The 57,282-nt window shown below is 62.4% G+C and carries 56 protein-coding genes (2 of these 56 cut by a window edge); 30 read left to right on the top strand and 26 right to left on the bottom strand.

All coding sequences use genetic code 11. The features are described from left to right. From M0639_RS04635 to M0639_RS04600, 8 genes are all read right to left on the bottom strand, one after another. Positions 1-1,228, bottom strand: partial view of an MCE family protein gene (locus M0639_RS04635; RefSeq protein ID WP_007734341.1) — the 5' portion only. Its footprint begins 77 nt before the window's first position; the window shows 1,228 of its 1,305 coding nt (coding positions 1-1,228); the start codon lies at positions 1,226-1,228; the stop codon falls past the left edge of the window. Further along, on the bottom strand, positions 1,225-2,283 hold the full coding sequence (locus M0639_RS04630) for an MCE family protein (RefSeq protein WP_003945728.1): 1,059 nt from the start codon (positions 2,281-2,283) through the stop codon (positions 1,225-1,227). Before M0639_RS04630 ends, M0639_RS04635 begins: the two co-directional genes overlap by 4 nt. Continuing rightward, on the bottom strand, positions 2,280-3,299 hold the full coding sequence (locus tag M0639_RS04625) for an MCE family protein (RefSeq protein WP_064073831.1): 1,020 nt from the start codon (positions 3,297-3,299) through the stop codon (positions 2,280-2,282). The genes M0639_RS04630 and M0639_RS04625 overlap by 4 nt, the downstream gene beginning before the upstream one ends. Beyond that, complete coding sequence (locus tag M0639_RS04620; RefSeq protein ID WP_054825144.1) at positions 3,299-4,483, bottom strand: MCE family protein; 1,185 nt, start codon at positions 4,481-4,483, stop codon at positions 3,299-3,301. Before M0639_RS04620 ends, M0639_RS04625 begins: the two co-directional genes overlap by 1 nt. Positions 4,484-4,494: 11 nt before the next feature. After that, positions 4,495-5,346, bottom strand: a complete 852-nt coding sequence (locus M0639_RS04615) for an MlaE family ABC transporter permease (RefSeq protein WP_003945759.1) — start codon at positions 5,344-5,346, stop codon at positions 4,495-4,497. Positions 5,347-5,410: 64 nt separating this feature from the next. After that, a complete protein-coding gene (locus tag M0639_RS04610) occupies positions 5,411-6,175 on the bottom strand; it encodes an MlaE family ABC transporter permease (RefSeq protein ID WP_003945687.1) in 765 nt (254 codons plus the stop codon). 487 nt (positions 6,176-6,662) lie between these two features. Then, positions 6,663-7,580 carry a 3-oxoacyl-ACP reductase gene (locus M0639_RS04605; RefSeq protein ID WP_003945439.1) on the bottom strand — a complete coding sequence of 306 codons (918 nt, stop codon included), beginning with the start codon at positions 7,578-7,580 and terminating at the stop codon, positions 6,663-6,665. Between the two features lie 109 nt (positions 7,581-7,689). Further along, positions 7,690-7,881 (bottom strand): ferredoxin, encoded by a 192-nt coding sequence (locus M0639_RS04600; protein ID WP_007734330.1) that lies wholly within the window; start codon positions 7,879-7,881, stop codon positions 7,690-7,692. Positions 7,882-8,146: 265 nt separating this feature from the next. Here M0639_RS04600 and M0639_RS04595 point away from each other — a divergent pair, with 265 nt between their 5' ends. The 3 genes from M0639_RS04595 to M0639_RS04585 all read left to right on the top strand — a co-directional run bounded on the left by M0639_RS04595 (position 8,147) and on the right by M0639_RS04585 (position 12,155). After that, positions 8,147-9,328, top strand: a complete 1,182-nt coding sequence (locus tag M0639_RS04595) for an acyl-CoA dehydrogenase family protein (protein WP_003945878.1) — start codon at positions 8,147-8,149, stop codon at positions 9,326-9,328. Positions 9,329-9,340: 12 nt separating this feature from the next. Next, positions 9,341-10,462 (top strand): acyl-CoA dehydrogenase family protein, encoded by a 1,122-nt coding sequence (locus M0639_RS04590; RefSeq protein ID WP_064073832.1) that lies wholly within the window; start codon positions 9,341-9,343, stop codon positions 10,460-10,462. Positions 10,463-10,523: 61 nt separating this feature from the next. After that, positions 10,524-12,155, top strand: a complete 1,632-nt coding sequence (locus M0639_RS04585; RefSeq protein ID WP_064073833.1) for a long-chain-fatty-acid--CoA ligase — start codon at positions 10,524-10,526, stop codon at positions 12,153-12,155. Between the two features lie 9 nt (positions 12,156-12,164). Here the strand turns inward: M0639_RS04585 and nagB are convergent, their stop codons facing one another. The 9 genes from nagB to M0639_RS04540 are packed head-to-tail and all read right to left on the bottom strand — an operon-like array spanning position 12,165 to position 20,542. Beyond that, positions 12,165-12,944 (bottom strand): glucosamine-6-phosphate deaminase, encoded by a 780-nt coding sequence (nagB, locus tag M0639_RS04580; RefSeq protein WP_064073834.1) that lies wholly within the window; start codon positions 12,942-12,944, stop codon positions 12,165-12,167. An 11-nt stretch (positions 12,945-12,955) separates the two neighbouring features. After that, positions 12,956-14,140, bottom strand: a complete 1,185-nt coding sequence (locus M0639_RS04575; protein WP_064073835.1) for an N-acetylglucosamine-6-phosphate deacetylase — start codon at positions 14,138-14,140, stop codon at positions 12,956-12,958. Continuing rightward, positions 14,137-14,829 (bottom strand): SGNH/GDSL hydrolase family protein, encoded by a 693-nt coding sequence (locus M0639_RS04570; protein ID WP_042920430.1) that lies wholly within the window; start codon positions 14,827-14,829, stop codon positions 14,137-14,139. Before M0639_RS04570 ends, M0639_RS04575 begins: the two co-directional genes overlap by 4 nt. Beyond that, on the bottom strand, positions 14,826-15,533 hold the full coding sequence (locus M0639_RS04565) for an N-acetylmannosamine-6-phosphate 2-epimerase (RefSeq protein WP_063315004.1): 708 nt from the start codon (positions 15,531-15,533) through the stop codon (positions 14,826-14,828). The genes M0639_RS04570 and M0639_RS04565 overlap by 4 nt, the downstream gene beginning before the upstream one ends. Continuing rightward, positions 15,530-16,459, bottom strand: a complete 930-nt coding sequence (locus M0639_RS04560; protein WP_007734314.1) for an ROK family protein — start codon at positions 16,457-16,459, stop codon at positions 15,530-15,532. Before M0639_RS04560 ends, M0639_RS04565 begins: the two co-directional genes overlap by 4 nt. A 1-nt stretch (position 16,460) precedes the next feature. Beyond that, a complete protein-coding gene (locus M0639_RS04555; protein WP_054801285.1) occupies positions 16,461-17,390 on the bottom strand; it encodes a dihydrodipicolinate synthase family protein in 930 nt (309 codons plus the stop codon). 46 nt (positions 17,391-17,436) lie between these two features. Next, entirely contained in the window at positions 17,437-18,495 is a 1,059-nt protein-coding gene (locus M0639_RS04550) for a Gfo/Idh/MocA family protein (protein ID WP_064073836.1), read from the bottom strand. Then, positions 18,492-19,487, bottom strand: coding sequence for a Gfo/Idh/MocA family protein (locus M0639_RS04545; protein ID WP_064073837.1), 996 nt, complete (start codon positions 19,485-19,487; stop codon positions 18,492-18,494). The genes M0639_RS04550 and M0639_RS04545 overlap by 4 nt, the downstream gene beginning before the upstream one ends. Then, positions 19,484-20,542 carry a Gfo/Idh/MocA family protein gene (locus M0639_RS04540; RefSeq protein ID WP_064073838.1) on the bottom strand — a complete coding sequence of 353 codons (1,059 nt, stop codon included), beginning with the start codon at positions 20,540-20,542 and terminating at the stop codon, positions 19,484-19,486. Before M0639_RS04540 ends, M0639_RS04545 begins: the two co-directional genes overlap by 4 nt. Positions 20,543-20,816: 274 nt before the next feature. Here M0639_RS04540 and M0639_RS04535 point away from each other — a divergent pair, with 274 nt between their 5' ends. From M0639_RS04535 to M0639_RS04510, 6 genes are all read left to right on the top strand, one after another. After that, positions 20,817-22,442 carry an ABC transporter substrate-binding protein gene (locus tag M0639_RS04535; RefSeq protein WP_064073842.1) on the top strand — a complete coding sequence of 542 codons (1,626 nt, stop codon included), beginning with the start codon at positions 20,817-20,819 and terminating at the stop codon, positions 22,440-22,442. 43 nt (positions 22,443-22,485) lie between these two features. Continuing rightward, on the top strand, positions 22,486-23,445 hold the full coding sequence (locus tag M0639_RS04530; RefSeq protein ID WP_003945671.1) for an ABC transporter permease: 960 nt from the start codon (positions 22,486-22,488) through the stop codon (positions 23,443-23,445). Continuing rightward, positions 23,445-25,523 (top strand): dipeptide/oligopeptide/nickel ABC transporter permease/ATP-binding protein, encoded by a 2,079-nt coding sequence (locus M0639_RS04525; protein ID WP_064073839.1) that lies wholly within the window; start codon positions 23,445-23,447, stop codon positions 25,521-25,523. The genes M0639_RS04530 and M0639_RS04525 overlap by 1 nt, the downstream gene beginning before the upstream one ends. After that, positions 25,520-26,338: an ABC transporter ATP-binding protein gene (locus M0639_RS04520; RefSeq protein ID WP_003945888.1), complete on the top strand. Its 819-nt coding sequence runs from the start codon at positions 25,520-25,522 to the stop codon at positions 26,336-26,338. The genes M0639_RS04525 and M0639_RS04520 overlap by 4 nt, the downstream gene beginning before the upstream one ends. Positions 26,339-26,398: 60 nt before the next feature. Then, a complete protein-coding gene (locus M0639_RS04515) occupies positions 26,399-27,136 on the top strand; it encodes a FadR/GntR family transcriptional regulator (RefSeq protein WP_050655749.1) in 738 nt (245 codons plus the stop codon). Between the two features lie 67 nt (positions 27,137-27,203). Beyond that, complete coding sequence (locus M0639_RS04510; RefSeq protein ID WP_003945810.1) at positions 27,204-27,359, top strand: hypothetical protein; 156 nt, start codon at positions 27,204-27,206, stop codon at positions 27,357-27,359. Between the two features lie 54 nt (positions 27,360-27,413). Here M0639_RS04510 and M0639_RS04505 read toward each other — a convergent pair whose 3' ends face one another. Both M0639_RS04505 and M0639_RS04500 read right to left on the bottom strand, forming a co-directional pair. Then, positions 27,414-28,529: an NAD(P)H-dependent flavin oxidoreductase gene (locus tag M0639_RS04505; protein ID WP_003945863.1), complete on the bottom strand. Its 1,116-nt coding sequence runs from the start codon at positions 28,527-28,529 to the stop codon at positions 27,414-27,416. Beyond that, positions 28,529-30,202 (bottom strand): acyl-CoA synthetase, encoded by a 1,674-nt coding sequence (locus tag M0639_RS04500; protein ID WP_064073843.1) that lies wholly within the window; start codon positions 30,200-30,202, stop codon positions 28,529-28,531. The genes M0639_RS04505 and M0639_RS04500 overlap by 1 nt, the downstream gene beginning before the upstream one ends. 79 nt (positions 30,203-30,281) lie before the next feature. Between M0639_RS04500 and M0639_RS04495 the strand changes: the two genes are divergently transcribed. Beyond that, positions 30,282-31,106, top strand: a complete 825-nt coding sequence (locus M0639_RS04495) for a crotonase/enoyl-CoA hydratase family protein (protein WP_064073840.1) — start codon at positions 30,282-30,284, stop codon at positions 31,104-31,106. Between the two features lie 137 nt (positions 31,107-31,243). On the opposite strand, the gene M0639_RS04490 is transcribed toward M0639_RS04495, so the two are convergent. Both M0639_RS04490 and M0639_RS04485 read right to left on the bottom strand, forming a co-directional pair. Further along, a complete protein-coding gene (locus M0639_RS04490; RefSeq protein ID WP_042920440.1) occupies positions 31,244-32,218 on the bottom strand; it encodes a hypothetical protein in 975 nt (324 codons plus the stop codon). 176 nt (positions 32,219-32,394) lie between these two features. After that, positions 32,395-33,432 carry an LLM class F420-dependent oxidoreductase gene (locus tag M0639_RS04485; protein ID WP_064075638.1) on the bottom strand — a complete coding sequence of 346 codons (1,038 nt, stop codon included), beginning with the start codon at positions 33,430-33,432 and terminating at the stop codon, positions 32,395-32,397. Between the two features lie 73 nt (positions 33,433-33,505). Between M0639_RS04485 and M0639_RS04480 the strand changes: the two genes are divergently transcribed. From M0639_RS04480 to M0639_RS04455, 6 genes are all read left to right on the top strand, one after another. Continuing rightward, the gene (locus M0639_RS04480) at positions 33,506-34,483 is read left to right on the top strand and encodes a Zn-ribbon domain-containing OB-fold protein (protein WP_021342921.1); all 978 of its coding nucleotides are present in this window, start codon (positions 33,506-33,508) and stop codon (positions 34,481-34,483) included. Between the two features lie 10 nt (positions 34,484-34,493). After that, positions 34,494-35,564, top strand: coding sequence for a thiolase domain-containing protein (locus M0639_RS04475; RefSeq protein ID WP_007734273.1), 1,071 nt, complete (start codon positions 34,494-34,496; stop codon positions 35,562-35,564). Further along, on the top strand, positions 35,564-36,745 hold the full coding sequence (locus tag M0639_RS04470) for a thiolase domain-containing protein (RefSeq protein ID WP_007734272.1): 1,182 nt from the start codon (positions 35,564-35,566) through the stop codon (positions 36,743-36,745). The genes M0639_RS04475 and M0639_RS04470 overlap by 1 nt, the downstream gene beginning before the upstream one ends. A gap of 36 nt (positions 36,746-36,781) precedes the next feature. Next, entirely contained in the window at positions 36,782-37,645 is an 864-nt protein-coding gene (locus M0639_RS04465) for a TIGR03619 family F420-dependent LLM class oxidoreductase (RefSeq protein WP_019746978.1), read from the top strand. Positions 37,646-37,654: 9 nt separating this feature from the next. Continuing rightward, positions 37,655-38,065, top strand: a complete 411-nt coding sequence (locus M0639_RS04460) for a nuclear transport factor 2 family protein (protein WP_007734269.1) — start codon at positions 37,655-37,657, stop codon at positions 38,063-38,065. A 173-nt stretch (positions 38,066-38,238) separates the two neighbouring features. After that, on the top strand, positions 38,239-38,619 hold the full coding sequence (locus M0639_RS04455) for a VOC family protein (RefSeq protein ID WP_054802344.1): 381 nt from the start codon (positions 38,239-38,241) through the stop codon (positions 38,617-38,619). 194 nt (positions 38,620-38,813) lie between these two features. On the opposite strand, the gene M0639_RS04450 is transcribed toward M0639_RS04455, so the two are convergent. After that, positions 38,814-40,064, bottom strand: a complete 1,251-nt coding sequence (locus M0639_RS04450; RefSeq protein WP_007734267.1) for a cytochrome P450 — start codon at positions 40,062-40,064, stop codon at positions 38,814-38,816. A 174-nt stretch (positions 40,065-40,238) separates the two neighbouring features. Between M0639_RS04450 and M0639_RS04445 the strand changes: the two genes are divergently transcribed. The 4 genes from M0639_RS04445 (at position 40,239) to M0639_RS04430 (ending at position 43,129) form a co-directional block, all read left to right on the top strand. Next, positions 40,239-41,402 carry a steroid 3-ketoacyl-CoA thiolase gene (locus M0639_RS04445; protein ID WP_003945509.1) on the top strand — a complete coding sequence of 388 codons (1,164 nt, stop codon included), beginning with the start codon at positions 40,239-40,241 and terminating at the stop codon, positions 41,400-41,402. A 1-nt stretch (position 41,403) separates the two neighbouring features. Beyond that, the gene (locus M0639_RS04440; protein WP_054800633.1) at positions 41,404-41,892 is read left to right on the top strand and encodes a nitroreductase family deazaflavin-dependent oxidoreductase; all 489 of its coding nucleotides are present in this window, start codon (positions 41,404-41,406) and stop codon (positions 41,890-41,892) included. 57 nt (positions 41,893-41,949) lie between these two features. Next, positions 41,950-42,363 (top strand): hypothetical protein, encoded by a 414-nt coding sequence (locus tag M0639_RS04435; protein ID WP_042449485.1) that lies wholly within the window; start codon positions 41,950-41,952, stop codon positions 42,361-42,363. A 94-nt stretch (positions 42,364-42,457) separates the two neighbouring features. Further along, positions 42,458-43,129, top strand: a complete 672-nt coding sequence (locus M0639_RS04430) for a GNAT family N-acetyltransferase (RefSeq protein ID WP_003945460.1) — start codon at positions 42,458-42,460, stop codon at positions 43,127-43,129. 67 nt (positions 43,130-43,196) lie between these two features. On the opposite strand, the gene M0639_RS04425 is transcribed toward M0639_RS04430, so the two are convergent. Then, a complete protein-coding gene (locus M0639_RS04425) occupies positions 43,197-44,111 on the bottom strand; it encodes an SDR family oxidoreductase (RefSeq protein ID WP_003945561.1) in 915 nt (304 codons plus the stop codon). 102 nt (positions 44,112-44,213) lie between these two features. Here M0639_RS04425 and echA20 point away from each other — a divergent pair, with 102 nt between their 5' ends. Genes echA20 through M0639_RS04405 form a run of 4 tightly spaced genes read left to right on the top strand, consistent with a single transcriptional unit; the run spans position 44,214 to position 47,716 of the window. Then, the gene (gene echA20 / locus M0639_RS04420; protein WP_003945611.1) at positions 44,214-44,990 is read left to right on the top strand and encodes a (7aS)-7a-methyl-1,5-dioxo-2,3,5,6,7,7a-hexahydro-1H-indene-carboxyl-CoA hydrolase; all 777 of its coding nucleotides are present in this window, start codon (positions 44,214-44,216) and stop codon (positions 44,988-44,990) included. 7 nt (positions 44,991-44,997) lie between these two features. Further along, positions 44,998-45,906: a cholesterol ring-cleaving hydrolase subunit IpdA gene (gene ipdA, locus M0639_RS04415; protein WP_003945662.1), complete on the top strand. Its 909-nt coding sequence runs from the start codon at positions 44,998-45,000 to the stop codon at positions 45,904-45,906. Further along, a complete protein-coding gene (locus tag M0639_RS04410) occupies positions 45,903-46,658 on the top strand; it encodes a CoA-transferase subunit beta (RefSeq protein ID WP_064075637.1) in 756 nt (251 codons plus the stop codon). Before ipdA ends, M0639_RS04410 begins: the two co-directional genes overlap by 4 nt. Further along, positions 46,655-47,716 (top strand): NAD(P)H-dependent flavin oxidoreductase, encoded by a 1,062-nt coding sequence (locus M0639_RS04405; RefSeq protein WP_007734249.1) that lies wholly within the window; start codon positions 46,655-46,657, stop codon positions 47,714-47,716. Before M0639_RS04410 ends, M0639_RS04405 begins: the two co-directional genes overlap by 4 nt. A 78-nt stretch (positions 47,717-47,794) precedes the next feature. On the opposite strand, the gene M0639_RS04400 is transcribed toward M0639_RS04405, so the two are convergent. Further along, complete coding sequence (locus M0639_RS04400; RefSeq protein ID WP_064075636.1) at positions 47,795-48,514, bottom strand: IclR family transcriptional regulator; 720 nt, start codon at positions 48,512-48,514, stop codon at positions 47,795-47,797. A 250-nt stretch (positions 48,515-48,764) separates the two neighbouring features. Between M0639_RS04400 and M0639_RS04395 the strand changes: the two genes are divergently transcribed. Both M0639_RS04395 and M0639_RS04390 read left to right on the top strand, forming a co-directional pair. After that, positions 48,765-49,529 carry an SDR family NAD(P)-dependent oxidoreductase gene (locus M0639_RS04395; protein ID WP_007734247.1) on the top strand — a complete coding sequence of 255 codons (765 nt, stop codon included), beginning with the start codon at positions 48,765-48,767 and terminating at the stop codon, positions 49,527-49,529. An 83-nt stretch (positions 49,530-49,612) separates the two neighbouring features. Further along, complete coding sequence (locus M0639_RS04390; RefSeq protein ID WP_064075635.1) at positions 49,613-50,767, top strand: 3-ketosteroid-9-alpha-monooxygenase, oxygenase component; 1,155 nt, start codon at positions 49,613-49,615, stop codon at positions 50,765-50,767. Positions 50,768-51,013: 246 nt separating this feature from the next. Here the strand turns inward: M0639_RS04390 and M0639_RS04385 are convergent, their stop codons facing one another. Next, positions 51,014-52,219, bottom strand: a complete 1,206-nt coding sequence (locus M0639_RS04385; protein ID WP_064075634.1) for a winged helix-turn-helix domain-containing protein — start codon at positions 52,217-52,219, stop codon at positions 51,014-51,016. 34 nt (positions 52,220-52,253) lie between these two features. Then, positions 52,254-53,513, bottom strand: coding sequence for a TetR/AcrR family transcriptional regulator (locus tag M0639_RS04380; RefSeq protein WP_007734242.1), 1,260 nt, complete (start codon positions 53,511-53,513; stop codon positions 52,254-52,256). A 541-nt stretch (positions 53,514-54,054) separates the two neighbouring features. On the opposite strand from M0639_RS04380, the gene M0639_RS04375 reads away from it, so the two are divergent. The 4 genes in view from M0639_RS04375 to M0639_RS04360 are tightly spaced (at most 3 nt apart) and all read left to right on the top strand, a layout consistent with a single transcriptional unit that may run on beyond the window. After that, entirely contained in the window at positions 54,055-54,864 is an 810-nt protein-coding gene (locus M0639_RS04375; protein ID WP_003945485.1) for an MlaE family ABC transporter permease, read from the top strand. Then, positions 54,864-55,721: an MlaE family ABC transporter permease gene (locus M0639_RS04370; RefSeq protein WP_003945491.1), complete on the top strand. Its 858-nt coding sequence runs from the start codon at positions 54,864-54,866 to the stop codon at positions 55,719-55,721. The genes M0639_RS04375 and M0639_RS04370 overlap by 1 nt, the downstream gene beginning before the upstream one ends. A gap of 3 nt (positions 55,722-55,724) precedes the next feature. Next, positions 55,725-56,948, top strand: a complete 1,224-nt coding sequence (locus tag M0639_RS04365; RefSeq protein ID WP_058039202.1) for an MCE family protein — start codon at positions 55,725-55,727, stop codon at positions 56,946-56,948. After that, positions 56,945-57,282, top strand: partial view of an MCE family protein gene (locus M0639_RS04360; protein ID WP_058039203.1) — the 5' end (the start) only. Its footprint extends 694 nt past the window's final position; 338 of the gene's 1,032 nt are visible here — the first part of the coding sequence; its start codon is at positions 56,945-56,947; its stop codon lies beyond the right edge, outside the window. Before M0639_RS04365 ends, M0639_RS04360 begins: the two co-directional genes overlap by 4 nt.

Below are 57,282 nucleotides of genomic sequence, written 5' to 3'. Positions count from 1 at the left end.
CTGCGACGGTTTCCGGCTGATTCTGACTTGCCGCTTCCAATCCCGGCTCGGTGTAGACGATCTGATCCGGGAAAGCCTGCACACCCGCGACCGGGTTGAACAGGAATCCGGGGTAGTTGCCGATCATCGTGCTGAGCACCGGCCCGAGGTACTGCTTACACAGGTCGGCACTGTTCTGGGAGTTACCACTCTCGATACCTTCGATGGAACCACAGATCCACTGGATCGGATTCTTGAAGTTACTCAGTGCAATTGCGCCGGTCATACTGCCCTGAGCCGGCTTGTAGATCTGATAGAAGTTGGCAAGCGACGTCGGTCCGGAGTGCAGAACCTGCTCGATCTCCGGGCGCTTGTCAGTCAGTACCTGAGTGGCATCGGCGAGACGCGCAACCGATTCGCTCAGTCCCTCGCTGTTGTCCTTGACGAACCGCTGGACGTCGCCGACGGCCAGGTCGAGATCACTGAGGGCGGTACCCAACTCGTCGGAGCTGCTTGCGAGAACGCTTGTCACCGAAGCGAGGTGACCGCTGAACTGCACGATCTGCTCGTTGCTCGAGGACAACGCAGTGACAAACGCCTGCAGGTTCCGAATGGTGGAGAACAAATCGGTCCGGCCTTCGGACAGCGTGTGCATCGTGGCCGAGAGTTCGCGCAGCGTCGACCGAATCGACTCACCGTTACCGTCGAGGTTCGTTCCCACGGTGTCGATGAATCGACCGAGGGAACCCTGATCGTCCAGACCCTCCGGTCCGAGTGCGTCCGACAGTTTGGTCAGTTCGGTCTTGATCTCGTCCCACTCCACCGGAACGGCGGTGCGCTCGATCGGGATCTCGCCGCCGTTGGGCATCTGTTCCCCGCCGGAGTACACGGGGGTCAATTGCACGAAGCGTGCGGACACGAGGCTTTGAGCAACGATGAGCGCCTTGGCATCTGCCGGAACGTCGACGCTCGAATCGATCTTCATCTCGACGTAGGTGTCCCGATCACGCGGTTCGATCTTGGTCACCTTGCCGACGTTGACACCGAGCACTCGCACGACATCGCCCTCGTAGAGACCGGTGGTCGAGACGAAGTGCGCGGAGATCTTGGTCTTGCCCAGGCCAGGGATGAAGAGGTAGGCCGCACCGGCGACGAGCAGCGCGACCAGCACACCCGCTCCGATCAGCACCCACTTCTTGCGTGGGTTGGTGGAGCCCTGTGGATCCTGTGAAGTCATGGTCTCGGTCATTCTCCCGGCCCCCTGATCGTCGGTGGAATACCGGGGAAGAAGTCTTCCAGGTCGCCCGGAACCTGCTCGGGCGCGACGCTGGTGTCCACCAGGGTCTTCCACCAGTTGCTCGGCAGAATGTTGATGATGAAGGCGTCGAAGAACGGGCCGCTGGCCACGGTCTCACCGAGCGCGGTGATGTACGGTCCGAGTCCGTCGAGCGCTCCCGCGATGTTGTCCTTGTTCTGCTGGAGAACCTCGGCGACCGAATTCAGCTTCTCGAGGGTCGGCCCCATCTGAGCCTCGTTCTCCTGCACCAGCGCTGACAGTTGACGTGAGACTGCGCCGGTGTTGACGATCAGTTCGCTGATCGCGTCACGCCGCAAGCTCAGTTCGGCAAACAGCTTGTTGCCGTCGACCAGCAACGAATCGATCTGACCGCTTCTGTCGGAGAGGATCTTGGTGACATCTTCGGCCCGCGAGAGCAATTGGAGCAGGCTCTCGTCGCGTGAGTTGATGCTCTGCGAAAGCCGCGTCATTCCGTCCAACGCGGTGCGCAGTTCGGGCGGAGTATCGGCCAGCGTGTCCGAGATCGCGTTGAGCGAATCGTTGATCTGTTCCGTGTCGAGTTCGGACACCGTCGTCCCGAGGTCACCCAGAGCGTCGTTGAGCGAGTACGGGGAGTTGGTGCGTTCGACCGGAATCGGCGTGTCCGTCCGCAACAGTCCGGATCCTTCCGGCCGTACCGCCAACGACTTTCGCCCGAGAACCGTGTTGGTCTTGATATCAGCCGCTGTCTGCTCGCCCAGGGCGACACCGTCCTGAACGGTGAAGGTGACCAACACCTTCTGGTCGTCGAGTTCGACGTCGCTGACCTTGCCGACCTTCACGCCGGCCATGGTCACGTCGTCGCCGGTGACCAGGCCGCCGGCATCTTGGAAGTACGCCGAGTAGCGAATGCCACCGTTGATGAACTGGAGTTGATCGTATTGAAGCGCGGCACCGACGGTTGCCACCGCCAGGACGAGACCGATGACACCGATCTGTACCGGATTACGTTCACGGGTTGGGGTCATGAGACTTTTGCGCACCTTCCCGTGTCCTGAACTGCCGTGGGCAAGATGATCGTCGTCCCGTCGGGTCCGGAGAACTTGAAAGTGTTGGCGCACAGATAGAACTGGAAGAACGCTCCGTACGTGCCCACTCGGATCAGCTTCCGGTAGTCGGACGGCAGACGATCGAGAGCGGTGTTGATGTCGTCCTTGCCCAGGTCCAGCTGCGTCATCGTTCGGTTGGTCTCCCCGATCAGCGTCTGGATGTCCGGACGTGTCGCCTGCAGCAACGACGCGAGATCTCCCGTGGCACCGGCGATCTCGGTGATCGAATTACCGATCGGGCCACTGTCCTTCGCCAATCCACTGACCAACTGCTGGAGCTGATCGATCGTGGTGGAGAACTGATCGCCCTTGTCGTTGATGGTGCCGAGTACGTCGTTGAGATTGGTGATGACGTCCCCGATCAGCTGGTCTCGGTCCGCCAACGTTCTGGTGAACGAACTGGTGTTTCCCAGCAACGAAACCAGCGTTCCGCCCTGGCCCTGGAGTACCTGCAGCAGGGCCCCGGAGAGGTCGTTGACCTGCTGCGGGTCGAGCGAACGAAGCAGCGGCTTGAATCCGCCGAGCAGCAGATCCAGATCGAGAGCGGGCGACGTCTGATCGACCGGAATGGATCCTCCCGACGGAAGCATCTCGGTGGAACCGGCGCCCTCGAGCAGTTCCATGTAGCGATCGCCCACCAGGTTCTCGTAGCGCACAGTCGCTTTGGTGCTCTTCATCAGCGAGTACTTGGTGTCGACGTCGAACTCGACCTCGGCCTGGTTGGAGTCACCGATGGACACTCCGGTGACCGACCCGACCGGAACACCGGCGATGCGGACCTTGTCGCCGGACTTGAGTCCCGAGACGTCCGAGAAGGTGGCGTGAAATCCGTTGCTGCTGCTGAAGCGCACCTGACTGAAGACGATCGCCAGTCCGGCGAAGATGACCGCCATGACGACGGTGAAAATCAGCAGCTTGACCGTGGTCGGTCTCATCACTTCCCGTCTTCCTGCTCGTAGGAGTCACCGAAGAGATACTGGAAAATGGTCGGCACGGTAACGCGCAGTTCGGTGTTGGGAACGAAGGGCACGTTGCCGGTGTTGGTGACTGCGAACGGTGCATGCCCGTCGACCTTCGGATCGAATTCGGGCAGACCATAACAATTGGGTCCGCCGGAGGCCGCGACCTTGGGGAGAGATTGCGGATTCTGGTACGCCTCGGCGCCGTACATGAAGCTCGCACTCAGCATCAGTGCCGCTTTGTCACCGGTGCCTGCCAGTGGCTCGAACTTGATCCGGCCGTCGTTCAACCCGACGATGAAGCACGTCAGACCTGACGAGTACTTGTCGAGCAGGGTCGTCGTCGCGGTCAGAGTGTCGAGGGCGGTGGTCAGGTTCTGCTCGTTGTCGGTCAACAACGCGTTGCCGGTGTCCGCGAGGCCGGTGACGTTGAGCAACAGCAAGTCGAGGTTTGCCTGCTCCGCCACGATCGATCCGCTTGTCGCGGTGGCATTGTCGAGAATGCGCATCAGATCCGGTGCCACGTCGGCGTACAGATTGGTGACATCGGCGGCGCCGACCAAGTCTTCCTGGAGCTGCGGCAGAACCGGATTCATCTTCTTCAGATAGGTGTCACCGAGCTCGAGAACCTCACCCAGCGACTCGCCGCGCCCGTTGAGTGCGGTGGAGATCGCGCCGAGTGTGGCGTTGAGCTTTTCCGGTTCGATCTTCGCGAGTACGTCCGAAAGATGTTCGAAGACACTGTTGAACTCGACGGTGACGCTGTCCGAAGCGATGACAGCACCCTCCTGGATCGACTGGGTCGACGGATCGTCGGGAATCACGATGTTGACGTACTTCGCACCGAACACCGTGGTGGTCTTGATCTCCACCCGGGCGTTCGACGGAATCTTCGACATCTGGCCCGGATCCATCGCCAACTTCAGGTTTGCCTGGTCCCCGACGAGGGAGATCGATTCGACGCGGCCGACCTGCACTCCGCGCAGCTTCACCTTCGCATTCGGTTCCATGACCAGGCCGGCACGCGTGGACGTCACGGTGATGGGCGTGCTCTTGGTGAACCCACCCGAGAACATGGTGAGAGCAACGGCGACGATCGCCACGAGTCCGAGGACCAGGCCGGCTGCGGCCAACTTCTTGTGCCATCTGGGTACGGTCATCGCTTGCCCGCCTATCCCGACAGGTTGAAGTTGCCGGACCCGCCGTAGATGGCGAGTGAGATGAGCAGGGTGACCGTGACGACCGCGATCAACGAGGCGCGCACTGCGTTACCCACCGCGACACCGACGCCGACCGGGCCACCGGTTGCGTTGAAGCCGTAGTAGGTGTGGATGAGCATGACGGCCAGCGCCATGACTATCGCCTGGGCGAACGACCACAGTATGTCCGTGGGTATCAGGAAGGTCGTGAAGTAGTGGTCGTACACGCCGCCGGACTGGTTGTAGAGGAACACCGTCGCAAAGCGGCTGGCGACGAACGACGCGATGACCGCCAGTGAGTACAGCGGGATGATCGCGATCATGCCGGCCATGACGCGGGTGCTGACCAGATACGGAATCGACGGGATCGCCATCGTCTCCAGCGCGTCGATCTCTTCGGAGACGCGCATCGCACCGAGCTGCGCGGTGGAGCCGGCGCCGATGGTCGCGGCGAGGCCGATTCCGGCGATGACCGGCGCTGCGATGCGAACGTTGATGAAGGCGGCGAAGAAGCCCGTCAGTGCTTCGACGCCGATGTTGCCCAGCGAGCTGTAACCCTGAACGGCGATGGTGCCACCGGTGAACAGCGTCAGGAATCCGACGATCACGACGGTGCCACCGATGACGGCGAGCGCACCGGTGCCCATGCTGATCTCGGCGATCAGTCGCAGAGTTTCACGTGGATAGCGCATCAGCGCCTTGGGAGCGTGACCGAGAGCCTTCGCGAAGAACAGCGCTTGATCACCGATGCTGTCGATACTGCGAGAGATCGAGCCGATCTGTCGACGTGTGCGCGGGAAGCGTCCCGCTGCGGCCAACGCCATCAGATCTCCTCCCGTCTGTCGTTTGTCGTTCTGTCCACTTCGATCTCTCCGACTGCCGTGGGCCTCATCCGGCCGTCAACTTGATACCGATGGTCGTGATGAGCACGTTGACGACGAAGAGCGCCATGAACGCGAACACGACGGTCTGGTTGACCGCGTCACCGACGCTCTTGGCGCCGCCTTTGACGTTGAGTCCGAGGTAGGCCGCAACCAGGCCGGCGATCATGCCGAACAGCCCTGCTTTGACCATGGAGAGCATGAGCTCACCGAATCCGGTGAGCAGTGTGATGCCGTTGACGAACGCGCCGGGGTTCACGTCCTGGATGAACACGGAGAAGACGAAACCGCCGAGGATGCCGATGGTGCAGACCAGTCCGTTGAGAAGCAGCGCCACACCTGTCGACGCGAGCACTCGGGGAACGACCAACCGGTGGATGGGATTGATCCCGAGCACCTTCATGGCGTCGATCTCTTCGCGGATGGTTCGGGCCGAAAGATCCGCGCAGATGGCGGTTGCGCCGGCGCCGGCGACGATCAGCACTGTGACGATGGGGCCGACCTGTGTGACGGTGCCGAGGGCAGCTCCGGCACCACTGAGGTCGGCTGCACCGATCTCGCGCAAGAGAATGTTGATGGTGAAGCTGACCAGCACCGTGAACGGGATTGCGACCAGCACCGTCGGCACCATCGAGACTCGGGCCACGAACCAGGCCTGATCGATGAACTCTTGCCGCTGGAAAGGGCGGGAGAAGACTGCCCTCAAGGTTTGGGCGGACATCTGAAAGAAGCCACCGACCGCTCGTAATGGCACCTCGACGAGGTCTACCATTCGCCCTCCTCGTCCTTGGTTGCCGCAGTACTGTCTGTTCTCATAGTCCAGCCCCCGACAGCTTGTGACTCAGGTCATATTAACTAGAACGTGTTCACCTGTCAAAAACAAGTGTCCAACTCTAAGGAGTAGCCTCACGGCGCCGATCCGAAACCGGAAGATCGGAGACATGGGAAGCATCCCTTTTCGATGTGATTTTCGCCGAAATATCCTGGAAATTAATACTTTTGAATGATCGGCGCCTTTCGGCGCCAGGTTCGAAAATCAGCCATGCGAGAGCCTTGACTGGGCACGCCGATCGAATATCGCATCGTTCGCAGGAATGCAAAATTGGAACACAGTCCAGTTTTTTCGAGACCGTTGGTCTCGTTACAGAACGCAGGCAAGCTGCCGCGCCCACCGACTCGTGAACACGCTATTTCTACCAGGAAGTGGACACGCAGACCGTCTGAGTGCGAACAACGGTTCTACGTGTCGCGAGCACCGTTCAGCCCAGCGCCCTCAAGGCCGCCGATGCCGAGAACATCTTTGCCGGGTCACGGCCTGCGAAGTAGTCACCCATCACTGCGGACAGCGTTTCCGGCGACCAGGAATCTCCCTCTGCGTCGAACCTCTGCTCGACGACGGGCGCCGCCATCAGCGCAACCATCGGTCCGTACACCACGAATACCTGACCGTTGACGGCGTCAGCCGCTGGTGATGCCAGGTACGAGACGAGCGAAGCCACGTGCTCGGGCGAGAGCGGATCCATGCCGTCGGCCGGCGCGTCGCCGAACACGCCTTCGGTCATCGACGTCCGTGCCCGCGGGCAGATCGCGTTGGCCCGTACGCCGTAGCGCGAGAGCCCACGTGCGGCCGACAACGTCAGCGCCGTGATTCCGGCTTTTGCAGCGCCGTAGTTGGGCTGCCCTTCCGGTCCGAGGAGACCCGCCTCCGAAGAAGTGTTGACGATGCGCCCGTACACCGGCGCCCCGGCTTCCTTGGATTTCGCCCGCCAGTAGGCAGCGGCGTTGCGGCACAAGAGGAAATGGCCGCGAAGGTGCACTTCGAGTACGAGATCCCAGTCTTCGTCGGACATGTTGAACAGCATCCGGTCGCGTACGACCCCTGCATTGTTGACGACGATGTCGACACTGCCGAACTGACCCTGCGCTGCTTCCATCAGTGCGTCGGCAGTAGAACGCTCACCGACGTTGCCTGCCACGAATTCGACCTTGGCACCGAGACCACGGATTTCCTCGAGCGTCGCTTCGACGGCCTCGTTCGGGGCCAGATCGTTGACGACCAACGAAGCACCGGCCTTCGCCAGACCGATGGCCTCGAACTTTCCAAGCCCCGATCCGGCACCGGTCACGATGGCGACCTTGCCTTCGAGACTGGTTTCTGGGCTGTTCACAGCATTCATCGAAGCGCTCTCCCGGTTCTCTGCGGTCGTGTGTCGAGTTACCCGGCTCGATTGCCGTGACCCACGAGTTCGCAACTTTAGAACGTGTTCTTGTTTTGGGCAACCATCGTCACGGATGTTCGGTCAGTGCCGCGCGCGGGCACTGAGCGATCGCGGAACGGACATCCTCCCAGCGATCCTCCGGTGGGCGCACAGAACTGATCACGAGCTCCTCGTTGTCGTCGAGGTCGAAAATATCGGGCGCGATCCCGACGCACACACCGTTTGCCTCGCAACGGTCCAGATCAACCCTGACCTCCATGGCGATTCCTCTTCTCTACTCACAACTGCTCACACGAACACGGATACGAAACGAGTGCCGCAGGGCTGTGCCGCACACCGTTCCTGGCGATAACACTAGAACCTGTTTCAGTCGTGTGCAATGATTCGAAAAAGTACCGAGAACGGACGTCGAACGATCCGCCGGCGACGGCGAGAGCGTCCCTTGTCGCCGATGTACGCATCGATAGAACCTGTGTCAATCGAATGGTTGACGCTTTGATTCGTATCTCTACGGAGAGGTAACCATGCACATCACCTACACCCCTGAGCAGCAACAGCTCCAGGAGGAGTTGCGTGCCTACTTCGCACAACTGATGACTCCCGAGCGGCGTGAAGCGCTCGCCGCCACGACGGGTGAGTACGGCGAAGGCAATGTGTACCGCGAAGTCGTCGCGCAGATGGGCCAGGACGGCTGGCTCACCCTGGGTTGGCCGAAAGAGTACGGCGGACAGGAACGCTCCGCGATGGACCAGCTGATCTTCACCGACGAAGCCGCCATCGCCGGTGCACCGGTGCCGTTCCTGACGATCAATTCGGTAGCGCCGACAATCATGCATTTCGGTACGGACGAGCAGAAGGCCTTCTTCCTGCCCAAGATCTCTCGCGGTGAGCTCCACTTCGCGATCGGCTACTCCGAGCCCGAGGCCGGCACCGACCTGGCCTCTCTGCGCACGTCGGCGGTCCGTGACGGTGACGATTACGTCATCAACGGGCAGAAGATGTGGACCAGCCTGATCCAGTACGCCGATTACGTGTGGTTGGCGTGCCGCACCGATCCGGAAGCCAAGAAGCACAAGGGAATCAGCATGCTGATCGTCCCCACCACGGCAGAAGGCTTCTCCTACACACCGGTTCACACCATGGCCGGCCCCGACACCAGCGCCACCTACTACCAGGACGTGCGGGTCCCGGCGTCGTCGATCGTGGGTCAGGAACACGGCGGCTGGGCACTGATCACCAATCAGCTCAACCACGAGCGCGTTGCCCTCACCTCGGCCGGACCGATTCTGACCGCGCAGCGTGAGGTCCGTGAGTGGGCACAGAACACCAAGCTGCCCGACGGCCGACGCATGATCGACCAGGAATGGGTGCAGATCAATCTGGCTCGCGTGCATGCCAAAGCCGAGTACCTGAAGTTGATGAACTGGGAAATCGCCTCCGCAACCGATCACGCTCCCGGCCCCGAAGCTGCGTCCGCCAACAAGGTGTTCGGTACCGAATTCGCCACCGAGGCTTACCGCTTGCTGATGGAAATCCTCGGATCCTCCGCCACGATCAGGCAGAACTCCCCCGGAGCCCTTCTGCGCGGCCGCATCGAACGTATGCATCGTTCTTCGCTGATCCTGACGTTCGGCGGCGGTACCAACGAAGTGCAACGCGACATCATCGGAATGACAGCTCTGCGGCTTCCCGCATCGAAGCGATAAGGACCCACGATCATGGAATTCACCCTTACCGAGGCCCAGCAGGACCTGTCCGGCCTGACACGATCCGTAGTCACCGAACTGGTCACCAACGATCGCCTTCGTGAACTCGACGCCGCGGAAGACCGCTTCGACGCCATCTTGTGGAACGCTCTGGCCTCGGCCGGCGTCCTCGGTGCGGCCCTTCCGGAGTCGGTCGGCGGAGACGGATTCGGGGTCCTCGAGCAGTGCAGCATCCTGGCCGAACTCGGACGCGGTGTTTCAGCCGTTCCGTTCCTGACGTCCATCGTCGGGTCCGCCGCAGCGATAGCGGAATTCGGCTCGGACAAGCAGCGAGACGAATGGGCGAGCGCCGCCGCCGCCGGCGAGAAGATACTCACCGCGGCCCTCGCCGAGGAATACAACGACGACCCGGCCCACCCCGTCACGCGTGCCGAGAAGACCGCCGAAGGTTGGCGCATCGACGGAGCCAAGATCACCGTCGACAGTGCACCGCTCGCAGATCTGTTCCTCGTCCCCGCCATCACCGAGGACGGCGTCGCGGTCTTCCTCGTCGAACCGTCGGACGCGGGCGTGAGCATTACCAGGCAATCGACCACAGATTTCTCGAGCGCGGGTCTCGTCGAATTCGATTCGGTGCAGATCCCGGCCGATCGTGTTCTCGGCTCGGTTGCCCAGGGATCGGACATCGCGGCGTGGATCGTCGAGCGAATTCAGCTCGGTTCGACCGCCTACCAGTACGGAGTGCTCGATCAAGCGTTGAAGCTGACCGCCGAATATGCCACCGAGCGTGTGCAGTTCGGTCGACCGATCGGTAGTTTCCAGGCCGTGGCCCAGCGCCTCGCAGACGGATACATCGACGTCAAGGGTGTCCGTCTGACTCTGTGGGCTGCCGCGTGGCGTCTGAGCGAAGGACTTCCTTCCGACGGCGCTGTACAGACGGCCAAGTTCTGGGCTGCAGATGCGGGACACCGCGTCGGGCACACCGCTGTTCACGTTCACGGCGGTGTCGGTCTGGACGAGGACCATCCTGTTCACCGCTACTTCCTCGCGGCCAAGCATCACGAGTTCCTGCTCGGCAACGCAACAGATCAGCTTCGCGCACTGGGCAAGGAACTTGCCGCAGTCCCTGCCTGAGTGCGTCCCACCGAGTGGAAATCCATGACCTGGTCCGAGACGAATCGATGATGATGCAGCTATGAGTCAGAGCCCCACTGTTTCCGATCTACTCCTCGGAGTCAGCGAGATCGACGACCGCGGTATCCGTTTCGAGGACCAGGTCATCACCTGGCGCGAGCACGTTCAAGGCTCGTTCGATCGAGCAGCGCTGCTGGACACGCTGCTCGATCGAACGCGCCCCAGGCATTTCGGACTTCTGATGGAGAACGTCCCCGAGTTCTCGCTGCTGCTCGGAGCGGCATCGTTCTCGGGTTCGGTCGCCGCCGGGCTGAACACGACCAGGCGCGGCCCGGCATTGGCGCGAGACATTGCGCTCTCCGACTGCCAGGTCATCTTCACCGAGAACAACCAGGCACATCTACTCGACGACGTCGATCTCGGCGACGTCCGGGTGATCAACGTGGATTCTCCGGCCTGGGCGGAATTGTTGGCGCCCTTCGCCGATACGCCGGCCTACGCATCGACGGCGCAGCCCGACGATCTGTTGATGCTCATCTTCACTTCCGGAACCAGCGGTGATCCCAAAGCGGTTCGGTGCACGCACCACAAGTTGGCCTCTCCCGGGGTCATGCTTGCCGATCGTTTCGGGCTCGGCGCCGACGACGTCGTCTACATGGCGATGCCCATGTTCCATTCCAACGCGATGATGGCGGCGTGGACGGTCGCGCTGCACGCTCGTGCGGGAATTGCCATGCGACGCAAGTTCTCCGCTTCGGGTTTTCTACCCGACGTTCACAAGTACGGAATCACGTACTCCAACTACGTCGGAAAGCCGTTGTCCTTCATCGCTTCCACCCCCGAGGTGCCGAACGAGCGGGACAACACCTTGAAGATCATGTACGGCAACGAGGGTTCGGCGCCCGCCGTCGCCACCTTCGTCCGGCGCTTCGACGCTCGCGTCATCGACGGGTTCGGTTCCACCGAGGGCGGCATTTCGATCTCCGCGGCACCGGTTCCCCGGCCAGGCGCCCTCGGACTGCTCCCGGACGGCGTCAAGATCCTCGATCCCGACACCGGAGCGCCATGCCCGCCAGCAGTCTTCGATGCCGACGGCCGGATCACCAACGCCGACGAGGCAACTGGTGAACTGGTCAATGTCACCGGCCCAGGCACATTCGCCGGGTACTACAAGAACCCGGAAGCCGACGCCGAGCGAATGCGCAACGGCCAGTACTGGAGTGGCGATCTGGCGTACACCGACGTCGACGGTTACGTCTACTTCGCGGGACGCAGTTCCGGTTGGCTGCGAGTGGACGGCGAGAACATCGGTGCCGCACCCATCGAACGCTCCCTGGTCGGTTACCCGGGCTTCGCGCAGGTGTCCGTGTACGCAGTCCCCGACAGCGACGTCGGCGACCGCGTCATGGCGTCGGTGATTCCGGTCGGCGACGTTGACAACTTCGACCCGGCAGCCGTAGCCGAATACATCGATTCCCGGCCGGAACTCGGGCCGAAGCAGAAGCCGACCTTGATCCGAGTGTGCAGTGAGTTCCCGAGAACGGCGACGTTCAAGGTGGTCACTCGAACGCAGAGCGCCGAACGCTGGAACACCTCCGATCCGGTGTGGATCCGACGGCGTGGAGAATCCGACTTCCAATTACTCACTCCCGAAATGGCACTCGGCCTCGAGAAGACGCGAGAGCCCGTCTAGCCCGATATCTCAGTAGTGCTGAGCAAGCGGTTTGTGCGCAGACACCGTTTTGTAGAACTCGGTGAGCCGAAGCTGTGATGCCGCTGCATCGTCGATCACCACCGTCGCGTGTGGATGCAGTTGGAGGACCGATGCCGGGCACACCGCGGCCAGCGGCCCCTCGACGGCAGCGGCAATCGCAGCGGCCTTGTGCTCGCCGGTCGCGATCATCACCAGATGCTTTGCTTCGCAGATAGTTCCGAGTCCCTGGGTGATCACGTGCCGTGGTACGTCGCCCGGACTCTCGAAGAACCGGGCGTTGTCGGTTCGAGTCTGTTCCGTCAGCGTCTTGACCCTGGTCCTCGAATTCAGTGAGGACGTCGGTTCGTTGAAACCGATATGACCGTTGCCGCCGATGCCCAGAAGTTGAACGTCCACCGGACCATTCGACGCAATCGCCCGGTCGTAGGCCGCCGCGGCGGCAAATGGATCCGGCGCGGTTCCGTCGGGGCTGAATACCCTTGCCGCGTCCAGGTCCAGGTGATTCACCAGCTCGGTGCGGATCACCTGGGCATACGACTCCGGATGGCCTTCCGGCAGGCCGACGTATTCGTCCAACAGGAACGCCTGCACGCCGGCAAAACTCAACCCTTCCTCGCGGTGACGGCGCGCGAGTTCGCGGTACACCGAGAGCGGTGAAGATCCTGTCGCCAGGCCCAAAGTCCGTGCACCTGAATGCACCGCGTGTTCGAAGATGTCGGCAACAACGGTGCCGGCCGCCTCCGCACTGTCGACAATGACAATTTCCATCGGTTGATTCCTCAGCTTTCGGTGTAGTTCATGAGCCAGTTCCCAGCGGCCATGACGGCGCGCGTTTCGAGTTCTGGACCGGTGACGATCAGATCGGCCCGGCAACCCGGCACGAGATCGCCGACTATTCCGGCCAGCCCCAACAGCGCAGCAGGCGTTGCCGTCGCTGCGATGACAGCCGAAAGCAGATCGACGCCCGCGTGATTGACGGCTCTGCGGACAATGTCCATCAACCGACTCGTCCCGCCGGCAATGGCCGTGTCCCCCTGGCCGGCCAGCCGCGCCACGCCACCGACCACGTCGACGTCGAGAGGTCCGAGTGGGTAGCGCCCGTCGGGCATTCCCGCCGCAGCCATCGCGTCGGAGACCAACGCGATCTGATGCGGACCGACCAGATCGAACACCGTCGCCACCGTCTCGTCGGCGAGATGTACTCCGTCCCCGATCAACTCGACCACCATCTGTCCTTTCGCGGCCGCGGCAAGACACGCCGCCACTGCGCCGGGAGCGCGATGATGCATCGGAGCCATACCGTTGAACAGGTGAGTGGCACTGAGCGGTGCATGCGCCGAGTGTGCGATCGAACGTGTCGCAATCGGGTTGGACGCATCGGTGTGTCCGATACTCACGACGGCCCCGTGACGCTCCAGCAATGAGGCAAGTTCGCCGAAGTGTGCTGTCTCCGGAGCGATCGTCATCGAGCGGATGTGCCCGCGGCCGGCTTCGAGCAGCGACTCGAGCAGAGCCGGGTCGCCGTCGAGAATGCTGTCGGGATCCTGGGCGCCACAACGGAGTACCGACAGGAATGGACCTTCCAGGTGAATTCCGGCCAGCGTACCCTCGTCCACCAGTCCTGCCAGGAGCTCGATGCGACTGCGCAGGATCTGCGGCGGCGCGGAGACGAGCGAGCCGATCACCGAGGTCGTGCCGTTCGTCCGGTGGTGATCGGCAGCCACGGTGGATCCGAACTCGTCTGCCTCGGGGAAACCGAATCCGCCGGCGCCGTGGCAGTGAACGTCCACCAACCCCGGGATGATCGTTGTACCCGCAGCTGCCCGTTCGGGTAACGGGTCGGTTCGCTGCGACGCGGGCCCGGCCCACACCACACGATCACCGGAAATCTCGACGACCCCGTCCGAGAGCAATCGACCACCGGTCACCAATTGTCCACGCAGAATTTGTCCACGAAGTATCACGACATCACCTGCGGTACAACGGGAACTTCGGTATCCGCGATCGACAACTCGCGGAGCACGGCGTCCGCGAGCACGTAGTGCCCTTGTTCGTTCGGATGGAATGCGTCAGCCAGGAGAGCCGGCGGTGGACCATCGGGAGAATGGGCCGTCCACTGCGCGTAGTGGTCGACGAACACAACGCGCGTCGAGGCGGCAACCTGCCGCACGACCTCGACGTACTGAACCAATCCCGCTCTGGTGGGCGCATTCTCGACGTCGATCGGTGGCGGCGTCTGCAGGATCGGCACCGCACCGATCGCTCGCGTCCGGAAAATCATGTCCGAGAGGTCGTCTCGAAACCGCTCCAGTCCTTCTTCGCCATCCAATGCGTCATTCGTACCGAGCATGATCAACACCACCGAGGGTTCGAACACTTCGATGCGGTGTGCGAAACCCGCACGCACATCGGAGGATCGATTGCCGCTCACCCCGGTATTGACAAGGACGTGGTTGAACAAGGAAAGTTCACCACGGACGCGCTCGGCGCAGTGTTCGACGTAACTTCGATGACCGTCGGTGTGCGTCAATCCCTGAGTGATGCTGTCGCCGGTGAAGACCCACCGTATCGGCGTCGAGGAGTCTACGAGCAAAGTCTCCAGTCGAATCCGTTCAGCAGTCCTGGACTTCAAAGCCTTCGACGTCGGGGTCACACCCTCGACCTTTCGGCGCCCGATACTGCGGCTGCGAATTTCGACGTGATGAACGCCGGATCCGTGATTGCGGTTCCGACAACCACCGAGTCTGCACCCAGGGCGATGGCGCGTGCCGCATCCTCCGGGCTGTGGTATCGCCCCTCGGCAATGAGGACTGCATCTGGAAGTGCCTGCCGCAGTTCCGAGATCAGTTCCAGGTCCGGGCCGGCCAGCCGTCGGCTGTTCTCGGTGTATCCCGCCAGTGTGCTGGAGATGACGTCGGCGCCCGCCGCGGCGGCAGCGACGCCGTCCTCGAGTGTTCCACAGTCGGCCATGACGAGGCCGCCGCGATCATGGACCGCGTCGACGGTGTCGGCAAAGGTCAGCCCATCCGGACGAGGTCGCAGCGTGGCGTCGGCAGCCACGATCTGCGCACCCGAATCCACGACTTCGAGGGCTGATTCCCTTGTCGGCGTGATGAACACGCCCTCCGAGCCGATCTTCGTCAAACCGATCACCGGTACCTTCACTGCCGACACGACTGCTGCGACATCCGGGGTTCCGCCCACACCGCCGCAGCGGATAGCCACCGCTCCCCCGTCGACCGCAGCGCGGGCCATCCTCTCGATGGTCCCGGTGTCGCGCAGGGCATGGCCGTGTCCGGCCTGACAGGACACGATCAGCTTCCCGCTGATGATCGTGAGCAATTCTTCGACAGTCACGGTGTTACCTCGATTCGTGTTGCGGCGGCCAGGAGCGCAGCGCCGACGAGCGGCGCATCGGTGCCCAAACGAGCAGGAAGAATGGCGGTTTCGGCAATGGGGCCCATCGCTTCCACCCGGAAAGCGGACGTCAGCGGAGACAGGAGGTCGGCTCCGATCTGGGCTGCGCCGCCGCCGATGACGATCACCTCGGGATCGAATGCAGTCGCGATGCCGGCCAGGACGCGGCCCAGCAGAGTACCGGCGTCGGAGACCACGGCACGGGCGATCGGATCGCCCGAGTGCATGAGCGCCACCACTGCCTGTAACGGTTGAGTGGGCACACCCGCCCGCGCTGCGTACTCGGCTGCCATCGCCGGGCCAGACGCGACTGCCTCGAGGTGATCGGTTCTGCCGCAACCGCAACCTATCGCCCCGGAGACCGGAACCAACAGATGCGCGAGCTCGCCGGCTGTTCCGTGGGCACCGTGGTACAGCTGACCGCCCACGGTCAACGCGCCACCGATTCCGGTACCGATCGAGACGAACAGTGCAGAGGTTCGACCGCGACCGGCGCCGATCATGTTCTCGCCGTGAGCCATCGCGCGCACGTCGTTGTCCACCGTCACCGGTAGGCCTGAGTGTGCCTCGAGTTCTCCGCGAACCTCGGCGCCACTCCATCCAGACAGAATGTCGGAGGCGAAGACGACGCGGCCACGCACCCGATCGATGATTCCCGGTGCACCGACTCCGATTCCGGCTACCGTGTGATTCGCCCTCAGACGGTCGATCAACGCGGTAGCGGTCCCGAGAACGGCTTCCCTACCCGCCGTCGGTGTTGCCGCACGAACGGTGTCGATCACGTCTCCGTCGGACGTCACCACCGCGGCAGCCACTTTGGTGCCGCCGATGTCGATACCGATCCATCGCTTCTGCCCAGATGTCATGTCAGAGGAGCCCGGCCTGTTCCAGAACGACCTTGATCGTTGCGGTCTCGGACTCGTCGAGCGAGAGCATCGGCGCGCACATCGTGTTGCCGGTGATGACGCCGCGCAGGGCCAGAGCCGTCTTGAACGCGCCCAGACCCGCGGCACCGGCACTGACGCGACCCGGTGTCGGCGCCTCGACGATGGAGAACAGTTCGGTGAGTCGATCCTGCTCGGCCTTAGCTGCGGCCCAGTCTCCTGCCTGCGCAGCGCGCCACAGTCGTACGTAGCCGTGCGGGTCCACGTTGGCCAGGCCGGGCACTGCGCCCGAAGCACCCATCAGCAGGCATCCGTCGACGACTACCTCGTGCCCGGTGAAGACGGCGAAGTTTTCGAGCCCGGCCGACTGACGGAGCAACATACGGAAACTGACGTCGTCGCCGCTCGAATCCTTCACGCCGGCGATGACTCCCTCGCGACCGAGCTCGACCAGCATTGCCGGGCTGAGCTTGCTGTGGACACGAACCGGGACGTCGTAGGCGAACAACGGAAGATCCACTGCGGCGTGGATGGAGCGGAAATGCGTTGCCGTCTCGGCTGCATCGGTGATCGCGTAGAACGGCGCCGTCGCGACGATGGCATCCGCGCCCGCTTCACGCGCCTGCTCGGCAACGGCGATGACCCGGTTGGTGGTCATGTCGTTCACTCCGACGAGGACCGGTACCTGGCCGCCGACGTGACCGATGGCCGTCTGCACCACCTGGGCGCGCTGAGCGTCGGTGAGGTAACCGACCTCACCCGAGGAACCGAGGACGAACAAGCCGTCGACTCCGGCTTCGATCTGCAGTGAGAGCAGGCGTTCGAGCGACGTGGTGTCGATCTCGCCCTCGAGCGTCAATGGTGTGACGATCGGCGGGACGATTCCGCTGAAGGTGGTGGTTTCCGTGCTCATGGGGTCTCCATATGTTGGTTGTCGGATTGAGTTGTGGGTGCGGCTGTCAGGGAGAAACGGAGACCGGCTGACCGCTCGAGGCGGACAGATAGGCAGCGTCGATCACGCGCATCGACGCGCGGGCGTCTGCCACGGTGTAGTCGGGTTCGGTCCGTGTGGGGAGTCGATCGAGCACGTGAGAGAGAAAGCTCGACACCGCGTTGTCGGAACCGAAGCCGCCGATGGGTAGTGCGGTCACGTCTCCCGAGGATGCGAAGTGGGTCACCGCGGGTTTGTCGTCGTCGGAACTCGCGTATCCGTGGGAACCGAGGACCCGAACCGTCGCGGTATTCGCGCCGAAACCCGGTGCTGCGGGGATTCTTCCGACGGTCACCGTCGCGGTGACGCCGTTTTCCAGGGCGAGCGAGATCAACGCCGTGTCTTCGACGCCGAACAGCTGGTGGGCCCCGCCGTAGAGTGTGCTCGTCTCGGCGTACACCTCGGTGACGTCCAGGCCGGTGAGGTATCGGAGGTAGTCGGCGGCGTAACCGGCGAAGTTCACTACTTCTCCCCCGCCGGAAAGCGCGGGATCCACCACCAGTTCGGGACGCTCGACAGACGTCGCGAAATGTGTTCCGCTTGCGAGGAACTCGATGTCGACGTGGCGCGGCAGTCCGAGATTTCCGGCGTCGATCCATCGGCGCAGTCGCCGGAGCGCAGGTGAATGAGTGCGGTTCACCACCGTGCAGATTCGCCCGTTCGACCGTGCGGCTTGCTGAACCGCCGCGGCCTCCGCCTCGTCGACGCCCACCGGCTTGTCCACCAGGACGTCGAGTCCGGCGTTCAATGCGGCAATCGCAAGCCGCGCATGCCTGGTCGGCTCACTGCAGATGATCGCCAGGTCAATCCGTTCGGGGTCGAGCAACTCGCCGAGTTCGTCGATCCACTCGATGTCTGCGGCCTTTGCCATCGCGATCCCGTCCTCACGAATCCAATCGGGGACCGAGGATTCGTCGGAGGCCCCGACCAGGCTCACTCGAGGATCGGATCGCAACAGGTCCGCATAGGAGCCGGCATGCCTGACGCCGCTGACAAATCCGACGCGGATCGAACCGGTGCCGGTCATTGGTTTTCTCCGATCGAGACAGCGCGGCCGGTGTCGAGCGATTGCTGGGCAGCGATGGCAGTCGCGAGAGCTGCACGCACCTGCCAGTTCTCGACTATCGGGCTCGCGGAACCGTCGAGAGTGGCGATCCAGTGACGCATCTGATGCGACATCGCGTCCTCGATCGACGACGGCGGCGCGTTGGTCGTGTCCGTCATCAGTCCCGGGTCGTCGCCGGTGTCGTGCGCGAGCGTGCCGGAAGTCCCCGACACCACGATCCGACGCACCATCTTTCCCGATTGTGGTAGCGCGTAGGCCAATTCGATCAGAGCCAGCGATCCGTCCTCGAAGCGAACGGTCAGATGGAAGCTGTCGTGCACGGGCATCCCCGCCGCGAAGGTGGGGAAACTACGAGCGAACACACGGGTCGGACGACGACCGATCAGCCACGTCACCAGATCGAGTGCGTGGGTTCCGTTGTGAACGGGGTGACCACCCGAACGTTCCTTGTCGTGTTGCCAGCCTCGCCAGCCCCCTGGCCAGACATGGCCGGTGTACCAACTGAGATGGATCAACCGGGGGTCGCCGATGGCACCTTGTGCAACCGAGTTTCCGATCGAGGTGATCGACGGCTGGAATCGTACGGTCTGTCCGACCATCAGTGAGGTGCCGTTACCTTCGGTGGCCTCGACCATCGCGTCGAAGTCCGCGACTGTCAGCGCGGCCGGCTTCTCCACGTGCACATGCTTTCCCGCGCGGCCCGCGGCTATCGTCACGGGTGCGTGGTCGGGAGTGGCCCCGACGACGTTGACCGCCTGCACGCTCGGGTCGGCGAGAATCTTCGCCAGATCGGTACTGGCCTTCGCGCTCGGCGCCAACGCCGCAACCGATGCGGCCCGGTCCAAGTCACTGCCGAATACGTAGGCGACTTCGACCGACGGGATGCGCGCCAAGGCGCTGACGTGGTCCCGCGCGATTCCGCCGCTACCTATGACGGCTACACGCACCGTCACTTGGCACTTCCCGAGAGCGCTGCCGGTTCGCCGCCACCGAGTCGCACCTGTTCGGCGACGACGAGTGCGCGTTCACGTGCGTACGTCAACGGCGAGTCGGGATCAGCCTTGCCGTCGAGAACTGCTGCCATCTCGTCGATTTCGTGACGAATCGCAGCCTGCATCCACAGCGAGGATCCTCCGTTACCCGAGTTGTACTTCTGCGTCCTGCTCGCAGCGTCGATCAACGATTGGTTCTCGGCGTCGACGTCGAAGATCGGCCACGACTCTACGACCTGTCCCCCGCGCAGTCGGCTGACCCGGCCGGTGTGGAAGTCCGCGTGGACCGAACCTTCGGTGGCATCGACGGTCAGCTGCCACGACGAAGTGTGTGAACGCGTCGAGATGGTGTGTCTGCCGATCGCGCCGCCGGCGAACGACACCACTGTGTTGCGGAAGCCGTCGTCCGCGGTGGCGATGCTCGACACGGCAGTCACCTCGCCGCCGAGCCAGCACATCAGGTCCAGTTCGTGAATTTCGTGAGTCAGTTCTCCACCCGTTCGGCTCTTGTCGAGCTTCCACCACTGTGGATCTGCGCCGTCGGTGTCGATCCAGCGTGAGCGAGACGATTCGATCGCAGCGACCTCGCCGAGCTCCCCCGACGCCAGCAGGTCCGCCAGACGTCGTACACCCGGCATCATCCGCATGATGTGCCCGACCATCAACGGCGAACCGCTCGCGTCGGCGCTCGCGATCATGTTCTGCGCATCGACCAGTTCGACGGCGAGTGGCTTCTCGACAAAAACTGCCGTGCCGTGTTCGAGCGCCGCGATGGCAGGTTCGGCGTGCGCGTGATTGGGCGTCGCGACGACAACGAGGGCCAACTCCGGGTGAGCGGCCACCGCGTCGTGATCGTCTGTCGGGGTTGCCGAGAACTCTGCGGCGACGTCCTTGGCCCGCTCGAAGTCACGGTCGCACAGCATCGTCAGTTCGAAACGTGGATGGGCAGCCAGCTCGCGAGCGAGGGAACTACCGAAGAATCCGCAACCGACCACACCGACTTTGTATCGGGTCATGAAGTCTCCAAAGATTGGATGAGGGATGTCCTATGTTATACGGCCAGCGTCATCGCTCGTCAATTCGACGCCGGTAACACAGTCTTCATCTATGCAGGTGAGCGCACTATTTTTGGCTCGAAACCGGCGAAACGTCGAAGTTCGGCGCCGCCAGTTCCGAAGATTCTCTAGACGCTTTCTGATCCACAATGTAAGTTACGCAACATCGGACGTCGAACATAGGACATCCCCTATCCACTCCCTTGATGTCCCGCTCCCCGCCTTGGAGGCCGCCTTGAAGAACGAACGACCGCTGAGCTCCGCGTTCACCCGCCGAGACCTGTTCCGGTACACCGGGCTACTGGGAGCTGCAGTAGGTATCACCGCGACTCTCGCGGCCTGTGGCGGCGGGCCGTCGTCGACCTCGGTTGTCGGCGGTTCTGCGAGCACCGGCGATCTGACCACCGCCATCGGATACGGCAACGACCAGAGCTTCGACCCGATGCAGACTGCATCCGGTTTCCTCATGGCAGCGGTCAACCACGTCTACGAGGGACTGCTCGAAAACGATCCAGGCACCGGTGAGACGTATGCGGCGCTCGCACAGGCCGTCCCGACCGACGCCACCGCCTCGAGCTGGACCATGAAAATCCGCGAGGGAGCAACCTGGCACGACGGCACTCCGGTCACCTCGGACGACGTCGTCTTCACCTTCGATCGCATCCTCGATCCACAGCAGAACGTACTGATCCGCTCCTTCTTCTCCTCCTGGCTGCAGTCCGTCACCAAGGTCGACGACCAAACGGTGACCCTGAACTTCAACTACCCGTTCAGCGCTGCCGCACAGCGTCTCTCGATCGCCAAGATCATGCCCAAGCACGTCTTCGACGGCCACTGGGACGAGGCCAAGTCCGGAACGCTGGTCGTCGGTTCCGGTCCGTACAAGCTCAAGAGCCACACCCCCAAGAGCAACACAGCTTTCGAGGCCTTCGAGGCGTACAACGGGCCGCGTCCGGCCAACTTCGCGACCATGAACTGGCTCTCCATCGTCGACACCTCCTCACGCATCGCGCGCGTCTCGGGCAACAATGCCGGTGCACAACTCGCCGACAACATCCCCGTCGCCAACGTCCCCACTCTGACCTCCGGTGGGCGCACCGTCGAGGGCAACCCGGGCATGAACCTCATGTACCTGCTCTTCGACACGACTCAGGCACCGTTCGACGACGTTCGTGTTCGCCAGGCGATGTTCTATGCGATCAACACCCCGAAGATGATCGAGATCGCCCTCGGCGGCAAGGCAGCACCGGCCACGAGCTACCTGTACGAGCGCAACCCCGACTACGCGCGAGCGTCCACCGTCTACTCGTACGATCCGGACAAGGCCCGCTCGCTCCTCGCTGCCGCCGGTGTCAGTGGCCTCGACCTGACGCTGCTCTCCACCAACGTCAGCTGGTTGGCCGACTGCTTGCCGACCATCAAAGAGTCTTGGGACGCAGTCGGATTCAACACGACACTCGAACCGCAGGACACCAGCGCCATGGTGAGCAAGCTCAACAGCGGCCAGAAGTTCCAGATCGCCGCCGGTACGTCCAACCCGCAGGCATTCGGCAGCGACGTCGACCTTCTCGTCCGCTACACGTACAGCAAGGGCGGCTTGTGGACGAAGACCTACGCCAAGTGGGACGACACCCCCGAAGCGCAGAAGATCTACGCCACCATGGACGAAGCCACCCGCGAGACCGACCCGGCAAAGCGCAGCACCCTCGTGCAGTCGTACCTGAACCAGATCGCCGAAAATGCTGTCTACTACCCGGTTCTCCATCAGGAGCTCCTGACTGCGTGGGATCCGAAGAAGATCGCCGACGTCACTCCGCTGCCGTACCCCGGCGTCAACCTGCTTCAGGCGAAGCCGGCCTGATACCCGCCCGCTCGGCCGTTTCCCACAACTGAGAGATCCCCCGATGGCAAGAGTCCTCCCCATGCTGATCAGGCGATTACTGATACTGATCCCCCTGATCCTCGGCATCATCGCGTTCGTCTTCATCGTGATGCAGTTCGCGCCCACCGATCCCGCAACCGCGGCGTTCAACGGTGGCAACCCGACTGCGGAACAGTTGCAGCAGTTCAAGGAAGAGAACGGACTGCTCGATCCGCTTCCGCTGCAATACGTTCACTTCGTGACCGATCTGGTCAGCGGCAACATGGGTGACAGTCTGATTTCCGGTACCCCGGTGTTGGATTCGATCTCCACCGCTCTGCCACTGACCATTCAGCTCACGGTTCTCGGACTGGTGATCGCCATCGTGCTCTCGCTGATCTTCGGCGTCACCAGCGCACTGTTCCGCGATCGTTGGCCGGATCAGGTCATCCGAGTGATCTCCCTCGGCGGTGTGGCGGCACCGTCATTCTGGTTGGCACTGCTGATGATTCAGTACCTTGCTGTCCAACTCGGATGGTTCCCTACCGGTGGCTACGTCAATCCGAGCGACTCCGTCAGCGACTGGCTCTGGTACATGGCGCTCCCGGCGCTGTCCCTGTCACTGCCCGTCGCAGCACAACTCACGCGCATCATCCGCACGTCGATGGTCGAGGAGTTGGACAAGGACTACGTCCGGACCGCGATCGGCAGCGGCCTGCCCTATCACGTGGTGATCGGACGGAATGTGTTGCGTAACGCGCTGATCAACCCGCTCACCGTCCTGGGCCTCCGTGTCGGTTACCTCCTCGGTGGCGCTGTGGTCATCGAGCAGATCTTCGGCCTGCCCGGCATGGGTCAGCTCATGATCAACGGCGTCACCAACGGTGACCCCGCAGTCGTTCAGGGAGTTGTCATCGTCATCGCGGTCGGCTTCGTCGTCGTCAACCTCGCCGTCGACATCCTCTACCTGCTCGTCAATCCACGACTTCGGAGCGCAGCATGATGAGAAGAAAACTCACCGAGAAGCTTTCGCGACCCGGCATCACCTTTTCTCGCTTCCCCCTCTCGGCCTGGCTGTCGATGGCGGTTCTCGCGATCATCGTGCTCGCCTGCCTCTTCGCGCCGCTGATCACGCAGTACACCCCACTCGAACAGGCGGTAGGTACCGCGGGCCCCAGCGCCGGCCACTGGTTCGGTCAGGACAGCCTCGGCCGAGATCTGTTCAGCCGCTTGCTCTACGGCGGACGCTGGTCGCTGACCATCGGTCTCGGTTCCACCTTCCTCGCACTGTGCGCCGGCGCTCTCATCGGATCGGTGGCCGCAACGAGCCGAAAAGGCGTCGACGAGACCATCATGCGAGTGCTCGACGTGGTCATGGCGTTCCCGGGCATTGCGCTCGCTGCCGTACTCGTCGCGGCCTTCGGTGGTTCGATCCCGGTTCTGATCGTCACTATCGCGTTCCTCTACACACCGATGGTGGCTCGCGTCGTTCGCGCGAACGTTCTCGCTCAGTACGGTGAGGACTACGTCGCGGCCGAAAAGGTCATCGGCGCAAGAACTTCACACATCGTCGTCAAGCACGTCGTAGCCAACTGTGCTGCGCCCGTTCTCGTCTTCTGCACTGTCATGGTCGCCGACGCCATCGTGCTCGAGGCCAGCCTGTCGTTCATCGGAGCAGGTGTGCGTCCCCCGGACCCGTCGTGGGGATCGGTGATCGCCGACGGCAAGAACATGGTCCTTCTCGGTGGTTGGTGGGCAACGGTGTTCCCCGGTCTGCTGATTCTTCTGACGGTGCTATCCCTCAACGTGCTCGCCGAGGGCCTGACGGACGCGATGGCCGATCCGAGTCTGAAGAAGACCAAGAAGACGCCCTCCGCACTCCAAGCAGCGCAGACCGCCGCAGCGGAGGAGACCTCCAACGAACTCATTCTGGAGGACGAAGCCGCATCGGTCGCCAACACTCCGGAGTTGATCGACGACTTCGCCGACCCGAGCGTCGTGAAAGATGTCCTGAAACCGGCCGCCGAGCCGACTCCTCTCGAAACTCACCTGAAGATCCTGGCGGAAACCGAGCGATCTCGGTCCGATCGTCTTGTGTACGAGGGCGATGCCGCACCACTCCTCGAGGTCCGCAATCTCACGATCCGGTTCCCGGAACGCTACGGAGACACGGCGATCGTCGACAACGTGAGCTTCACCGTCCGCCCGAACGAGACGATGGCGCTCGTCGGCGAGTCCGGTTGCGGAAAGTCGCTCACGTCGCTGGCGATCATGGGTCTGCTACCCAAGACGGCAGTGGTGACCGGCGAGATCCTGTTCGACGGAGTCAACGTCCTCGAGCTGAACAACCGGGAGCGAAACAAGCTACGCGGACACGACATGGCCATGATCTACCAGGATGCGCTGAGTTCACTGAATCCGGCGATGCTGATACGCGCGCAGTTCAAGCAGCTCACCAAGCGCGGCGGTACCCGCACAGCCGAGGAACTGCTCGAACTCGTCGGACTCGATCCGGTGCGCACTCTCGCCAGCTACCCACACGAGCTTTCCGGTGGTCAGCGCCAGCGCGTTCTGATCGCCATGTCGCTCACCCGCAGTCCACGGTTGATCGTCGCGGACGAGCCCACCACCGCCCTCGACGTCACCGTCCAGGCCCAGGTCGTGGACTTGCTCAACGATCTTCGGGAAAAGCTGGGGTTTGCAATGGTCTTCGTCAGCCACGACCTGGCTCTGGTAGCCTCCCTGGCCCACAAGATCACGGTGATGTACGCCGGTCAGGTCGTCGAGTCGGCGCCCACGAGTGATCTGCTCGTCGATCCCCGCCACGAATACACCCAGGGCCTTCTCGGTGCCGTTCTCTCTATCGAGGACGAAGCGCCGCGACTGCATCAGATTCAGGGAACTGTTCCCTCGCCCGGAAACTTCGCGGCGGGTGACCGTTTCGCCGAGCGTTCCACTCGCCCGGACTCCGACCCCCTCCGTAAGCCGGAGATGGTCCGAATCGACGGGACCGAGCATTGGTTCGCCAACCAGTCCGCGACTCCCGTACGTACAGAATCGGAATTGGAGAGCGTGCGATGACTACAGCTGAAGCACCCATCCTGGAACTGAAGAACATTCACGTCGTCCACAAGACCCGTTCGGGATCACTGTTCAAACCGGGCACGGTTCACGCGGTCAACGATGTCAGTATCGACGTACGACGAGGGACGACGATCGGCATCGTGGGCGAGTCGGGTTGTGGCAAGTCCACTCTGGCCAAAGTCATGGTCGGACTGCAGAAACCGACGTCGGGCGACGTGGTCTTTCGCGGCCGAAGCGCTCTGACCCGGTCGGCCGGCGTGCGCAAGGAGTTCGGCCGGGCGATTTCGATCGTCTTCCAGGATCCGGCTACCGCGCTCAATCCCCGAATGACGGTGGCCGACATCCTCACCGATCCACTCGACGTCCACGGCATCGGCAACCGCGCGAGCCGAACCGCCCGAGTTCGCGAGCTGGTCGGTTTGGTCGGACTCCCCCAATCTGCGCTCGAAGTCATCCCGAGCCAGATCTCCGGCGGTCAGCGGCAACGTGTCGCGATCGCGCGTGCACTCGCGCTCGAACCTGACGTCATCGTGGCCGACGAGCCGACGTCGGCGCTCGACGTCTCGGTGCGAGCGCAGATCCTGAATCTGCTCAGCGACATCAAGGCTCGGTTGGGGCTCGGCATGGTGTTCATCTCGCACGACATACAGACGGTGCGGTACGTCTCCGACACCATCGTCGTCATGAACGCCGGGCGGATCGTCGAGCAGGGAACGGCCCAGGAAGTATTCGACAGCCCGTCCGATGCGTACACGGCCAAACTGCTGGGTGCGGCGCCCAGCCTCCTGCAACGCACCGTTGACGTGGGTTGACCAATGGAGCGGATGACCGGACATAGGATGAAGGACGTTCGTATCAGAAAAGGGGAATCGATGTCTGTCCGGAGTGGCACACAGGGCGCTCGTTTCAGCGCGCAAAACCGCATGCGCGCACTTCAGACGGACATCATGAACTTGATCCTCGAACGCAGGCTCTCCCCCGGCGACCCGATGCCCACCGAGGCCGAACTGTCCGAGGAATTGGGTATCGGCCGAAACACGCTCCGGGAGGCGCTCAAGGTTCTGCAGGCCTTGGGCGTCGTCGAGATCCGTCACGGCTTCGGAATGTTCGTCGCCCCTAGCAACTTCGACGCTCTCGCCGACGGCCTGACCTTCCGTGGCCGGTTGTCCTTGCAGGGCACCGGGCACGAGGCGATGGAACTGGTCGACATTCGTCAGGCACTCGAGACCGGACTGATCGGTGCGGCGATGGCCGAGATGACGTCGGCCGACCACGCCGACCTCGACGAACTCGTCACCGGCATGGAGGTCCGTGCCGCAGCCGGGAAGAACTTCTCCGACATCGACGCGACCTTCCACTCCCGCCTGTACTCCCCGCTGGACAACCAGGTCCTCGGTCAGTTGATGGACGTCTTCTGGCAGGTGTACAGCGAGATACAGCAGGCCATCGGGCATTCGGATACGCCACTGATCGACATCGCGTCGAAGCACCGTGCGATTCTCGACGCGATCCGTACGGGTGATGCAGTCGAGGCGGCGCACACTCTCGATGTGCACTTCGGTGGCCTGCGCGAGCGGATCGCCAGTCTCCATGCGTCCGAAGCGCAGTAATTTCGAAACACGTGATTTTGCTCCGCTGGCTCACCATCGCGCCCGTTCTTCCGGCAAAATTACAGGTATGAAGAACCCGAACCTGACGCCTTCGCGCGTTCTCGCAGTTGTCCTCGCTGCCGCCCTGGTCATTTTCGTGATCGCACGCCGCCGCGACGACGGCGCCCTCAGCCGCGGAGAATGGTTGTCGGACACCGTCGGACCGGACGACCTCGCCGGCTGAACGACGTGTGCCCTCGGCCGAAACTCGGCCGAGGCCACACGCACGTGTCATCTACTACTTCATCGAATCCAGTCGGGTTCGCGCGTCCTCGAACCCGGACACCAGCTCTGCCATGACCTCGGCGACCGGGCGGATCTCGTTCATCCGTCCCACGATCTGACCGACGGGCATTGCCACAACTTCCGGGTTCTCCGATGCAGCGATTCTCTGATGAGCGTCGCTGACCAGAAGGTTCTGCAGCGGCATCGGCAAGGGCGCCGGTGCTCCCGGGTTCGACCAGGCTTCCGTCCACTTGGTCTTGAGCAACCGAGCGGGCTTACCCGAGTAGATGCGCGAACGAACGGTGTCGGCCGACGTCGCGCCCAACAGTGCACGCTGAATAGCGGACGGGCCCTCGCCCGATGCACTGCCGAGTTTGTATTCGGACGTGGTGAGCCAGTACGAGCCCATCCACACTCCGGACGCACCGAGTGCAAGTGCGGCAGCCACCTGACGGCCGCTGCCTATACCGCCGGCAGCCAGTACGGCAGCTGAATCACCCAGTGCATCAACGATTTCCGGAACGAGAACCATCGATGCGATTTCGCCGGTGTGACCGCCGGCCTCGTAGCCCTGCGCGATCACGATGTCGACACCGTTCTCGACGTGACGACGTGCATGCTCGACGGCGCCGGCCAGCGCTGCTACCGGTACGCCCTTCTCGTGTGCCTGATCGATGACGTCCTTCGGCGGTGATCCCAATGCATTCGCAATCAACGCAATCCGGTGTCCCAGAGCAACATCGACGTGAGACCGCGCCACCGAGTGAAGCCATCCCAATACGCCGGTCGCATGCTCGACGTCGTCGGAAAGCGGCGGCACACCGAGCTCGTCGAGCGTGCGGTTGACGAAGGCGCGGTGCTCCTCCGGAATCAGCTTGTCGAGATCGACGGCGCCGCCCTCGGTCGGCACCTTGGCCGGCATGACGATGTCGACGCCGTACGGCTTACCGTCGGTGTTCTCGTCCATCCACGTCAGTGCGGCTTCGAGCTCTTCCGGGTCGTTGAACCGGACGCAACCGAGCACGCCCAGACCTCCCGCGCGGCTGATCGCGGCCGCGACGTGCTCGGAAGGAGTGAATCCGAAAATCGGGTATTCGATGCCGAACTTGTCGGCGAGATCCGAACGCATCAGGCTTCCACGCTTTCGTTTGCGGACGCCACAGGAGCGCCGTTTCCGTTGTGATCATCGGCCTCGCGCGATTCCGTTTCGGCCTTCGCCCAGCGGTAGTCGGGCTTGCCTGCCGGGTTGCGCTTGATCTGATCCACGAACCACACGCTGCGCGGAACCTTGTATCCGGCAATCTCTTTGCGTGCTGCGGTGGCGATGTCGTGCAGCGTCGGCGACGTGCCTTCGCGTACCTGGACCACTGCGGCAACGCGCTGACCGAAGCGCTCGTCGGGGATACCGATCACCAGGACGTCGAAGATGTCCGGGTGCGCCTTCAAAGCGCCCTCGACCTCTTCCGGGTACACCTTCTCGCCGCCGCTGTTGATCGACACCGAACCGCGGCCGAGCATCGTGACCGTGCCGTCGGATTCGACCTGCGCATAGTCGCCGGGGATCGAGTAGCGAACGCCGTTGATGGTGCGGAAGGTTTCGGCCGTCTTGACCTCGTCCTTGTAGTAGCCGAGCGGGATGTTGCCCTTGCGAGCGAGCATGCCGCGCTTGCCCGATCCGGGTTCGACCTCGTTGCCGTCGTCGTCGAGAACCGTTGTGGAGGCGTCGATCTTGACCGTCGGACCGCCAGTGTGCTTCTGGCCCTTGCTCAGCACGGCGAGTCCACCGAAGCCGGTCTCGGATGCTCCGATGGAGTCCGTCAGCAGGCGGTTGGGCAACAGTTCGAGGAACTGCTCCTGGATACTCGGCGAGAAGAGTGCAGCACTGCTGGCCATCACGTAGAGCGTCGAAAGATCGTACGGCTCACCGGTCTCCGGGTTTCCGGCGATGAGTGCGTCGAGCATCGGACGGCCCATCGCGTCACCCGTGATGAAGATCAGGTTGACCTTGTGCTTGTCGATGTTCTGCCACACCTCGTGGGCGTCGAATTCCGGGTGCATCAAACAGGTTCCACCGCCGAAGAGGCTGTGGAATACCGCCGACTGCGAACCGCCGTGAATCATCGGAGGGATCGGGTAGCGGATCATGCTCGGGTTGGCTGCGCCGACCTTCGCCATCTCGTACTCGTCCTCGACCGGAACTCCGGTGACGAAGTTGATGCCTCCGCCGAGAACACGCCACCAGTCCTCGTGACGCCACATGACGCCCTTGGGACTTCCGGTGGTGCCGCCGGTGTAGAGCATGAAGATGTCGTCGTTGCTGCGCTCTTCGAAATCACGCTCACCCGAACTCTGCGCGAGTGCGTCCTCGTAGCCGATGCCGAAAGCACTGAAGTCCAGATCGGTGCCGTCCTCGACCACGATGACGGACTTGACCTTGGGAGTGTTCGGCAGGACGTTCGCGACCTTGTCCGAGTAGCGGCGCTCGTGAATGAGCGCAACCATGTCGGAGTTGTCGAAGATGTACTGCAACTCGTTCTCGACGTACCGGTAATTGATGTTGACCATCACGGCCCGGATCTTGAAAACCGCGACCATGGCCTCGATCGCCTCGATGACGTTCCGGCAGTAGATGCCGACCTTGTCACCCGGCTGAACGCCATGTTCACGCAGGTAGTGACCGAGGCGGTTTGCTCGGTCCTCCAACTGTGCATAAGTCATCTCGCGGTTGTCCGAGACCAGCGCAACGCGGTCCGGAACGAGGTCGATTGCGTGCTCTACGAAGTCTGCGATGTTAAGGGCCACGAGTTCAAAGTAGAACGTGTTACCGTTTCTGGCAAGACCCAATTTGAGAGCCAGCTCACAGACCCGCCAGGAGCCATCAGTGTCCACTTCGACGACCGAAAAATCAGACATTTCGGAAACCGCGCCGCATTGCCTCGTGGAGAAGCGTGGCCACGTTCTCATCGTGACCATGAATCGCCCCGAGCGTAAGAACGCCATCACCGGCGAGATGATGGCGATCATGGTCGACGCCTGGGATCAGGTCGACAACGACCCCGAGATCCGTGTCGCCATCCTCACCGGTGCGGGCGGCGACTTCTGCGCCGGCGCCGACCTCAAGAACATGTCCGCCAAGCCGCCGGGAGATTCCTTCGCGGGCGGTGGCGTCGACATGTCCAAGATCGAAGGCCTCCTCAAGGGCCGTCGGTTGACCAAGCCGCTGATCGCCGCCGTCGAGGGTGCAGCCATCGCCGGCGGAACCGAAATCCTGCAGGGCACCGACATCCGCGTCGCGGGTGAGAGCGCCAAGTTCGGCGTCTCCGAAGCCAAGTGGGGGCTCTTCCCGCTCGGCGGTTCCGCAGTGCGTCTGGTGCGACAGATTCCGTACACGATCGCGGCGGACATCCTGCTCACCGGTCGTCACATCAAGGCTCCGGAGGCCAAGGAGATCGGGCTCATCGGCCACGTGGTCGCGGACGGCCAAGCCCTCGACAAGGCGCTGGAGCTCGCGGACCTGATCAGTGCCAACGGCCCCCTCGCCGTGCAGGCGATTCTCAAGACCATCCGCGACACCGAGGGCATGCACGAGGAAGAGGCCTTCCAGATCGACGCACAGCTGGGTATGAAGGTGTTCATGAGCGCCGACGCCAAGGAGGGCCCGCGGGCTTTCGGTGAGAAGCGGGCGCCCCAGTTCAAGGGTGTCTGACCCACCCCTGTCTGAGCCACCCCCGTCTGACCGACCCCCGCCTGAGCCCCCTTTCCTGTCCGCTCTCGGTCCCACCCACCCCCTTTTCGAGCGAACGTACCTTTCGGCGCCTTCAGTGCGCCGAAAGGCACTTTCGCTCAGCCGGTTTCGTCCAATTTCACCCATCTCGACCTCGCGAACACCTGCGGCCGGGGACGTGACTGCGCCAATCTGTAGTGCGCACGCAGGTCCTCGATCACGCGATCAGGGTCCGTTCGCAGTGCACTGGGCACCGTCGGCAACACGATGATTCCCGCATTCTGCATACGCGTCCGACGCTCCACCGTGCGCTTGTAGTCCGTCGGTGCGGCATGCCATTCCAAGGAGTCGATGTCCCACGCGAAGGCAACCGAATCGATCCATCCGTCCGGAACTGCGATGAAGTCCCCGTTGGCATCCCGGATCTCATGGTTGAACAACATTTCCGGCAGCCCGCTCCGCTGCCACAATTTTCGCGCGTGAACCTCCGGAACCGAGTGGACGTTCGCGTTCACTTCGCGCAACACGACCCGAGGTAGCGCGGAACCCCGACTGCTACCCGCTTCGAGTTCCTTCGCAAGTTCGCGCACCGAGACATCGCCGCGCTGAACAGCCTCAGCGATGAGTGCCCGTGTGGGATCGAGCGCCTTGTACCGCCTCGCAGCGTCGAGTAACGCTCGCGGCAGCGGAGCACAGCGCAGACCGTTCCGAATCTCCGGCTCGGGCAGTCGAACAGTGCGCTCCACCGTGACGAACCCAACCGATTGAACTCGACGGTCGATGGGGATGAGCACCTGCACATCCCCCGAGTGCGTTCGATATCCGTACTCCGACATGGCTGATCGCCCCGTCAGCAGGGAATCGTCACCGCTCAACATGAGCGCAGCGATCGAGCGTTGACGTGGCGTCGGTTGACCGTTTCTGAGCAGAATGACCCCCGGCAATATGCGCTGCCACGGTCCACCTACCCGACACCGGGTGTGCACTGCGGAGTTGGACACGCCCAATCGCGCCAACTCCGCCGTTCGGATCACTCCGCTTCGACTGACGCGGTAAATCGCGTCCAGATCATCGCCCCACGTTCCTCGCCGCATGGTTGCAGCATGACTCGAGCATCAGCGCGGGCCCCGGCGGCGAACTGGGGTTTCGGTGCGCCTGTGGATAACTTTGGGCGAGCGAAAGGTACGTTCAGCGCCTCAGATGCGCTGAACGTGCCGTTCGCTCGAAGAAAAAAGGGGGGTACCGCTCGAAAAAAAAGGGGGTGCCCCGCTCAACCACCCACCGCGGCCGCGAGCTCTCGCACATGGTCGGCGTCGCGGCAGGTCACCAGCAGCATCGTGACTCCGGCTTCCTCCCAACGCTTCACGTCTGCGCGCACCTCGTCGACGTTGCCGATGATCATGGTCTCGGTGACCATCTCGTCGGGGACGACGGCAGCAGCTTCGTCCTTGCGGCCCGACATGAAGAGGCGACCGATCTCGTCGACCTCCTTCTCGTAGCCCATCCGCTTGTAGACCTGCGCGTGAAAGTTCAACTCCGGGGCGCCCATTCCGCCCACGTAGAGGGCGGTCATCGGCTTGAGAGCGGCGATGGCAGCGGCGCGATCGTCGGTCACGATGACCTGGCACGTGGCGGCCACCTCGAAGTCTTCGCGACTACGACGGGCCCCGGCGCGCGCGAACCCTTCGTCGAGCCACTTGTTGTACATCGGGGCCAGGCGCGGGGTGTAGTAGATCGCCAGCCAGCCGTCGGCGATTTCACCGGCGAGCGCGACGTTCTTCGGCCCTTCGGCGCCGAGCCAGATCGGGATGTCCGCACGCAGCGGGTGCGTAATGGGCTTGAGCGGCTTGCCAAGTCCCGAACTGCCCGGTCCCGCATACGGCAGAGGGTAGTGGGGGCCGGGACTGGTGACGGGCACTTCACGGGCGAGGACCTGGCGCACGATCGAGACGTATTCGCGGGTGCGCGCGAGCGGCTTCTCGAACGGCTGGCCGTACCAACCTTCGACGACCTGCGGTCCGGATACGCCGAGCCCGAGGATCGTTCGCCCACCGTTGAGGTGATCGAGAGTGAGCGCGTGCATGGCACAGCTGGTCGGTGTTCGCGCCGAAATCTGTACGACGGAAGTACCGAGCCGAACCGTCTCGGTGCGCGATCCCCACCAGGCGAGCGGGGTGAAAGCGTCCGAGCCCCACGACTCCGCCGCGAAGACCGCGTCGAATCCGGCGCCTTCCGCGGCCTCGATCAGTTCCGGGGCGTTTGCCGGCGGCTGTGCGCCCCAGTATCCGAGTTGCAACCCAAGCTTCATCGCAGGCCTCCACATTGCCGGTGATCAGAAGTGACTCTTGCCACAATCTCTAGAACCTGTTCTACTCGATCTTGTGACCATCGGAAAGAGCGGGGTGGCCGACAAGCCCCTGAGCGCACCATTGAATCTCCATTTCGACTACACCAGATCGACGGGACCGACCATCGGCGCGTTCGTGACTGCCCTGCGTGATCGCAAGGTGATCGGCGCACGCGGGTCGAACGGTCGTGTCTTCGTGCCGCCACCGGAATTCGATCCGGACACGGCCGAACCACTGACCGACTTCGTCGGAGTCTCCGACGGCGGAACGGTCGTGAGTTGGACGTGGATGCCCGAACCCATCGAGGGTCAACCACTGACGAAGCCTTTCGCGTGGGCCCTGATCAAGCTCGACGGCGCGGACACGTCCATGCTCCACGCAGTCGACGTCGACTCCCCCGACGACATCAGCACCGGCCTGCGGGTCCGTGCTCGCTGGGCGTCGGAGCGGATCGGGCAGATCAAGGACATCGAGTGCTTCGAACCAGGTGAGAGCGAAAATGGAATCGCGACAGTCGATTCCACCGCCGATCCTGTCACCATGATCACGACGCCTGTCGACCTGCACTTCATGCATTCCGCTTCGGCCGAGGAGAGTTTCTACCTCCGCGGTCTCGCAGAAGGCAAGCTCATCGGTGGTCGCAGCGGACCCGAAGACAAGATCTACATCCCACCGCGCGGCGCGAATCCCACCAACGGGAAGCCGACGAGCGAGCAGATCGAACTGCCGGACAAGGGAATTGTCACCACCTTCTGCATCGTCAACGTCCCGTTCCTCGGGCAGCGAATCAAACCGCCCTACGTGGCCGCCTACGTGCTTCTCGACGGGGCTGACATTCCGTTCCTGCACTTGATTCTCGAATGTGATGCCGCGGACGTACGGATGGGCATGCGCGTCGAAGCCAAGTGGAAGCCTCGCGAAGAGTGGGGTTACACCCTCGAGAACATCGAATACTTCCGGCCGACAGGTGAACCCGACGCCGAGTACTCCACCTTCCAACACCACCTGTGAGGCTCCTGAAATGACTTCTGCAGACATCGCAGTCGTGGGCTTTGCTCAGGCACCCCACGTCCGCGAAACCAACGGCACCACCAACGGCGTCGAGATGCTCGTCCCGTGCTTCCAGCAGCTCTACAGCGATCTGGGAATCACCAAGTCAGACATCGGCTTCTGGTGCTCCGGATCTTCCGACTACCTGGCCGGACGAGCGTTCTCCTTCATCTCGGCCATCGACTCCATCGGAGCGGTCCCGCCGATCAACGAATCTCACGTCGAGATGGACGCTGCGTGGGCCTTCTACGAAGCGTGGATCAAGATCTTGACCGGTGAGGTCGAGACCGCGCTGGTGTACGGATTCGGCAAGTCCTCCGCCGGGCACCTGCGCAAGATCCTGTCCATGCAGCTCGATCCGTACCTCGTCACTCCGCTGTGGCCGGACTCCGTCTCGATCGCCGGACTTCAAGCCCGACTCGGACTCGACGCGGGTAAGTGGACGCACGAGGACATGGCGGAGGTTGCCGCTCGTAGCCGTCGTCACGCGCTGAGCAATCCGAAGGCTCAGCTCGCAGGCGAGGTCGACATCGAGGCCCTTCTCGCCAGCCCCTTCCTCGCAGATCCGTTGCGCGCACACGATTGTGCGCCCATCACCGACGGCGCGGCAGCAATCGTCCTGGCCTCGGGTAACCGCGCCCGCGATCTCTGCGAGCGGCCGGCGTGGATCACCGGACTCGAGCATCGCATCGACTCCCCCAACCTGGGTGCACGTGACCTGACCACCTCACCGTCCACTACGTCGGCAGCCAAGGCGGCAACGGGCGGCGAGGTCGGCAACATCGACGTCGCCGAACTGCACGCACCGTTCACTCACCAGGAATTGATCTTGAAGGAAGCGATCGGCCTGACCGACGCCACCACGATCAATCCGTCCGGCGGTCCGCTCAGCGGCAACCCACTGTTCGCCGGTGGTCTGGAACGAATCGGCCACGCCGCCAAGGCAATCTTCGACGGCCAGGCGAATCGCGCTCTGGCCCATGCAACAAGCGGCCCTGTGCTGCAGCAGAACCTGGTAGCAGTCTTGGAGGGACGGAACTGATGGCCGGAACGCCTCAACTCGCGGCCGTGCTCGGCACCGGCCAAACTCACTACGTCGCAAAGCGTCACGATGTCTCGATGGCGGGCTTGGTTCGTGAAGCCATCGACGCCGCGATGCTCGACGCCAACGTCGGCTGGGACGACATCGACGCCGTCGTCATCGGAAAGGCCCCCGACCTGTTCGAGGGTTCGATGATGCCCGAACTCGCCATGTCGGATGCTCTGGGCGCAAACGGAAAGCCGTTGCTGCGTGTTCACACTGCCGGATCGGTGGGCGGTTCGACAGCTATCGTCGCCTCCAGCCTGGTCAAATCCGGTGTCCACAAGCGGGTTCTGACGGTTTCCTGGGAGAAGCAGTCCGAGTCGAACGCCATGTGGGCGCTGTCCGTACCGGTTCCGTTCAACATGCCCGTCGGCGCCGGTGCCGGTGGATACTTCGCCCCGCACGTCCGTTCGTACATTCGTCGATCGGGCGCACCGGAGCACATCGGCTACCTCGTCGCGGTGAAGGATCGGCTCAACGGCAGCCTCAATCCGTATGCGCACTTGCGGCAGCCGGATATCACTCTCGAATCGGTACAGGCATCTCAGATGCTCTGGGATCCGATCCGCTACGACGAGACCTGCCCGTCCTCGGACGGCGCGTGCGCTCTGGTGATCGGCAACGAGGAAGCGGCCGCACAGGTCGAGGCCGAGGGTCGTTCGGTCGCGTGGATCCACGCGACGGCGATGCGCACCGAGCCGACCTTCTATGCCGGACGCGATCAGGTCAATCCGCAAGCCGGCCGTGACGCTGCAGCAGCACTGTGGAAGTCAGCGGGAATCACCGATCCGCTGAACGAGATCGACTGCGCCGAAATCTATGTCCCGTTCTCGTGGTTCGAGCCGATGTGGCTCGAGAACCTCGGCTTCGCGGAGGAAGGCCAGGGCTGGAAGCTCACCGAGGCGGGTGAAACCGCGATCGGCGGCAAGCTCCCGGTCAATGCCTCGGGCGGTGTTCTCTCCTCCAACCCGATCGGCGCCTCGGGCATGATCCGTTTTGCCGAGTCGGCGATGCAGGTCATGCACCGCGCCGGCGATCACCAGGTAGCCGATGCTCGCAAGGCTCTCGGCCATGCCTACGGCGGTGGCTCGCAGTACTTCTCGATGTGGGTCGTCGGCTCCGAACGTCCCACCACGTAAGCAGCAGCACACACGCCGATCAGGAAGAGGCCGAAGATGAAGTACACCGTCGGGGTTGCCATGAACCCCTTGGACCAGTTAGCCGGTATCGCCAAAACTGCCGAGGAATGCGGCTTTTCGTCGATCGCTCTCCCCGATTCACTGTTCTTCATGGAAACGCAGGCGGCGGATTACCCGTACACCCCGGACGGGTCTCGGATGTGGAATGCCGAGACCCCCTGGGTCGATCCGCTCATCGCCGCGGCTGCAATGGGCGCGGTGACCGAGAAGATCGAGTTCTACACCCAGGTGCTCAAGCTGGGTAGCCGCAATCCCGTCCTGCTCGCGCGGCAGGTCGGTTCCGTGGCCGCATTGACGAACAACCGTTTCGGCTTCGGCGTCGGAATCGGTTGGGCTCCGGAAGAGTTCGAGTGGTGCGGCGCTCCGTACAAGCGTCGGGGCGCACGTGTGGACGAGATGATCGACGTCCTCAAACTGATCCTCGGCGGCGGCATGGTCGAGTATCACGGTGAGTTCTTCGATTTCGATCGCCTGCAGATGAGCCCGGCCCCCACCAAGCCGGTTCCGTTCTACGTCGGCGGCCACACCGAGGTCGCACTCAAGCGTGCTGCGCGAGTCGGCGACGGTTGGACCTCGGCGATGATCAAATTCGACGACCTGGTGGGTGTGATCGCACGACTACGCGAACTGCGCGCCGAGTACGGCCGCGAGAACGAGCCGTTCGAAATCCAGACGGTGTGCATCGACCGTTTCGGCAAGGACGGTTACGCAGAGCTCGAAGATGCCGGCGTCACGGACATCATCACCGTGCCTTGGGTTTTCGACGGAATCGGATTCGATGCCCCACTGGAGGCAAAGCAGGATTCGATGCGCAAATTCGCCGAGCAGTACATCAACTGAGGAGCCGCGATGACCGACGAACACCCCGCCCGCGTCGCGGGTAACGCTTCGCGCGCCGCAGCGAGTGGCAAGAACAAGGAAGCCTGGCTGGACCTCTTCGCCGAGGACGGTTGGGTGGAGGATCCGGTCGGGCCTTCGGGCTTCGATCCCGAAGGCAAAGGCCATCACGGGCGCGAAGCGATCTCCAAGTTCTACGACATGACGATCGCGAACGCGGACAAGCTCGAATTTCTGATCGACGATTCACTGGTGTGCGGCAACGAGAACGTCAACATCGGCAAGATCCGGACCACCATCGGCGGCTCGATCATCGACGCCGAGGGCGTGTTCGTCTATCGCGTGAACGACGACGGCAAGATCGCGTCGCTTCGAGCATTCTGGGAAGTGGACCGTGCGATGAAGACGGCACGCAAAGCCTGAGAACCCACAGTACGAGCGCGGCCCCGGTCATCGACCGGGGCCGCGCTCGTCGTATTCGAATCAGCCTGTCGTACTTGCACCGAGAACCTCGAAATGGTTTCCTGGTTCCCAACGTCGCGTGTCGATGACGGACTGCGTCAGGCATGGAGGCGTCGTACCGCAAGGGGTCACTCATGACCATTTCGTTCAATCACACCATCATCGCCGCAAAAGACCGACAAGAGTCTGCGTGGTTCTTCACTCACATGTTCGGTCTTCCAGGCCCAGTCGAAGCCGGCTACTTTCTCGGCGTTGATCTCGAGCACGGCGTGACGTTGGACTTCGCACAGGTGGAAGAAGGCGCCGAGGTTGCGTCTCAGCACTATGCCTTCCTCGTCTCCGAGGATGACTTCGACGGCATCTACCAGCGGATACAGGCGTTGAAACTGGATCACTGGGCCGATCCGCGCCAGTCGAGTACCGGCTTCAACACCAACGACGGTGGGCGTGGGGTCTACTTCCTCGACCCGTCGGGACATTTCCTGGAAGCCATCACCAAACCGTACGGCGGCTGAATTGGAGATTGAACTACAAACGGCGGCGCCTACGGGAGATGAGGGATCCCGCAGACGCCGCCGCAGTTCCAGGTTGCCAACAAGTGGCTTCCCGGAACGTCTACTGTAGTTCTGCGTGTTCGAGAGTGCAGAGGCAACTCCCGAAAACCTACACAGAACCTACTCGCCGGTTACCAGGTCAGTATATGTCCGGATCAGTGTTTGACCGGGCAGCCCGATGTCTTGTAATCAACCTGAAACTCTTTGATGCCGTTGAGCCAGCCCGAGCGAAGGCGTCGGGGATCCCCGAGCCTGGTGATGTCGGGTAGGTGATCGGCGATCGCATTGAAGATCAGATCGATTTCCAGACGGGCCAAGTTGGCGCCGATGCAGTAGTGCGCACCGGTGCCGCCGAATCCGAGGTGCGGATTGGGGTCACGCATGATGTCGAACTTCGTCGGGTTCTCGAAGACGTCCTCGTCGAAGTTGGCCGACGCGTACATCATCACGACGCGATCGCCCTTCTTGATCTTCTGTCCGCCGAGTTCGGTGTCTTCGAGCGCGGTGCGCTGGAAGGAAGTCACCGGGGTCGCCCAACGAACGATCTCGTCGGCCGCCGTCTTGGGGCGTTCCTTCTTGTACAGCTCCCACTGGTCGGGATTGTCGAGGAAGGCAACCATGCCGTGTGTGATGGCATTGCGAGTGGTCTCGTTACCCGCGACCGCAAGCAGGATCACGAAGAAGCCGAATTCCTCTGGGGAGAGCTCATTTCCGTCGATGTCAGCTTCGATGAGCTTGGTGACGATGTCATCGGCGGGACACTTCTTGCGCTGATCCGCCATCTGGTACGCGTATCCCAGAATCTCCATCGACGCTGCCTGCGGGTCGATGTCGAACTCGGGATCGTCGTACGACGTCATCTGGTTGGACCAGTCGAAGAGCTTCATTCGATCTTCCTGCGGCACACCGAGAAGCTCGGCGATTGCCTGCAGCGGAAGTTCGGACGCGACCTGAACCACGAAGTCACCGGCACCGCCGGCAGCCGCGGTCGTGACGATCTTTTCGGCACGCTCGGTCAGTTCCTCGCGCAGGCTGTTGATGGCGCGCGGGGTGAATCCACGAGATACCAGCTTGCGCAGCTTGGTGTGCTCCGGAGCGTCCTTGTTGATGAGAATGAATCGCTGCATCTCGACGTTCTCGCGCGGGATGTCGTCGGCGAAGCGAGGAATCGCAGTGTTCTCGTGGGTCGAGAAGATGTCGCTTCGCTGCGAGACCTCCTTGACCTCTTCATGACGGGTGACCACCCAGAAGCCCTCGTCCTGGAATCCACCGATTTCCGGAGGCTGCGGATTCCACCACACGGGGGCCGTCTTCCGGAGTTCGGCGAACTCCTCGAACGGCATGCGTTCCGCGTAGATGTCGGGGTCCGTGAAGTCGATTCCCTCGGGGAATGCGGGCTGTGCCACTGATGTCTCCTGCCCTAAGCCTTTTCATCACAGGGGTGATGGGGATCCGTGATGTGTAACACGTTCTACTCTCATTGAAACACAAGCCTGCTTACTAGGAAAGGAAACGTCGGCAGGTCTTGCTTCCCGCAGAGAACCTGTTCTACTTTTTCATTACAAGGAAAGGAGCCCGCTGTGGGCACACCAGTAATCGTCGAGGCTGTCCGTACACCGATCGGCAAGCGCGGAGGTTGGCTCGCCGGTCTGCACGCCGCCGAGATCCTCGGAGCTGCACAAAAGGGAGTTCTCGACCGGTCGGGAATCGACCCGTTGCTGATCGAGCAGGTGATCGGCGGCTGCGTCACCCAGGCCGGCGCTCAGTCCAACAACATCACGCGCACGGCCTGGCTGCACGCCGGACTTCCGTGGCAGACCGGCGCAACCACCGTGGACTGCCAGTGCGGTTCGGCCCAGCAGGCGAACCATCTGATCGCCGGTCTGATCGCCACCGGCGCCATCGACGCCGGTATCGCCTGCGGCATCGAAGCCATGAGCCAGGTTCCCCTCGGCGCCAACGTCGGCGATCAGGCCGGACCGCGCCGACCCGCGACGTGGGACATCGACATGCCCAACCAGTTCGAAGCTGCAGAACGCATCGCGCGTCGACGCGGACTGACCCGCGACGACGTCGAAGCCCTCGGCGTCCGCTCGCAGGCGCTGGCCAAGCAGGCTTGGGAGGAAGGACGTTTCGACCGCGAGGTTCTCGAACTCTCGGCACCCCAGGTCGACAAGGAAGGAAACCTCACGGGCGAGACCAAGGTCGTCAATCGCGATCAGGGCCTGCGCGATACGACGGCGGAGTCCCTTGCCCGACTGAAGCCCGTCCTCGAAGGCGGGATTCACACGGCCGGAACGTCTTCCCAGATCTCCGACGGCGCGGCCGCAGTCCTGCTCATGGACGAGGACAAGGCTCGCGCGCTCGGATTGAAGCCGCGCGCCCGCATCATCGCCCAGGCGCTGGTCGGCTCGGAACCGGAATTCCACCTCGACGGACCGGTGCAGGCAACCAGCCGTGTCCTGGAGAAGAGCGGAATGAAGATCGGCGACCTCGATCTGTTCGAGATCAACGAAGCATTCGCATCCGTCGCACTGTCCTGGGCTCAGGTTCACGAACCTGACTTCGACAACGTCAATGTCAACGGCGGCGCGCTCGCTCTCGGCCATCCGGTCGGCAGCACGGGATCTCGCCTGATCACCACCGCACTGCACGAACTCGAGCGTCGCAACGGCTCGACGGCTCTGATCACGATGTGTGCCGGCGGCGCACTGGCCACCGGAACCATCATCGAGCGTATCTGAGATGACTACTCCCCCAGCCAAACCCAAGGGACTCGACGCTCCGGCGACGGTCAAGATCATCAAGTGGATGTCGAAGGCAAACGTCGCCATGTATCGCGCCACCGACGGGCGGCTGGGTAGCAAGTGGCGGGTCGGCAGCGCGTTCCCTCGCGGGCTGCCGATCTGCCTGCTGACCACCACCGGTCGCAAATCCGGCGAGGAGCGGATCAGTCCGTTGCTGTTCCTCGAGGACTGCGAGAACGTGATTCTGGTGGCGTCGCAAGGCGGTCTTCCGAAGAACCCGATGTGGTACCTCAACATCAAGGCAGACCCGGTGGTGACGGTGCAGATCAAGTCTCGGATCCGCTCGATGAAAGCCCGCGTCGCGGCCGAGGACGAGCGCGCTCGGCTGTGGCCGATGTTGAGGGCGATGTATCCGGATTTCGACAACTATCAGGCCTGGACCGACCGGGTCATTCCCGTCATCGTGTGCGAGCCACTGAAGAGTTAAACGAACTGTTTACAACAAAATGTTTACATTGACCCGGGTTCGTGCCACCCTGGGTTCATGACCGATGACCAGTTCAGACCGATCGATTCCGGCCGCGAACGCGCACATCGCGAATACGCCGGACTCTTTCGAATCAGCGAGCGCCACGGCGCGACCCCAAGCCAGCGCGCGCGGCAATCTCATCCGGAGATGCTCGAGCCCTACGGCGCGGTGCGCGTCGTGGCTCGTCTTGCGGGCGGAACCGACATACCTGAGCCGAACGAACCCGAGGTCGACGATGCCGACGTCATGGCTGCGTTGACTCTGATCCCCAAGGCCCGAGCCGAAATGGAACAGCTGGAAGCACTGTTCCTCGGGATTGCCCGCGAACGGGGCATGACCTGGCAGGACATCGCTTTCGGACTGGGACTCGGAAGCACTCAAGCCGCCCGCCAGCGCTACGAACGACTCGTTCGCCGCACCGGAGGCTGAACGCGTGCCATAACCGGCGAGTTGGAGCACTATTGACTCGTACGGTCCGCACGGCGTTTCGACAGAGCCTCGAACACAGCAAGGAGTCGCATATATGACGACGCATATTCAAGATCAAATCCTGGACCGACGCGAGATCACCTCAGCCCTCGTGCGTGCGCTGGAGCGTCGCCACGAGGTGCTGGACGCAGTGGTCGACAGCAAGGACCACCAGGAGGCACTGACCACCGTCGCGGAACTCCTCGGCACGTCGGAAGCAAATGCCGAAGCAGTTCTGAGCCTCAAGTTCAGCGCACTGACCAAGGCAGCGCGCGATCGCATCCAGGGCGAGCTGGAGAATCTCGACGCCACTCTCGAATGGACGACGCTCGATCGTCCCGCGAGCAGCGGGCAGAACTTCACCCTGCGTCCGTTCAGCGACAGCGCAGAAGACAAGGCACTGTTCACGATTCGCTCGGCCGAGCAGCTCGGCGAAGACGGCAAGCCGTGGAGCGAGGATCGGATCGAAGCCGAGCGCGTCGGCGGTCTCGGTCGGATCGACGACGAGAGCGCTGCCTGGTTCGTCGCCGAGGACGTTTCCGGTGACGGCCCGAAGAGCGTCGGCCTGGTATTCGGCGAACTCGACGGCCAAGAGGTGAACGTGGCGATCTGGATCGCGCCGGAATCTCGCAAGAAGGGCTACGGCACAGCCTGCGTGAAGCATTCGCGGCGCGAACTCGCAGCTGAGTTCCCCGGCACCGTGTTGGTGGTTCGGGCGCCCGCGTAGGCGGCACGCCGCCTGTGAGTGGTTGAGGAGTTCCTGCACTCCTTAACCACTCACAGGGCCGGAGGCCCTACGCCCCGTACACCGGCGTCGGAATCTCCGCCTTCTCCAACAGCGTTGCCACGACGGGCCCGATCTCCTTCGGGTCCCAGCGATCTCCCTTGTCCTCGCTCGGGCCGTGACGCCAGCCCTCCGCGACGGTGATCTTTCCGCCCTCTACCTCGAACACCCGGCCCGTGACGTCCTTGGACTCGGCGCTACCGAGCCAGACGACCAGCGGCGAGATGTTCTCGGGAGCCATGGCGTCGAAGCCCTCTTCCGGAGCTGCCATCGCTTCTGCCATCGCCCCGCCCGCGCCGACAGTCATGCGTGTGCGCGCAGCAGGCGCGATCGCGTTGACACTGACTCCGTAATTCTTGAGCTCGGCGGCGGCCTGGATGGTCATCTCGGCGATGCCGGCCTTGGCCGCGGCGTAGTTGCCCTGGCCGATCGAACCCTGCAGTCCTGCACCCGAACTGGTGTTGATGATGCGTGCGTCGACGGTCTTGCCTGCCTTGGCCTCGGCGCGCCAGTAGGCAGCTGCGTGACGGAGCGGCGCGAAGTGCCCCTTGAGGTGCACGCGGATCACCGCGTCCCACTCGCCCTCGCTCATACCGACCAGCATGCGGTCCCGCAGGAAGCCTGCGTTGTTCACGAGTACGTCCAGGCCACCGAAGGTGTCGATCGCGGTCTTGATCAGATTCTCGGCGCCCGCCCAGTCGGCGACGTCGTCTCCGTTGACCACTGCTTGGCCACCGGCGGCGATGATCTCCGCGACAACCTGCTCGGCCGGACTCTCACCGGTCGCGGAACCGTCGGCACCCGCACCGATGTCGTTGACGACGACCTTGGCGCCCTCGGCAGCAAATGCCAATGCATGCGCACGTCCGATACCGCGGCCAGCCCCGGTGATGATGACTACGCGTCCGTCGACCAATCCACTCATATTTGTCTCCTAATGCACTCTGCTCGGGCTTGTCGGCTCCGCTTGTGTGCTAACTTACCAAGCAATCGCTTGGTTTGGTACACAGACGTAAGGAATCCCGATATGGGCATCAGCACCTCCTCCGACGGAACCGGCATCACCACGGTCACCATCGACTACGCGCCGGTCAATGCAATCCCGTCCAAGGGATGGTTCGAGCTTGCCGACGCCATCCTCGACGCGGGCAAGGATCTCAACACTCACGTAGTGATCCTGCGAGCCGAGGGACGCGGATTCAACGCCGGCGTCGACATCAAGGAGATGCAGGCCACCGAGGGATTCGACGCGCTGGTCGCCGCCAACCGCGGTTGCGCCGCGGCCTTCGCTGCCGTCTACGACTGTGCTGTACCCGTCGTCGTGGCCGTCAACGGATTCTGTGTCGGCGGCGGCATCGGACTCGTCGGCAACGCGGACGTGATCGTCGCTTCCGACGACGCGATCTTCTCCCTCCCCGAGGTCGACCGCGGCGCACTCGGCGCTGCCACACACCTCTCGAGGCTGGTGCCACAGCACATGATGCGCACGCTCTACTACACCGCACAGAGCGTCGACGCGCACACACTCAAGCAGTTCGGCAGCGTCTACGACGTGGTCCCGCGCGAGAAGCTCGACGAGTGCGCTCGCGAGATCGCCGCGAAGATCGCCGCCAAGGACACCCGCATCATCCGGTGCGCCAAGGAAGCCATCAACGGCATCGACCCGGTGGACGTCAAGGGCAGCTACCGCCTCGAGCAGGGCTACACCTTCGAACTCAACCTCCTCGGCGTGTCCGACGAACACCGCGACGAGTTCGTCGCCACCGGCAAGCCGCGCGAGAACGCAACCCAGAAGGAAGGCTGAGACAAACATGGCTAGCAAGCGTGACAAGACGAAGTCGCTCGACGAGGTAGTCGGCGAACTCCGCAGCGGAATGACGATCGGCTTGGGCGGCTGGGGATCTCGCCGCAAGCCGATGGCCTTCGTGCGTGCGATTCTGCGTTCGGACATCAAGGACCTGACCGTGGTCACCTACGGCGGACCGGATCTCGGACTGCTGTGCTCGGCCGGCAAGGTCAAGAAGGCGTACTACGGTTTCGTGTCCCTCGACTCCGCGCCGTTCTACGACCCGTGGTTTGCCAAGGCACGCACCGCCGGTGAGATCGAAGTCCGCGAGATGGACGAGGGCATGGTCAAGTGCGGCCTCGAAGCAGCTGCCGCTCGCCTTCCCTTCCTCCCGATCCGCGCCGGCCTGGGTTCGGATGTCCGGAACTTCTGGGGCGACGAACTCAAGACCGTCACCTCCCCGTACCCCGAGGCCGACGGCCGCTCCGAGACCTTGATCGCGATGCCTGCGCTCAACCTCGATGCGTCGTTCGTTCATCTCAATCTCGGTGACAAGCACGGCAATGCCGCGTACAACGGCGTCGACCCGTACTTCGACGACCTGTACTGCATGGCGGCCGAAAAGCGTTACGTCTCCGTCGAACGCATCGTCGAGACCGAGGAACTGGTCAAATCCGTTCCACTGCAGAACCTTCTGCTCAACCGCATGATGGTCGACGCCGTCGTCGAGGCACCCAATGGTGCGCACTTCACGTTGGCCGGCGAAAGCTACGGCCGCGACGAGAAGTTCCAGCGTCACTACGCCGAGTCCGCCAAGACCCCCGAGTCGTGGCAGGCGTTCGTCGACACCTTCCTCTCCGGCAGCGAAGAGGACTACCAAGCCGCAGTAAAGAAGTTTGCCGATTCATCAAAGGCAGGGGAGCAGGCAAAATGAGCGAATCCACCGTCACCCGCGCAGAGTACGTTGTTCTCGCTTGCGCTGAAATCTTCTCCGGTGCAGGCGAAATCATGGCCAGCCCGATGTCGACGTCGTCCACCATCGGCGCTCGCCTGGCTCGACTCACCACCGAGCCCGACCTGCTGATCACCGATGGTGAAGCCCTCATTCTCGAGGACACTCCGGCCGTCGGGACAAAGGGCCCCGTCGAAGGATGGATGCCTTTCCGCAAGGTGTTCGACGTCGTCGCTTCCGGCCGCCGTCACGTAGTCATGGGCGCCAATCAGCTCGATCGCCACGGCAACCAGAACCTCTCCGCCTTCGGCCCGCTTCAGCAGCCGACGCGTCAGATGTTCGGTGTGCGCGGCGCCCCGGGTAACACCATCAACCACGCGACGAGCTACTTCGTCCCCAAGCACTCCAAGCGAGTGTTCGTCGACAAGGTCGACGTGGTGTGCGGTGTCGGCTACGACCAGATCGATCCCGAGAATCCGGCTTACAAGTACCTGAACATCCCCCGCGTTGTCACCAACCTCGGTGTCTTCGACTTCGGCGGACCGGGAAACACCCTCCGCGCGTTGAGCCTTCACCCCGGCGTCACCGCCGAAGAGGTAACCGAGAACACCTCGTTCGAGGTTGCCGGACTCGCCGAGGCCGGTATCACCCGTGACCCCACCGCCGAAGAACTTCACCTCATCCGCGAAACCCTCGATCCGCGCAACCTCCGGGACCGTGAGGTCTCGGCATGACCCCCACCCTGAAGACCGCGCTGACCGAACTGGTCGGTGTCGAGTACCCGATCGTGCAGACGGGTATGGGCTGGGTTTCCGGTCCCGCTCTCACGTCGGCAACGGCTAACGCCGGTGGTCTCGGCATCCTGGCTTCGGCCACGATGACGTACGACGAGCTCGAGCACGCGATCAAGAAGACGAAGCAGCTCACGGACAAGCCGTTCGGCGTCAACATGCGTGCCGACGCCACTGACGCCCCGCAACGCGCGGATCTGCTGATCCGTGAAGGCGTCAAGGTCGCGTCGTTTGCGTTGGCTCCCAAGAAGGAACTGATCGCCAAGCTCAAGGACCACGGCATCGTCGTCGTGCCCTCGATCGGTGCCGCGAAGCACGCGGTCAAGGTTGCATCCTGGGGCGCGGACGCCGTCATCGTCCAGGGCGGCGAAGGTGGTGGCCATACCGGCGGTGTGGCCACGACATTGCTTCTCCCCTCGGTTCTCGACGCGGTCGATATTCCGGTCATCGCCGGTGGCGGATTCTTCGACGGCCGCGGGCTGGCTGCCGCACTGGCGTACGGCGCTGCCGGTGTCGCGATGGGAACGCGATTCCTTCTCACCAGCGACTCTTCGGTGCCCGATTCCGTCAAACAGGAGTATCTCAAGCGCGGACTGACGGATACGACTGTCTCCCGCAAGGTCGACGGCATGCCTCATCGTGTGCTCAACACCGACCTGGTCAACAGCCTCGAAGGTTCCAGCTATGCAACCGGTTTGATCGCCGCGGCCAAGAATGCCACGAAGTTCAAGGCCATGACGGGCATGAAGTGGTCGACCCTCGCCAAGGACGGTCTCGCGATGAAGCGGTCGGGTGACCGCACGCTGATGCAGATCATCATGGCAGCCAACACACCGATGTTGCTCAAGGCCGGACTGGTCGAGGGCAACACGGAAGCCGGTGTTCTTGCTTCGGGTCAGGTTGTCGGCATGATCAACGATCTGCCCAGCTGCAAGGAACTGATCGAAAGCATCATGGAAGGTGCCGCGGGGCGTATCGACGCGCTTGCGGCTCTTCGCTGACACAGCTCTATCCGAGTGCGTCTCCCCCACTGCGCTTTACGCGTAGTGGGGGGAGGCGCACTCTTTGCGTTTGTCGGACTATCCCGTCTTCTCCTGCTCGAACCCGTCGATCATTCCGAAATACTGCGAGATCGCTGCTGCCGCCATCTGTACGGGAGCGGCGTTCCTCTTGTCTATCGTGCCGCGAATCAAGGGCCCACAAATCGAGAGACCTACTGGCATGTGGTCGAGCACCCCGATTCGCGCGCCGATACAGCCCATCCCGGAATTGCAGATTCCGAACGCAACTGCGTGTTGGCGAACGTCATTGGCGTTGTGCGACGATGCAACCGATCTGTTGCCGGCGCTCAACAGTGACTTCCCGATGGTCGACGCTTGCGCTGGGATACGTGAGCCGACGCGAGTCTGAAGGTCGGGGACCATCAGGCTCCCGATCTTCTGGATGTAGCGCACATGGTTTCCTTCCAACACCCCGAGGTGCACGGCGTGTCCAATCACGAAATGTAATTGCTGAAGTAGGGGCGTAACCACTCGATCCACTTTGTTTCGATACAGCGAGAGCGCGCCCAGATCTCCTAGCTTGTCGCCTATCTCGTACTCGAGTCCTTCGCGGCGTAGCCAGTTCATCCTCACGAGTTTCAGTAGCATCCGGTGCACGGACGATCGCGGAATCCCGGTTCGGCGCGCCACCTCCCCCAATGTCAGCCGAGGCGCGTCACGAAAGCAGTCCACCACCACCGACAGTCTGTCGAGAGTTGACATGGGGATGGACTCTTCGGTGATCGGTCCGACCAACATCGATGTCTCCGTTCCGGTGGCCCGCCGCTTCGGCAGCCAACATTCGTTCCGCCCATCTGAGCTTCCGTGGACACACGACGCCAGTACGTTTCCCACGCAGCGGGAGATGCATCTGCATGGGCTCTCACCAGCACCTATACCGATGATCGGTCATGTTCGTTGAGCCCGAATCCATCCCTCGTCACAGTGATGACCGGAGCCCATCAGATCATGCGGCGCCGAGCAGAACGCTTCAAAATCAGGAGGACACATGAATGCTTCATCCCCGTCGACAGGCGTGATCATCACCGGCGGCGCATCCGGAATCGGATTGGCCTCCGCCCGCGCGCTCGCGGCGATCCGACGACCAGTCGCTCTCTGGGATATCGACGAGGCAAAAGCGGTCGATCAGGCAGCAGTGATCTCCTCCGAATTCGGCATCGACGCCATCGGAGTGGGAATCGATCTCACGAGAGCGGACGACTACGCGGCCGCATTGGCCACAACCCGTTCCTCACTTCCCTCCATCGGCGGACTTGTTCACTCCGCCGGGGTCGTCGATATCGGATCCCTCGAAGGAGTGACGCTCGACGTGTGGGAGACGGGTATCAACACCCATCTACGTCCGCTCATCCTGTTGGTTCAACAGTTGATGCCTGATTTCACGGCCAATCCCGGTTCGGCAATAGTCGGAATCGCTTCGATCAACGCAACTTTGGGCAATGCAATCAACCCTGTCTACTCCGCTGCAAAGGGTGGGATGTTGTCGATGGTTCGATCGCTGGCGGACCGACTGGGCCCGGACGGCATTCGGATCAACTGCGTCTCTCCCGGACAGATTCTGACCCCTCTGCTTCAGCCGACCGTAGACGCATTGGGTGACGGGGCATTCGAACGACGCATCCTCCTCGGCAGGCTCGGTCGCCCGGAGGAAATCGCACACGCTGTCCGCTTCCTGCTGTCCGACGAAGCAAGTTACATCACCGCAACGGAATTGGTTGTCGACGGCGGCAACATCTCGTCGCAGCGTATGTGACTTGCCCAAAGATTTACCCCCCTTCGACTGTCGTACAACGTCGCTCGGTCCAGCCCACCGGGTGCACTCACGAAAGGAAGAACATGACAATTGCGGATGTCAAGGAATCGGAAGAGGTTCGCATCATCGACCAGGGAGAACCTCCCACTCGATTTGCCCGCGGATGGCACTGCCTCGGCCTCGCCAAGGACTACAGCGACGGGAACCCGCATTCCGTCGAAGCTTTCGGTACCAAACTGGTCGTCTTCTCCGACTCGCATGGCGAACTGAAGATCCTCGACGCGTACTGCCGTCACATGGGCGGCGACCTGAGTCAGGGCACGGTCAAGGGCGATTCGATCGCGTGCCCCTTCCACGACTGGAGGTGGGGAGGCAACGGTAAGTGCACCGCGATTCCCTATGCTCGACGTGTCCCCCCGCTTGCCAAGACCCGCGCTTGGACTGCGCTCGAACAAGACGGGCTGCTCTTCGTCTGGCACGACCCCGAAGGCAATCCGCCTCCTGCCGAAGTCGCCATACCGATCATCAAGTCTGCGGAGCACGAGTGGACCGATTGGGTCTGGAAGTCGATAGTCATCGATACGAACTGCCGAGAAATCGTCGACAACGTCGTTGACATGGCGCACTTCTTCTACGTGCACTTCTCGTTCCCCACCTATTTCAAGAACGTCTTCGAAGGACACGTCGCCATCCAGGAGCAGAGCGGCATCAACCGCGACGACATCGTGACCTGGACCGACCCCGACGTACCGAAGTTGGTGTCGAATCTTTCGACAGCGGCCTACCACGGACCGTCGTTCATGATCGACGACTTGCGCTACGTCTACGAGAACTTCACGACCGATTCGGTGCTGATCAACTGCCACTACCCGGTGAGCCCGAACAAATTCGTACTCATGTACGGCATTACCGTCCAGAAGTCCGCAGAGATGCCCGCCGAGTTCGCCGATCAACTTGTCGACGCGATGATCGGATACATCGGTGTCGGGTTCGAGCAGGACATCGAGATCTGGAAGAACAAGACCCGCATCGACAATCCGCTGCTCTGCACCGAGGACGGTCCGGTATACCAACTGAGGCGGTGGTATGAACAGTTCTACGTGGACGTCGCCGACGTCACGCCCGAGATGGTCGACCGTTTCGAATTCGAGATGGACACAAGCAAACCCATCGAAGTGTGGAAGCAGGAAGTCGCTGACAACATCGCACGCAGGGCCGCCGCAGGAGTAGGGCAATGACCATGGAACCGCTGGACTGCGAGCGGTGCGGAACATACGTCCTCGTGGAGAAGAACAGCTGGCATCACACGTCGACCCAGTGGCGATCAGATTCGCGCACGGCATGTTTGGAGTACCGCGACGATGCTGAACCGCCGAGAGTTCGATCCGCAAGTTGTTCGGCATTGAGAGATTCCATCAGCAGGGCCGCAATCGACGGGCGGATAACCGTTCCCGAATGACAATCTCCCTCGCGGCCTTGAAGGCTCACCTCATGGCGGCGGCCAACTGCTGAGACAACGTGCCTTTGTTCTCCACCTCGATGGTGTCGCAGCCCTGCCAATGCGCAGTTCTCCGAAGGAGTTCCGCCAACCGCGGCGCAGTGTCGGCGTCCGCGGTGGGTTCGGCCCACGCCGCGCGGACAAGCAGTCGACGGTTCTGACGGTCGTTCTTCAGATCGACTCGGGCACAGATCTTGTCGTCGATCAAGACCGGAAGCACGTAGTATCCGTGAACTCGCTTGTGCGCCGGAGTGTAGATCTCGATCCGGTAGTGAAAGTCGAAGAGCCGCAACGCTCGATCGCGTGCCCACACTACCGGGTCGAAGGGTGACAACAACGCTTCCGCACGGATGGACCTGGGACGCTTCGCTCGCGGATCGATCCACACCTCCCTTGCCTTGCCTCGACGCTCCCAGCCGTCGACGGACACCCGGCGCACACTGCCGGCATCTTCGAGTTCCTGCAATGCCGTTCGTGCTTCTGCGCTGGGCAGACGAAAGTAGTCGGCGATGTCGTCGAGGGTGCCGAGACCGTGTGCCTTCACACCCCGCAGCACCAGTTCGCGTATCGCCTCCGACCGCTCGACGTGTGCGTCGAGTATCTCGGGTGCAAGCATCTGCTCGGCCAGGCCGTAACGACGCTCGAAACCGGCGCGCCCCGCCGAGACCACGTCGCCCCAACGGAACAGCGTCTCCAGCCCGACCTTCACGTCGGACCACCCCCACCACGGACCGCGCCGTGTGTTCGCCTCGTGTTCGATCTCGCTCGCCGCCATCGGACCGTTGTCGCGCAACTCCTGCCGCAACCAATCGAGGAAGACACTCCGATCGGAAGCCCACCCGTCCTTGTCACTCAACGCTTTGGCGCGAAACTGGTCCATCCGCCAACGGAACAACGGCCACATGTCCACCGGCAAGAACGTTGCTTCGTGGCCCCAGTATTCGAGGTATCCCGAACCGGGGGCGAAGGCAAGCTGATCGAGTCTGGATTTGTCGTATGCGCCCAATCGCGCATAAACGGGTAGGTAGTGACTGCGTTCGAAGACATTGACCGAGTCGATCTGCAGCACCTGCAGCCGGTCCATCACGCCGACCAGATTGCGACGCGTCACCGTCGTGGGATGCGATTTGCCGAATCCCTGAGCGGCAAGCGCTATGCGACGGGCAGCTGCCAGTGACACGACTTCGCTCATAGTGGGCCAGACTACGCACACTCACCGACACGCTTCAGGCGGCCGAAGCCCGACGGCCGAACAGTACTGCCGACATGAACACCTGCAACATGGCCGCGTTCTCTGCGGCAGCGTCGAACTTCATCATGCGGCCGACATCCGGGACCAGGTTGAGCGCAGCGTGAACTACGAACTTCGCCTCTACTGCCGACAGCTCAGGACGAATCTCGCCGAGCACTCGCGCCCATTCGACCACGTAAAGCTTCTGGCGATTCTTCAGATCGCTTCGATGACTCGGCAGAAGGTTGTTCATCTCGGAGAAGTAGACCGACATCAATTCGTGCTGTGCAAACGACAACTCCACGTACATCGCCGACAGTGACCGGAGCACTTGTTCGTGCGAAGTCGCGGAGTCGAAGACCGCTGCCGTCGCCAAGTCCAAGCGATCTGCAGCTCGATAGAACACGGCGCCGAGAAGCTCTGCCTTGCTGGGAAAGTAGCGGTACATACCGGACGCGTTCAAGCCGGCGGCCGCGGCGATCTCTTCGATGCTGACGTCGTGATACCCGCGAGAGTCGAAGAGGCGCACGGCTTCCTGCAAGAGACGTTCACGTTTGTTCGTGGTCACGGTTCGAGGTAACGAGGACTGCTCCAAGCGGCTAGCGGTGATTGCACCCTCACCTTGATCTATCGCCAGACACGCGTCGAGCAGAACCTTCTCCATCGCTCGCTGGGGCAGCAACAGGTTATGGACGGTGATACTGCCGATGACGCTGAACATCGCTGCCACGACAAGGGTCTCGTCCCTCGCCGTCATCGCGGGTTCGGAGCGCGAAAGATACCGGGCTACTCGGCGATTGACCGTACTGGCTTGCGCTCGAACGGATTTCCGATCATCGGTGTCGAGAAACCGGCTCTCCCAACGATAGATTCCGGCCGTACGCCGATTGCGGATCGTCGTTCGTATCACTGCAATCAGATCTTCGCGCAACCGCTGCGCATCGGTTGCCGCAGGCGCAACCGAAACGGCATCGAGGGCACTGGCGAGCGCTCCGGTCAACTCCAGTGCCGCGTGGCGGAACATCGCGTACTTGTTCGGAAAGTGCCGATAGAGCGCCGAACCCGAAATACCGACCGCCGACGCGATGTCGTCGACACTGACAGCAGGATATCCGCGCTCACTGAACGCGATTGCCGCTGCAGCCGCGATCTGCGCCTTGCGGTCCTTCGGTCGCCTCTTGACGGAGTCGGACCTCGGCTGCCGAACAATCCCATTCGACGTCTGCGCGTCGACGAACTGATCGTTCAGGCTCACCGTGTACCCCACTCTCCAGCCCTCACGCACAAAGCACTTCGATCCGCCTGCTCATCAGACGAGAATCAGCATAAGCATGATTCTGAAAACTCGTACACCGATTTCAGCACATCGCGCGTATAGAGTTTCATACATGCAGGTAACGCTGACTTTGATCAGAACACACCACTCGCCCTTCGCCACCTCCCCCGTTGCTTCCACCGAGAATCTTCGTTAACAAAACGTTGCCTGTGGCCACCAGCAGTGGGTAGGGTCACCGCTCGAAGCATCCAGCCCGCATCCACGAAGCAATCCGACTGACAGATTCGGAATATTCGTAAACATACACAGGATGTCGATATGAACAGTTCCGATATCTCCACGTCAATGAAGGAAACTCGGTCAACAGGGCTGACAGTTCGACGAGAATTTCGGTTCACATAATGCTTGCTTGGGCACATATATGTGTGAGATGCTTCACAGGCAGTTCGCTCGACCGCCAGCGCTCGAACAGTTCGAACTCCGTGCCGAACACTGTTGATCTGCAAAGGAATTCAATTAGATGACGTACGAGCTGCCAGCCGCGAAGGGCCCGGTGCGAGACGTAGCGTTACAGGGGGGCTATCTGATCGGATTCTCGGTTCAGGCACTCTTCGGCCTGTTCACGGCAATCCTGCGCAGACGACTCTCATTGCACGAGACGGTTACTCAGACCCTGTTCATCGGTCGCGTCAGCACCGGCCCGTCGCTGCTTCTCATGATTCCGATCGGTGTATTCATCGCCGTCTCGGTCGGTGAACTGGCCGGCCGGATCGGAGCCGGTGGATATTCCGGAGCTGTCGTAGCTTTCATCATCGTCGGTCAGGCCGCCGCGCTGGTGTGCGCGTTGATGATGGCCGGTGTCGCAGGATCGGCGATCTGCACGGATTTGGGTTCACGAAAGATCCGGGAAGAGATCGACGCGATGGAAGTGATGGGCATCGACGTGATCGAGCGCCTCGTCGCACCGAGATTGGTTGCGGCAGTGATCGTCTCCCTTGCACTGTGTTCGATGGTCACCTTCGGCGGTGTGATCGCGTGCTACCTGTACCACATCTACGTCCAGCATCTTCCGGCCGGAACGTTCATGGCAACGTTCAGTCAGTACGGGCGATCTTCCGACTTCGTCATGGCTTTGGTGAAGGCTGCGGTCTTCGGCATCGCTTCGACTTTGGTCGCCACCTTCAAAGGTCTACATGCAAAAGGTGGCCCACGCGGCGTTGCCGACGCAGTCAACGAAGCCGTGGTCATCGCGTTCGCGCTCGTCTTCATCGTGAACACAGTGTTGTCCGCGCTCTACACCGTAATCGTCCCGGCAGTCGGTGAATTCTGATGTCGCTCGTCGATCTCCGTGTTCGAGCACGTCAAGCGAGCAGACCCCTGCGAACCGCGGGCGACGGCCTCGTCTCCCTCGGTCAGCACGTCACTTTCTACGTCCGCACTATCGCATCGATCCCCTTTGCGCTCACCAAGTACCGCAAGCATGTACTCGGTCAGATCAGCGAGGTCAGCTTCGGCACGAATTCCTTGTTGTCCGGCGGCGGCACCATCGGGATCGTCTTCGCGATGTCGCTGGCCGCGGCGATGATGTTGGGCGTCGAGACCCACCGGGGCCTCGAGCTTGTCGGGATGACCTCGCTCTCCGGCATGCTGTCCGCGGTTGCCAACACCCGTGAACTGGCCCCTGTTGTCGTCGCGATCGCGTTGGCCGCCAAGGTCGGAACGGGTTTCACCGCCCAGATCGGGGCCATGCGTATCTCCGACGAAATCGACGCGCTGGACTCGATGGCGATCCGATCGATCCCCTTCCTCGCGGGTACCCGGGTGATCGCTGCCATGATCTGTGTCATCCCGATCTACATGATCGGACTCCTGGCCAGTTACCTCTCGACCCGACTGGTCGTCGTGTTCTTCAACGGCGCATCGGCCGGTACTTACGACTACTTCTTCCATCTGGCGATCTCTCCGCAGGATCTCCTGTACTCGGGTCTCAAGGCCGTGGTGTTCGCCGCTGTTGTCGCGCTGGTTCACTGCGCTTACGGCTACTATGCCTCCGGTGGTCCGGCCGGCGTCGGGCAAGCGGCCGGGCGCGCGCTCCGGACTGCGATCCTCGCGATCGGAATCCTCGACGTACTGATGACTTTCGCGCTGTGGGGCCTCGTGCCCCAGATCCCGGGAATGGGGGTCTGAGCCGTGGACAGACTCACTACACGCACGAAGATCGTGTACGCCCTTCGCGGCGCGATCGCCATAGTCGTAGCCGTCGCCGCCGCCGTGACAATGGTTCTACGCGGTTCGGGAAATCTCGAGCAGAGCACCGACATCTTCGTCGCTGTTCCAGCCACAGCCGGTCTCATCAGCGGTGAAGCTCCGGTTCGGTACCACGGCGTCAACGTCGGCCGAATCGGCGAAATCGAATCAGGAACCGCCGAATCCGTTGTGCAGTTGCAGATTCAGACCGATGACGCGTCGAAGATTCCCGCTGACGTGGTGGCTCGCGTTGTTCCACGCACGTTCTTCGGCGACATCTACATGCAGCTCGTGGACAGTCCGAATGAGCAGGGCCAGACGACTCTGACGGACGGAGACGAGATCCACATGGACGACGGTCCCGAAGCCGTTGCGCTCTACGACGTGTACACCAAGCTGGTGGGCGTCCTCACTGCGATGCAGCCCGAGAAGTTGCAGACAGCCCTGACTGCGCTGGGCCAGGCGCTCGACGGAAACGGAGCCGAGATCGGTACCACGATAGACAATCTCAGTGCCGCGTCCGGCGTACTGACACCCGCCGCACACCAATTCCTCGAATCGACACCCGAATTCAAGTCGGTCGTCGACGCGTTGGACCGTGCGACCCCCGACATTCTCGATACCTTGGCAGCCGCCACAACCGTCTCGAACGACATGGTCGCCAACAGAGCGAATCTCGAGTCCTCGATCGGCGCGGCCGCAGTCTTCGCCGCTACCGTCGACGATTTTGTCGGGGCGAACAACCGAAACATCATCACTGTGATCGATTCCGCCGGAAAGATACTCGCAACCACCGCGGCCAATCCCGGAGGACTGCGTTCCACCCTCGCCAATGCCAGTACGTTCGGCGCCGCGGGCGCTCGAGTCTTCGCCACCGGAAAGTTCGACATCACAGCAGTTGCCACGTTCGCCGAACCGCTCCCATACACGGGTGATGATTGCCCGCAGTACGGTGACTCGCGCGGAGCACAGTGTTCGGGCTCCAACCTGACGCCTGAACAACCCGTCAGTGCCCCGGTCGTGGGCGGCGTAGCCGAAGCGGCCCCCCTGCGGTACCTCGAAGATCAACTACTGGGCGGATCGCCGGAACCCTCGGATACCCCCAACCCGGCAACAACACTGATGTTGGGGCCGATGGTCAGAGGTAACGAGGTGACCGTCCCGTGAAGGTCCGTCCTGGCCAGGTAATTCGGTTGTCACTCTTCTGTCTCACCGGCGTCGCCTGCGCGTCGTTCGTGGCGAACACGTTGTCGGTCCCGGTTCGCGGAAGCACCGATTCGTACTCGTTCGAGTTCACCGACGTCGAAGGACTCAACCCGGGCAACCCGGTCACCATGTCGGGTGTGCGTATCGGCCGCGTGGACTCGGTTGCGTTCGCCGACAACGGAGGCGGGACGAGCAAGGCGATCGTCGACGTCGAAATCGAGTCGCGATATTCCCTCGAGTCGGATGTCCGTGCCGCCGTGCGCTACGGCGACATGCTCGGTGCTCGATATCTGGC

Origin of the sequence: Rhodococcus qingshengii JCM 15477 (assembly GCF_023221595.1) — a bacterium.
GTDB lineage: Bacteria > Actinomycetota > Actinomycetes > Mycobacteriales > Mycobacteriaceae > Rhodococcus_F > Rhodococcus_F qingshengii.
The sequence above is the reverse complement of the archived record's forward strand: the minus strand, read 5'-3'. Positions and strand labels throughout refer to the sequence as shown.

Excerpts from the sequence above, each read along its gene's own strand:
- M0639_RS04525 (WP_064073839.1), top strand. The coding sequence starts at position 23,445 with ATGAGAAGAAAACTCACCGAGAAGCTTTCGCGACCCGGCATCACCTTT.
- M0639_RS04470 (WP_007734272.1), top strand. The coding sequence starts at position 35,564 with ATGGCCGGAACGCCTCAACTCGCGGCCGTGCTCGGCACCGGCCAAACT.
- M0639_RS04505 (WP_003945863.1), bottom strand. The coding sequence starts at position 28,529 with ATGCGTTCGGATCTCGCCGACAAGTTCGGCATCGAATACCCGATTTTC.
- M0639_RS04520 (WP_003945888.1), top strand. The coding sequence starts at position 25,520 with ATGACTACAGCTGAAGCACCCATCCTGGAACTGAAGAACATTCACGTC.
- nagB (WP_064073834.1), bottom strand. The coding sequence starts at position 12,944 with ATGGAAATTGTCATTGTCGACAGTGCGGAGGCGGCCGGCACCGTTGTT.
- M0639_RS04395 (WP_007734247.1), top strand. The coding sequence starts at position 48,765 with ATGAATGCTTCATCCCCGTCGACAGGCGTGATCATCACCGGCGGCGCA.
- M0639_RS04440 (WP_054800633.1), top strand. The coding sequence starts at position 41,404 with ATGACTACTCCCCCAGCCAAACCCAAGGGACTCGACGCTCCGGCGACG.
- M0639_RS04610 (WP_003945687.1), bottom strand. The coding sequence starts at position 6,175 with ATGGTAGACCTCGTCGAGGTGCCATTACGAGCGGTCGGTGGCTTCTTT.
- M0639_RS04410 (WP_064075637.1), top strand. The coding sequence starts at position 45,903 with ATGAGCGAATCCACCGTCACCCGCGCAGAGTACGTTGTTCTCGCTTGC.
- M0639_RS04595 (WP_003945878.1), top strand. The coding sequence starts at position 8,147 with ATGCACATCACCTACACCCCTGAGCAGCAACAGCTCCAGGAGGAGTTG.
- M0639_RS04370 (WP_003945491.1), top strand. The coding sequence starts at position 54,864 with ATGTCGCTCGTCGATCTCCGTGTTCGAGCACGTCAAGCGAGCAGACCC.
- M0639_RS04405 (WP_007734249.1), top strand. The coding sequence starts at position 46,655 with ATGACCCCCACCCTGAAGACCGCGCTGACCGAACTGGTCGGTGTCGAG.
- M0639_RS04490 (WP_042920440.1), bottom strand. The coding sequence starts at position 32,218 with ATGCGGCGAGGAACGTGGGGCGATGATCTGGACGCGATTTACCGCGTC.
- M0639_RS04425 (WP_003945561.1), bottom strand. The coding sequence starts at position 44,111 with ATGAGTGGATTGGTCGACGGACGCGTAGTCATCATCACCGGGGCTGGC.
- M0639_RS04385 (WP_064075634.1), bottom strand. The coding sequence starts at position 52,219 with ATGAGCGAAGTCGTGTCACTGGCAGCTGCCCGTCGCATAGCGCTTGCC.
- M0639_RS04630 (WP_003945728.1), bottom strand. The coding sequence starts at position 2,283 with ATGACCCCAACCCGTGAACGTAATCCGGTACAGATCGGTGTCATCGGT.
- M0639_RS04375 (WP_003945485.1), top strand. The coding sequence starts at position 54,055 with ATGACGTACGAGCTGCCAGCCGCGAAGGGCCCGGTGCGAGACGTAGCG.
- M0639_RS04510 (WP_003945810.1), top strand. The coding sequence starts at position 27,204 with ATGAAGAACCCGAACCTGACGCCTTCGCGCGTTCTCGCAGTTGTCCTC.
- M0639_RS04455 (WP_054802344.1), top strand. The coding sequence starts at position 38,239 with ATGACCATTTCGTTCAATCACACCATCATCGCCGCAAAAGACCGACAA.
- M0639_RS04600 (WP_007734330.1), bottom strand. The coding sequence starts at position 7,881 with ATGGAGGTCAGGGTTGATCTGGACCGTTGCGAGGCAAACGGTGTGTGC.
- M0639_RS04485 (WP_064075638.1), bottom strand. The coding sequence starts at position 33,432 with ATGAAGCTTGGGTTGCAACTCGGATACTGGGGCGCACAGCCGCCGGCA.
- M0639_RS04460 (WP_007734269.1), top strand. The coding sequence starts at position 37,655 with ATGACCGACGAACACCCCGCCCGCGTCGCGGGTAACGCTTCGCGCGCC.
- M0639_RS04530 (WP_003945671.1), top strand. The coding sequence starts at position 22,486 with ATGGCAAGAGTCCTCCCCATGCTGATCAGGCGATTACTGATACTGATC.
- M0639_RS04615 (WP_003945759.1), bottom strand. The coding sequence starts at position 5,346 with ATGGCGTTGGCCGCAGCGGGACGCTTCCCGCGCACACGTCGACAGATC.
- M0639_RS04430 (WP_003945460.1), top strand. The coding sequence starts at position 42,458 with ATGACGACGCATATTCAAGATCAAATCCTGGACCGACGCGAGATCACC.
- M0639_RS04585 (WP_064073833.1), top strand. The coding sequence starts at position 10,524 with ATGAGTCAGAGCCCCACTGTTTCCGATCTACTCCTCGGAGTCAGCGAG.
- M0639_RS04400 (WP_064075636.1), bottom strand. The coding sequence starts at position 48,514 with ATGTTGGTCGGACCGATCACCGAAGAGTCCATCCCCATGTCAACTCTC.
- M0639_RS04390 (WP_064075635.1), top strand. The coding sequence starts at position 49,613 with ATGACAATTGCGGATGTCAAGGAATCGGAAGAGGTTCGCATCATCGAC.
- echA20 (WP_003945611.1), top strand. The coding sequence starts at position 44,214 with ATGGGCATCAGCACCTCCTCCGACGGAACCGGCATCACCACGGTCACC.
- M0639_RS04625 (WP_064073831.1), bottom strand. The coding sequence starts at position 3,299 with ATGAGACCGACCACGGTCAAGCTGCTGATTTTCACCGTCGTCATGGCG.
- M0639_RS04605 (WP_003945439.1), bottom strand. The coding sequence starts at position 7,580 with ATGAATGCTGTGAACAGCCCAGAAACCAGTCTCGAAGGCAAGGTCGCC.
- M0639_RS04550 (WP_064073836.1), bottom strand. The coding sequence starts at position 18,495 with ATGACCGGCACCGGTTCGATCCGCGTCGGATTTGTCAGCGGCGTCAGG.
- M0639_RS04435 (WP_042449485.1), top strand. The coding sequence starts at position 41,950 with ATGACCGATGACCAGTTCAGACCGATCGATTCCGGCCGCGAACGCGCA.
- M0639_RS04555 (WP_054801285.1), bottom strand. The coding sequence starts at position 17,390 with ATGAGCACGGAAACCACCACCTTCAGCGGAATCGTCCCGCCGATCGTC.
- M0639_RS04560 (WP_007734314.1), bottom strand. The coding sequence starts at position 16,459 with ATGACATCTGGGCAGAAGCGATGGATCGGTATCGACATCGGCGGCACC.
- M0639_RS04620 (WP_054825144.1), bottom strand. The coding sequence starts at position 4,483 with ATGACCGTACCCAGATGGCACAAGAAGTTGGCCGCAGCCGGCCTGGTC.
- M0639_RS04475 (WP_007734273.1), top strand. The coding sequence starts at position 34,494 with ATGACTTCTGCAGACATCGCAGTCGTGGGCTTTGCTCAGGCACCCCAC.
- M0639_RS04590 (WP_064073832.1), top strand. The coding sequence starts at position 9,341 with ATGGAATTCACCCTTACCGAGGCCCAGCAGGACCTGTCCGGCCTGACA.
- M0639_RS04465 (WP_019746978.1), top strand. The coding sequence starts at position 36,782 with ATGAAGTACACCGTCGGGGTTGCCATGAACCCCTTGGACCAGTTAGCC.
- ipdA (WP_003945662.1), top strand. The coding sequence starts at position 44,998 with ATGGCTAGCAAGCGTGACAAGACGAAGTCGCTCGACGAGGTAGTCGGC.
- M0639_RS04515 (WP_050655749.1), top strand. The coding sequence starts at position 26,399 with ATGTCTGTCCGGAGTGGCACACAGGGCGCTCGTTTCAGCGCGCAAAAC.
- M0639_RS04540 (WP_064073838.1), bottom strand. The coding sequence starts at position 20,542 with ATGACCCGATACAAAGTCGGTGTGGTCGGTTGCGGATTCTTCGGTAGT.